The 54,461-nt window shown below is 67.6% G+C and carries 58 protein-coding genes and 1 tRNA gene (1 of these 59 running past the window's edge); 27 read left to right on the top strand and 32 right to left on the bottom strand.

Translation table 11 applies throughout. The features are described 5' to 3' along the window. Window positions 1-81 precede the first annotated feature (81 nt). Window positions 82-690, bottom strand: coding sequence for a methionine biosynthesis protein MetW (gene metW / locus IPV09_RS01775; RefSeq protein WP_207473257.1), 609 nt, complete (start codon window positions 688-690; stop codon window positions 82-84). After that, window positions 687-1,892 (bottom strand): homoserine O-acetyltransferase, encoded by a 1,206-nt coding sequence (locus IPV09_RS01780; RefSeq protein WP_207473258.1) that lies wholly within the window; start codon window positions 1,890-1,892, stop codon window positions 687-689. The genes metW and IPV09_RS01780 overlap by 4 nt, the downstream gene beginning before the upstream one ends. 128 nt (window positions 1,893-2,020) lie before the next feature. Between IPV09_RS01780 and IPV09_RS01785 the strand changes: the two genes are divergently transcribed. Next, entirely contained in the window at window positions 2,021-2,641 is a 621-nt protein-coding gene (locus IPV09_RS01785; protein WP_207473259.1) for an alpha/beta hydrolase, read from the top strand. A 3-nt stretch (window positions 2,642-2,644) separates the two neighbouring features. Here IPV09_RS01785 and IPV09_RS01790 read toward each other — a convergent pair whose 3' ends face one another. Further along, the gene (locus IPV09_RS01790) at window positions 2,645-3,199 is read right to left on the bottom strand and encodes a hypothetical protein (RefSeq protein WP_207473260.1); all 555 of its coding nucleotides are present in this window, start codon (window positions 3,197-3,199) and stop codon (window positions 2,645-2,647) included. Between the two features lie 88 nt (window positions 3,200-3,287). Between IPV09_RS01790 and IPV09_RS01795 the strand changes: the two genes are divergently transcribed. Together IPV09_RS01795 and IPV09_RS01800 are read left to right on the top strand one after the other, a co-directional pair. Further along, window positions 3,288-3,725, top strand: a complete 438-nt coding sequence (locus IPV09_RS01795) for a Fur family transcriptional regulator (protein ID WP_207473261.1) — start codon at window positions 3,288-3,290, stop codon at window positions 3,723-3,725. Between the two features lie 57 nt (window positions 3,726-3,782). Beyond that, a complete protein-coding gene (locus IPV09_RS01800; RefSeq protein ID WP_207473263.1) occupies window positions 3,783-5,342 on the top strand; it encodes a catalase in 1,560 nt (519 codons plus the stop codon). A 186-nt stretch (window positions 5,343-5,528) separates the two neighbouring features. Here IPV09_RS01800 and IPV09_RS01805 read toward each other — a convergent pair whose 3' ends face one another. Continuing rightward, complete coding sequence (locus IPV09_RS01805; RefSeq protein WP_207473265.1) at window positions 5,529-5,966, bottom strand: MarR family winged helix-turn-helix transcriptional regulator; 438 nt, start codon at window positions 5,964-5,966, stop codon at window positions 5,529-5,531. Between the two features lie 93 nt (window positions 5,967-6,059). Next, on the bottom strand, window positions 6,060-8,732 hold the full coding sequence (gene adhE, locus IPV09_RS01810) for a bifunctional acetaldehyde-CoA/alcohol dehydrogenase (protein WP_242681106.1): 2,673 nt from the start codon (window positions 8,730-8,732) through the stop codon (window positions 6,060-6,062). A gap of 341 nt (window positions 8,733-9,073) precedes the next feature. Here adhE and IPV09_RS01815 point away from each other — a divergent pair, with 341 nt between their 5' ends. Then, window positions 9,074-10,969, top strand: coding sequence for a KUP/HAK/KT family potassium transporter (locus IPV09_RS01815; protein WP_207473452.1), 1,896 nt, complete (start codon window positions 9,074-9,076; stop codon window positions 10,967-10,969). Window positions 10,970-11,000: 31 nt separating this feature from the next. On the opposite strand, the gene pdxT is transcribed toward IPV09_RS01815, so the two are convergent. Both pdxT and pdxS read right to left on the bottom strand, forming a co-directional pair. Continuing rightward, window positions 11,001-11,597 (bottom strand): pyridoxal 5'-phosphate synthase glutaminase subunit PdxT, encoded by a 597-nt coding sequence (gene pdxT / locus IPV09_RS01820; RefSeq protein WP_207473268.1) that lies wholly within the window; start codon window positions 11,595-11,597, stop codon window positions 11,001-11,003. Further along, window positions 11,594-12,520: a pyridoxal 5'-phosphate synthase lyase subunit PdxS gene (gene pdxS / locus IPV09_RS01825; RefSeq protein ID WP_207473270.1), complete on the bottom strand. Its 927-nt coding sequence runs from the start codon at window positions 12,518-12,520 to the stop codon at window positions 11,594-11,596. Before pdxS ends, pdxT begins: the two co-directional genes overlap by 4 nt. A 110-nt stretch (window positions 12,521-12,630) precedes the next feature. Between pdxS and IPV09_RS01830 the strand changes: the two genes are divergently transcribed. Beyond that, window positions 12,631-14,043 carry a PLP-dependent aminotransferase family protein gene (locus tag IPV09_RS01830; RefSeq protein ID WP_207473271.1) on the top strand — a complete coding sequence of 471 codons (1,413 nt, stop codon included), beginning with the start codon at window positions 12,631-12,633 and terminating at the stop codon, window positions 14,041-14,043. A gap of 113 nt (window positions 14,044-14,156) precedes the next feature. Next, entirely contained in the window at window positions 14,157-14,627 is a 471-nt protein-coding gene (locus IPV09_RS01835; RefSeq protein ID WP_207473273.1) for a DoxX family protein, read from the top strand. A gap of 61 nt (window positions 14,628-14,688) precedes the next feature. On the opposite strand, the gene IPV09_RS01840 is transcribed toward IPV09_RS01835, so the two are convergent. From IPV09_RS01840 to IPV09_RS01850, 3 genes are read right to left on the bottom strand one after another with little or no spacing between them, the layout of a single operon-like run. After that, entirely contained in the window at window positions 14,689-15,852 is a 1,164-nt protein-coding gene (locus IPV09_RS01840; protein WP_207473275.1) for an MFS transporter, read from the bottom strand. A 35-nt stretch (window positions 15,853-15,887) separates the two neighbouring features. Continuing rightward, window positions 15,888-16,544: a cyclopropane-fatty-acyl-phospholipid synthase family protein gene (locus IPV09_RS01845; RefSeq protein WP_207473277.1), complete on the bottom strand. Its 657-nt coding sequence runs from the start codon at window positions 16,542-16,544 to the stop codon at window positions 15,888-15,890. After that, the gene (locus tag IPV09_RS01850) at window positions 16,541-17,473 is read right to left on the bottom strand and encodes an NAD(P)/FAD-dependent oxidoreductase (RefSeq protein WP_207473279.1); all 933 of its coding nucleotides are present in this window, start codon (window positions 17,471-17,473) and stop codon (window positions 16,541-16,543) included. Before IPV09_RS01850 ends, IPV09_RS01845 begins: the two co-directional genes overlap by 4 nt. A gap of 64 nt (window positions 17,474-17,537) precedes the next feature. Between IPV09_RS01850 and IPV09_RS01855 the strand changes: the two genes are divergently transcribed. The 4 genes from IPV09_RS01855 to IPV09_RS01870 all read left to right on the top strand — a co-directional run bounded on the left by IPV09_RS01855 (window position 17,538) and on the right by IPV09_RS01870 (window position 19,725). After that, window positions 17,538-18,101 carry a helix-turn-helix domain-containing protein gene (locus IPV09_RS01855; protein WP_207473280.1) on the top strand — a complete coding sequence of 188 codons (564 nt, stop codon included), beginning with the start codon at window positions 17,538-17,540 and terminating at the stop codon, window positions 18,099-18,101. Window positions 18,102-18,156: 55 nt separating this feature from the next. Then, on the top strand, window positions 18,157-18,726 hold the full coding sequence (locus IPV09_RS01860; RefSeq protein WP_207473281.1) for an isochorismatase family protein: 570 nt from the start codon (window positions 18,157-18,159) through the stop codon (window positions 18,724-18,726). 74 nt (window positions 18,727-18,800) lie between these two features. Then, a complete protein-coding gene (locus IPV09_RS01865; protein WP_242681108.1) occupies window positions 18,801-19,112 on the top strand; it encodes an MmcQ/YjbR family DNA-binding protein in 312 nt (103 codons plus the stop codon). Window positions 19,113-19,242: 130 nt separating this feature from the next. Continuing rightward, on the top strand, window positions 19,243-19,725 hold the full coding sequence (locus IPV09_RS01870) for a DoxX family protein (RefSeq protein WP_207473283.1): 483 nt from the start codon (window positions 19,243-19,245) through the stop codon (window positions 19,723-19,725). 82 nt (window positions 19,726-19,807) lie between these two features. On the opposite strand, the gene IPV09_RS01875 is transcribed toward IPV09_RS01870, so the two are convergent. The 3 genes from IPV09_RS01875 to folE all read right to left on the bottom strand — a co-directional run bounded on the left by IPV09_RS01875 (window position 19,808) and on the right by folE (window position 22,493). Next, window positions 19,808-20,440 carry a GyrI-like domain-containing protein gene (locus tag IPV09_RS01875; protein WP_207473284.1) on the bottom strand — a complete coding sequence of 211 codons (633 nt, stop codon included), beginning with the start codon at window positions 20,438-20,440 and terminating at the stop codon, window positions 19,808-19,810. Window positions 20,441-20,673: 233 nt separating this feature from the next. Beyond that, window positions 20,674-21,879, bottom strand: coding sequence for an NAD(P)/FAD-dependent oxidoreductase (locus tag IPV09_RS01880; RefSeq protein WP_207473285.1), 1,206 nt, complete (start codon window positions 21,877-21,879; stop codon window positions 20,674-20,676). Continuing rightward, a complete protein-coding gene (gene folE, locus IPV09_RS01885; protein ID WP_242681109.1) occupies window positions 21,876-22,493 on the bottom strand; it encodes a GTP cyclohydrolase I FolE in 618 nt (205 codons plus the stop codon). The genes IPV09_RS01880 and folE overlap by 4 nt, the downstream gene beginning before the upstream one ends. A gap of 186 nt (window positions 22,494-22,679) precedes the next feature. Between folE and IPV09_RS01890 the strand changes: the two genes are divergently transcribed. The 4 genes from IPV09_RS01890 (at window position 22,680) to IPV09_RS14535 (ending at window position 25,140) form a co-directional block, all read left to right on the top strand. Continuing rightward, a complete protein-coding gene (locus IPV09_RS01890; protein WP_207473289.1) occupies window positions 22,680-23,333 on the top strand; it encodes an RNA polymerase sigma factor in 654 nt (217 codons plus the stop codon). Continuing rightward, the gene (locus IPV09_RS01895) at window positions 23,330-23,551 is read left to right on the top strand and encodes a hypothetical protein (protein WP_207473290.1); all 222 of its coding nucleotides are present in this window, start codon (window positions 23,330-23,332) and stop codon (window positions 23,549-23,551) included. Before IPV09_RS01890 ends, IPV09_RS01895 begins: the two co-directional genes overlap by 4 nt. A 9-nt stretch (window positions 23,552-23,560) precedes the next feature. Beyond that, window positions 23,561-24,259: a hypothetical protein gene (locus IPV09_RS01900; RefSeq protein WP_207473291.1), complete on the top strand. Its 699-nt coding sequence runs from the start codon at window positions 23,561-23,563 to the stop codon at window positions 24,257-24,259. 227 nt (window positions 24,260-24,486) lie between these two features. Next, entirely contained in the window at window positions 24,487-25,140 is a 654-nt protein-coding gene (locus IPV09_RS14535) for an Ltp family lipoprotein (RefSeq protein ID WP_207473292.1), read from the top strand. Window positions 25,141-25,148: 8 nt separating this feature from the next. On the opposite strand, the gene IPV09_RS14075 is transcribed toward IPV09_RS14535, so the two are convergent. After that, window positions 25,149-25,898, bottom strand: a complete 750-nt coding sequence (locus tag IPV09_RS14075; protein ID WP_207473293.1) for an alpha/beta hydrolase-fold protein — start codon at window positions 25,896-25,898, stop codon at window positions 25,149-25,151. Continuing rightward, on the bottom strand, window positions 25,895-27,109 hold the full coding sequence (locus IPV09_RS01915) for a hypothetical protein (RefSeq protein ID WP_207473294.1): 1,215 nt from the start codon (window positions 27,107-27,109) through the stop codon (window positions 25,895-25,897). The genes IPV09_RS14075 and IPV09_RS01915 overlap by 4 nt, the downstream gene beginning before the upstream one ends. Before the next feature lie 239 nt (window positions 27,110-27,348). On the opposite strand from IPV09_RS01915, the gene IPV09_RS01920 reads away from it, so the two are divergent. After that, a complete protein-coding gene (locus IPV09_RS01920; RefSeq protein WP_207473295.1) occupies window positions 27,349-27,939 on the top strand; it encodes a dihydrofolate reductase family protein in 591 nt (196 codons plus the stop codon). A 78-nt stretch (window positions 27,940-28,017) separates the two neighbouring features. Next, window positions 28,018-29,568, top strand: coding sequence for an MDR family MFS transporter (locus IPV09_RS01925; RefSeq protein ID WP_207473297.1), 1,551 nt, complete (start codon window positions 28,018-28,020; stop codon window positions 29,566-29,568). Here IPV09_RS01925 and IPV09_RS01930 read toward each other — a convergent pair. Then, window positions 29,531-30,433 (bottom strand): LysR family transcriptional regulator, encoded by a 903-nt coding sequence (locus IPV09_RS01930; protein ID WP_242681110.1) that lies wholly within the window; start codon window positions 30,431-30,433, stop codon window positions 29,531-29,533. The two genes, IPV09_RS01925 and IPV09_RS01930, sit on opposite strands and share 38 nt — an antisense overlap. A 78-nt stretch (window positions 30,434-30,511) precedes the next feature. Between IPV09_RS01930 and IPV09_RS01935 the strand changes: the two genes are divergently transcribed. Next, on the top strand, window positions 30,512-31,435 hold the full coding sequence (locus tag IPV09_RS01935; RefSeq protein WP_370590179.1) for an EamA family transporter: 924 nt from the start codon (window positions 30,512-30,514) through the stop codon (window positions 31,433-31,435). 125 nt (window positions 31,436-31,560) lie between these two features. On the opposite strand, the gene IPV09_RS01940 is transcribed toward IPV09_RS01935, so the two are convergent. The 4 genes from IPV09_RS01940 to IPV09_RS01955 all read right to left on the bottom strand — a co-directional run bounded on the left by IPV09_RS01940 (window position 31,561) and on the right by IPV09_RS01955 (window position 34,979). After that, window positions 31,561-32,685 (bottom strand): FHA domain-containing protein, encoded by a 1,125-nt coding sequence (locus IPV09_RS01940; protein WP_207473299.1) that lies wholly within the window; start codon window positions 32,683-32,685, stop codon window positions 31,561-31,563. Between the two features lie 66 nt (window positions 32,686-32,751). Beyond that, a complete protein-coding gene (locus tag IPV09_RS01945) occupies window positions 32,752-33,075 on the bottom strand; it encodes a hypothetical protein (RefSeq protein ID WP_207473300.1) in 324 nt (107 codons plus the stop codon). Window positions 33,076-33,281: 206 nt separating this feature from the next. Then, window positions 33,282-34,139, bottom strand: a complete 858-nt coding sequence (locus IPV09_RS01950) for an SDR family oxidoreductase (protein ID WP_207473301.1) — start codon at window positions 34,137-34,139, stop codon at window positions 33,282-33,284. A gap of 303 nt (window positions 34,140-34,442) precedes the next feature. Then, window positions 34,443-34,979: a type 1 glutamine amidotransferase domain-containing protein gene (locus IPV09_RS01955; protein WP_207473302.1), complete on the bottom strand. Its 537-nt coding sequence runs from the start codon at window positions 34,977-34,979 to the stop codon at window positions 34,443-34,445. Between the two features lie 196 nt (window positions 34,980-35,175). Here IPV09_RS01955 and IPV09_RS01960 point away from each other — a divergent pair, with 196 nt between their 5' ends. Further along, the gene (locus tag IPV09_RS01960) at window positions 35,176-35,931 is read left to right on the top strand and encodes a ZIP family metal transporter (protein WP_207473303.1); all 756 of its coding nucleotides are present in this window, start codon (window positions 35,176-35,178) and stop codon (window positions 35,929-35,931) included. Here IPV09_RS01960 and IPV09_RS01965 read toward each other — a convergent pair. The 4 genes from IPV09_RS01965 to IPV09_RS14540 form a co-directional block, all read right to left on the bottom strand. Next, entirely contained in the window at window positions 35,909-36,202 is a 294-nt protein-coding gene (locus IPV09_RS01965; RefSeq protein WP_207473304.1) for a hypothetical protein, read from the bottom strand. The genes IPV09_RS01960 and IPV09_RS01965 overlap by 23 nt on opposite strands. Beyond that, complete coding sequence (locus tag IPV09_RS01970) at window positions 36,199-36,936, bottom strand: DUF2306 domain-containing protein (RefSeq protein WP_207473306.1); 738 nt, start codon at window positions 36,934-36,936, stop codon at window positions 36,199-36,201. Before IPV09_RS01970 ends, IPV09_RS01965 begins: the two co-directional genes overlap by 4 nt. Next, window positions 36,933-37,622: a hypothetical protein gene (locus IPV09_RS01975; RefSeq protein WP_207473308.1), complete on the bottom strand. Its 690-nt coding sequence runs from the start codon at window positions 37,620-37,622 to the stop codon at window positions 36,933-36,935. The genes IPV09_RS01970 and IPV09_RS01975 overlap by 4 nt, the downstream gene beginning before the upstream one ends. 126 nt (window positions 37,623-37,748) lie before the next feature. Further along, on the bottom strand, window positions 37,749-40,523 hold the full coding sequence (locus tag IPV09_RS14540) for a LuxR C-terminal-related transcriptional regulator (RefSeq protein WP_207473310.1): 2,775 nt from the start codon (window positions 40,521-40,523) through the stop codon (window positions 37,749-37,751). 83 nt (window positions 40,524-40,606) lie between these two features. Here IPV09_RS14540 and IPV09_RS01985 point away from each other — a divergent pair, with 83 nt between their 5' ends. Continuing rightward, on the top strand, window positions 40,607-41,374 hold the full coding sequence (locus IPV09_RS01985) for an NAD(P)-dependent oxidoreductase (protein WP_207473312.1): 768 nt from the start codon (window positions 40,607-40,609) through the stop codon (window positions 41,372-41,374). Between the two features lie 125 nt (window positions 41,375-41,499). On the opposite strand, the gene IPV09_RS01990 is transcribed toward IPV09_RS01985, so the two are convergent. Further along, the gene (locus IPV09_RS01990) at window positions 41,500-42,075 is read right to left on the bottom strand and encodes a DUF2231 domain-containing protein (protein ID WP_207473314.1); all 576 of its coding nucleotides are present in this window, start codon (window positions 42,073-42,075) and stop codon (window positions 41,500-41,502) included. A 153-nt stretch (window positions 42,076-42,228) separates the two neighbouring features. Here IPV09_RS01990 and IPV09_RS14545 point away from each other — a divergent pair, with 153 nt between their 5' ends. Beyond that, window positions 42,229-42,864, top strand: coding sequence for an SRPBCC family protein (locus IPV09_RS14545; protein ID WP_370590190.1), 636 nt, complete (start codon window positions 42,229-42,231; stop codon window positions 42,862-42,864). Here IPV09_RS14545 and IPV09_RS02000 read toward each other — a convergent pair. Both IPV09_RS02000 and IPV09_RS14550 read right to left on the bottom strand, forming a co-directional pair. After that, window positions 42,779-43,117, bottom strand: coding sequence for a hypothetical protein (locus tag IPV09_RS02000; RefSeq protein ID WP_207473318.1), 339 nt, complete (start codon window positions 43,115-43,117; stop codon window positions 42,779-42,781). The genes IPV09_RS14545 and IPV09_RS02000 overlap by 86 nt on opposite strands. Window positions 43,118-43,276: 159 nt before the next feature. After that, complete coding sequence (locus tag IPV09_RS14550) at window positions 43,277-43,750, bottom strand: anthrone oxygenase family protein (RefSeq protein WP_207473319.1); 474 nt, start codon at window positions 43,748-43,750, stop codon at window positions 43,277-43,279. A 374-nt stretch (window positions 43,751-44,124) separates the two neighbouring features. On the opposite strand from IPV09_RS14550, the gene IPV09_RS02010 reads away from it, so the two are divergent. The 6 genes from IPV09_RS02010 to IPV09_RS02035 all read left to right on the top strand — a co-directional run bounded on the left by IPV09_RS02010 (window position 44,125) and on the right by IPV09_RS02035 (window position 47,552). Further along, a complete protein-coding gene (locus IPV09_RS02010; RefSeq protein ID WP_242681112.1) occupies window positions 44,125-44,697 on the top strand; it encodes a YdeI family protein in 573 nt (190 codons plus the stop codon). Between the two features lie 100 nt (window positions 44,698-44,797). Beyond that, window positions 44,798-45,973 (top strand): VOC family protein, encoded by a 1,176-nt coding sequence (locus IPV09_RS02015; RefSeq protein ID WP_207473321.1) that lies wholly within the window; start codon window positions 44,798-44,800, stop codon window positions 45,971-45,973. A gap of 200 nt (window positions 45,974-46,173) precedes the next feature. Next, the gene (locus IPV09_RS02020; RefSeq protein WP_207473472.1) at window positions 46,174-46,350 is read left to right on the top strand and encodes a hypothetical protein; all 177 of its coding nucleotides are present in this window, start codon (window positions 46,174-46,176) and stop codon (window positions 46,348-46,350) included. A gap of 28 nt (window positions 46,351-46,378) precedes the next feature. Next, window positions 46,379-46,750 carry a co-chaperone YbbN gene (locus IPV09_RS02025; protein WP_207473322.1) on the top strand — a complete coding sequence of 124 codons (372 nt, stop codon included), beginning with the start codon at window positions 46,379-46,381 and terminating at the stop codon, window positions 46,748-46,750. Window positions 46,751-46,785: 35 nt separating this feature from the next. Further along, window positions 46,786-47,205, top strand: a complete 420-nt coding sequence (locus IPV09_RS02030; protein WP_207473323.1) for a hypothetical protein — start codon at window positions 46,786-46,788, stop codon at window positions 47,203-47,205. A gap of 170 nt (window positions 47,206-47,375) precedes the next feature. Continuing rightward, the gene (locus IPV09_RS02035) at window positions 47,376-47,552 is read left to right on the top strand and encodes a hypothetical protein (RefSeq protein WP_207473324.1); all 177 of its coding nucleotides are present in this window, start codon (window positions 47,376-47,378) and stop codon (window positions 47,550-47,552) included. Window positions 47,553-47,867: 315 nt separating this feature from the next. Here the strand turns inward: IPV09_RS02035 and IPV09_RS02040 are convergent, their stop codons facing one another. The 3 genes from IPV09_RS02040 to IPV09_RS02050 all read right to left on the bottom strand — a co-directional run bounded on the left by IPV09_RS02040 (window position 47,868) and on the right by IPV09_RS02050 (window position 50,101). After that, entirely contained in the window at window positions 47,868-48,407 is a 540-nt protein-coding gene (locus IPV09_RS02040; protein WP_207473326.1) for a hypothetical protein, read from the bottom strand. Next, a complete protein-coding gene (locus tag IPV09_RS02045) occupies window positions 48,407-49,543 on the bottom strand; it encodes a serine hydrolase domain-containing protein (RefSeq protein ID WP_207473328.1) in 1,137 nt (378 codons plus the stop codon). The genes IPV09_RS02040 and IPV09_RS02045 overlap by 1 nt, the downstream gene beginning before the upstream one ends. A 484-nt stretch (window positions 49,544-50,027) precedes the next feature. Next, window positions 50,028-50,101 (bottom strand) — tRNA-Pro (locus tag IPV09_RS02050). A 165-nt stretch (window positions 50,102-50,266) separates the two neighbouring features. Here IPV09_RS02050 and IPV09_RS02055 point away from each other — a divergent pair. After that, window positions 50,267-51,493 carry a DUF6880 family protein gene (locus tag IPV09_RS02055; protein WP_207473330.1) on the top strand — a complete coding sequence of 409 codons (1,227 nt, stop codon included), beginning with the start codon at window positions 50,267-50,269 and terminating at the stop codon, window positions 51,491-51,493. 184 nt (window positions 51,494-51,677) lie between these two features. Here IPV09_RS02055 and IPV09_RS02060 read toward each other — a convergent pair whose 3' ends face one another. Next, window positions 51,678-52,802 (bottom strand): thermonuclease family protein, encoded by a 1,125-nt coding sequence (locus IPV09_RS02060; RefSeq protein ID WP_207473332.1) that lies wholly within the window; start codon window positions 52,800-52,802, stop codon window positions 51,678-51,680. 219 nt (window positions 52,803-53,021) lie between these two features. Next, on the bottom strand, window positions 53,022-54,461 hold the 3' portion of the coding sequence (gene der, locus IPV09_RS02065) for a ribosome biogenesis GTPase Der (RefSeq protein WP_207473333.1). 6 nt of this gene lie beyond the right edge of the window; 1,440 of the gene's 1,446 nt are visible here — the last part of the coding sequence; the start codon falls outside the window, past its right edge — the gene reads right to left on this strand; the stop codon is at window positions 53,022-53,024.

Consider the following 54,461-nt stretch of genomic DNA (forward strand, 5'->3'; position numbering starts at 1 on the left):
ACTGAACTCCGCAGCTGGCCCGCCGCTCACAGCAGACAGACGGCCGCACAGCGCCTCGACCCTCAGGCGCGTCCGCCCCCGCTACCCGTCCTGGGACAGCCGGTAGATGGCCGCACCGGCCAACATGTTCGGCCAGACGTTCACCAGTCGTCCGGTCTCGCCGCTTTCGGAGACCGGGACCCGCTCCTCGATGACCAGCCCGTGACTGGTCAGGAAGTCCTCCAGGTCGACCAGTGTCGAGTGGTGCAGGTTGGGCGAGTTGTACCACTCGTAGGGCAGGTCGCGGCTGCGTGGCATGTGACCGGCGAGCAGTCGAAGCCGGTGCTTCCACAGACCGAAGTTCGGCATCGACAACACCAGGCGGGTGCCGATGCGCGCCATCTGGGTCAGCACGGCCTCGGGCTCGCGGACGACCTGCAGGGTGCGCGACAGGACGACGACGTCGTAGGAACCGTCGTCGAACTCGTCCAGTTGGGTGTCCAGGTCGAGCTCGATGACGTCGACGCCGGCCCGGATGGCCTCCAACACGGCGTCGTTGTCGTTGTCGACGCCGGTGCCGCGGCATCCGTGGTGGTCGATCAGGTGGCGCAGCAACTCGCCGTTGCCGCAGCCAAGATCGAGCACCCGCGAACCGTTGGGGACCAGGTGCGCCAACAACCCCAGGTCGGGCCGCAGCAGCGGCCGGCTCATCGGGTCACCGCCCCGGCGGTTGCGCCGGTGGCCGTGGCGCTGGTGGCCGTCGGGCCTGGAGCAGGGGTCGCGCGCTCCAGCCACGCCCGCATGGTGTCGTGGTACTGGGGCACGTCGAGCAGGAACGAGTCGTGGCCCCAGACCGACGTGATCTCGCGGAAGGTGACGGGCAGTTCGCCGTGCTCCAGTCGCCGCACGATGCGACGCGAATGGGAGGTCGAGAACCGCCAGTCGGAGTCGAAGCTCAGGACCAGGAAACTGACGGGGTCGCGCAGCACCGCATCGAGGGCATCGGGCCGGGCGAAGGGGTCGAAGTAGTCCATGACCCGGGTCAGGTACAGGTAGCTCAGCGCATCGAACCGGGTCAGGAACTTGTTGCCCTGGTGGGCCAGGTAGCTCTCCACGGCGAAGTCGACTCCGAAACCGCGGGCCTGACCGGGGAACTGCACCTGGCGTCCGAACTTCTGCTCGAAGGCGTCCTCGGACAGGTAGGTGATGTGGGCCATCATCCGGGCCGTCGACAGGCCCAGGTCGGGGCCGTGGTCGTCGGGGAACCGACCCTCGGCAAAATCTGGGTCGCCCATGATGGCCTGGCGGCCGACCGCCGAGAAGCCAATGTTCTGGGCGGTGAGCCGACTCGAGGCCGCGATGACGGCGGCGCGGTCGAGTGTCTCGGGGTGACGCAACGCCCATTCGAGCGCCTGCATACCCCCCAGCGATCCGCCGATCACCGCGCTCCAGTGCTCGATGCCCAGGAAGCGTCCGAGCGCCAGGTGCACGGTGACGAAGTCGGCCACGTCCAGCAGCGGGAACTCCAGTCCATAGCGTTCGCCGGTGGCCGGGTTGACCGATCGTGGTCCGGTGGTGCCGGTGCAGCCGCCGAGCAGATTGCTGCTGACCACGAACCAGCGGTCGGTATCAATGGGCTTGCCCGGCCCGATCATGTTGTCCCACCAACCGGTGACACCGGCCTCATTGGTGCCGGCGGCATGGGCGTCCCCGGTCAGGGCGTGGCAGATGTAGATCGCATTGCCGGCATCGGCGTTGAGGGTGCCGTAGGTCTCATAGGCAACGGTGACCTCTTCGAGTTCCTCACCGCTGGCCAGCACCAGGGGGGTCTCCGGGGTGAACAGCATGGCTTCCTGGGTCTCCGTGTTCAGCAACCGGGGCTGTGGAACGGGGGACGGGACGCGAGCAACCATGTGCGCCAGTCTCTCGCAAGGGCCACGACGGTGTGTCGTCTGTCCACACCTTGCGCCGCACCGTCAGCGGGTCATGCCACCATGGTGGGGTCGGTGGGCAGGCCACCGCGTCGCCCAAGGAGACCCAGATGCAACTCGATGCCGATGCCGTCCTGTGGGACCACGCGGAGGACCCGGACGCGCCATTGCTGGTTCTGCTGCATGGGTTGGGCTCGCATGAGGGCGACCTCTTCGGGCTGGTGCCGCACCTGCCGGCCGAGTTGAACATTGCCTCGCTGCGGGCACCCCTGGTCACCCCGTACGGCGGACGGGCGTGGTTCGACATCGAGCCGCAACCCGAGGGTCCCCCGCTGCATCGTGGTGAGCAGATCGACGCTGCGGGCGAGGCCGTGGTCGAGTGGCTGGACTCCCTCGGCACGCGCTTCACCCGAATTGGGCTGCTGGGCTTCTCCCAGGGTGCGGCCATCACGCTGAAGGTGGCCAGCATGATTCCCGAGCGGTTGCAGTGCGTGGTCGCGCTGTCGGGACTGCTGCCGAAGACCCTGGAGGACGCACCCCGGACGAACCTGCCGGCCTTTGTTGCCGTTGGCGACTTCGACACGGTGATCACCGCCGATCGTTCGGCGCAGTTCGTCGAATGGGCCGAGACCCATCTGGACGCGACGGTGCGCCACTACCCGATGACCCACCAGGTGATCGCCGAGGAACTCGCGGACATCCGCCAGTTCCTGGACGAGCACCTGGCCTAGTACTCAGCTACGACCAGCGCTCTTCTTCCTGCCCTTGCCGCCCCGACGGGTGGCCTGCAGCGCCTCGCGTCGGCGCCGTTCCTCGGCACGGACCTCTTCTGGCGTGAGGGGGTCTGCGGAGTGGTGGACCCGGTTCGCCAGCAGCAGCGCGGCACCAAGCGCGACGGCCAGGGCCGGCAGGAACGGCCAGATGTTGCCCCACAGGTTCAGCGGAAACCTGAGGCCGACGCCCACGGTCAGGGCCGCGACCACCACCCAGACGAGCCACACGCCGACGCCCGCCAGCAACGCCCGACGCCGCGACTCGCGCACCCAGTGACGGGCCAGGGCGGCGAGGATCCCGGTCGACGGGGCGACCACGACGCCGGTCATGGTGCCGATCAGGGCCCCGATGCCGGCCCCGCCCAGCACGTCGCTGGCTGACCCGGGAACCATCAGGATGGCCATCGAGATCGCGCCGCCCAGGGCGAGCGCGACCACCACACCCAGCGTCACGCGTCCGAAGACCGCCAGACCACCGTCGGAGGGGTTCATCTCGGCTGCGGAGGGAATCGGCATGCGCCCATTATGGCAATCGGCCACACCCTCGCTTTTCTGGATCACAGTGTTTTTTGGACCAAATCCAATTAAGGGCTAGGGTGGGGGCATGCCCACCGATGACTTCACTGCCGCGCTCAAGGCCTCCGGCCTGCGCGTCACTGCTCCTCGGTTGGCCACTCTCGAGACGATCCACGATCTTCCGCACGCTGATGCCGACCAAGTCGCCGCAGCCGTCCGGGAGCGACTGGGGACGGTGTCGAAGCAGGCTGTCTACGACGTCCTGTCGGCACTCACCGATGCCGGTCTGGTCCGGCGGGTGTCCCCGGATGGACGTCGCGCGCGCTACGAGTTGCAGACCCGGGACAACCACCACCACATGGTGTGTCGTTCGTGCGGGTCGTTGCAGGACGTCCCGTGCCAGGTGGGCCATGCGCCCTGTCTGGAGCCGTCGGTCGACCACGGCTACGACCTCGAGATCGCCGAGGTGCTCTACCTCGGCCTGTGCCCCGACTGCCAGCGCGCGTCGGTGGCGACCACCCCCTGAAGCACCACCCCTTGAGCAAGACACACGCACCACAGATGAAGATTGAGGCGATGACGCATGTCCACCGTTGATCCCACGTCGGTTGATCCCACGTTCCACAAGTCCACCCATGAGTCGGGCGCCCCGCGTGACTCCGACGCCCATTCGCTGAGCGTCGGCACGGACGGGCCGCTGCTGCTGCACGACGTGGCCCTGGTCGAGAAGCTCGCCCGCTTCGACCGCGAGCGCGTCCCGGAGCGTTCCCCCCACGCCAAGGGTTCGGGTGCGTTCGGGGAGTTCACCGTCACCCATGACGTCAGCCGCTACACCAAGGCCAAGTTCCTTCAGCCCGGGGCCAGGACGCGGATGTTGGCCCGGTTCTCCACCGTCGCCGGTGAGCTGGGCTCGCCGGACACCTGGCGTGACGTGCGTGGTTTCGCGCTGAAGTTCTACACCGAAGAGGGCAACTTCGACATGGTGGGCAACAACACCCCCGTGTTCTTCGTCCGCGACCCGATGAAGTTCCCCGACTTCATCCACTCGCAGAAGAGGATGCCCGACACCGGTCTGCGCTCGAACAACATGCAGTGGGACTTCTGGAGCCTGTCGCCCGAGAGCGCCCATCAGGTCGCCTACTTGATGGGTGACCGTGGCCTGCCCCGCACCTGGCGCCACATGAACGGTTACTCCTCGCACACCTACATGTGGGTCAACGAGGCCGGGGAGAAGTTCTGGGTCCAGTACCACTTCCACACCAACCAGGGCGTCGAGAACATCACCAACGAGGAGGCCGGCAAGCTCGCCGGCGAGGACGCCGACTTCCACCGTCGCGACCTGTTCGAGGCCATCGAGCGGGGCGAGCACCCCAGCTGGAAGTTCAGCGTCCAGGTGATGCCCTATGCCGAGGCGAAGACCTACCGGTTCAACCCGTTCGACCTGACCAAGACCTGGTCGCACAAGGACTACCCGCTGATCGAGGTCGGTGAGTTCACCCTGAACGAGAACCCCACCAACCACTTCGCGCAGATCGAGCAGGCCGCCTTCAGCCCGTCGAACACCGTGCCCGGCACCGGACTGTCCCCCGACAAGATGCTGCTCGGCCGCGTCTTCAGCTACCCGGACGCCCAGCGCCACCGCATCGGGACCAACTACAACCAGCTGCCGGTGAACCAGCCCATCACCCCGGTCAACGACTACGGCAAGGAGGGCAGCATGGAGTACCGCCACAGCGGCAACGCCCCGGTCTACTCCCCCCACTCCTACGGCCGGTCCTACCAGTCCGAACAGGGTCCGGCCGCCAACGGCTGGGAGTCCGACGGTGCCCTGGTGCGCAGCGCCTACTCCCTGCACGCCGAGGACGACGACTTCGGCCAGGCCCACACCCTGGTCCGCGAGGTCTACACCGAGGAGCAGCGCCAGCGCCTGATCGAGACCGTCGTGGGTTCGCTGCTGGGTGGTGTCGAGGAGCCGGTGCTGTCGAACGTGTTCACCTACTGGCGCCACATCGACCAGCAGGTGGGCCAGCAGATCGAGCAGGACTACCGCACCCGGGTCGGCGACCAGTACCCCGGCGGTGACCCGATCGACGGGCAGCCCGACACGGTGTTGCCGCAGACCAACACCCACGCGGCGCACTGACCGGCTGACCGCAGCAACGCGGCCCTTGCGCCCGCCCAGTTGCCCGCAGTAATGACGGCTGCCCCTGCTTCGAAGCAGGGGCAGCCGTTGTGATCTGGGGTGTGTGTGCTCGTCCGGGGCAGGTGGCAGCTGGTGGACTGGGATGGGTGCGTGGACGCACCGGCGCGTGGCCTCAAGCGATGAGGGTCACTCGGCGCCCGTCCAGCCCAGGTTGGTGGCCATCCGCTCCAGCGTGTGGATGGCGGCCTGGTACTCCTCGGGCGTGATGCCCTCGGCAGCCTGCGTCCGCACCTTGTCGACCACACCGGCCAAGGTGACCAGGCTCGTGGTGCCGCGTTCGGTGAGCTGGTAGTGCTCCTCGACGATCTCCACCCAGCCGGACTCGACCAGCTCGCTCAGGTGCTCCTGCGGGTCGCTGGGTTCGTCCTGGCCCGCATGCTCAGCCACGAAGGGCGCCAGCATGCTGAGCAGTTCCTCGCCGGTCGCGGTGGTCCCGTCCAGCACGTTGAGGAGTTGCCATTGCAGCCGGGTGACACCGTGCTCCTCCAGGGAGCGGGCGAACTGCTCGGTGATGAGCATGTCCACGAGCTTGAGCCAGAATCCGATGGGGCGCTGGGTGTCCATGACGCGAGCCTATGCTGCCGTTGAGGGCGCTGGCAGCAACTAGGACGCGCTGTGCGACGGACCGGCGGCCCGCCGACGGGCCCAGTGGCGGCCTCAGGCGTCTGCCCCCACCGACTCCGGCACCTCCTCCACCGGCACCGGGCGTGAGCGCACCTGGTCGAAGCTCGATCCGTAGTAGGCGGCCTCCATCAACGTCCTCATGTCAGCAAGCATCGGCATCCTGGGGTTCGCCGGTGCGCACTGGTCCTCGTAGGCGGCCATGGCCAGTTCCTGCAAGCTGGACACGAAGGACCCCTCGTCAACGCCCTGGGCCTGGAAGGAGGCCTCGATGCCCACCCGGTCACGGAGGCCTTCCACCGCCCTGGCATAACTCTCGACGCCCTCGTCCGGTGTCGAGGCCGGCAGGCCCAGATGGGCAGCAATTTCCTGGTATCGCTGCGGGGCGACGTAGCGCTCGTACTTGGGCCAGCCCGAGAGTTTGCTCGGTACTCGACCGTTGTAGCGGATCACGTGGGGAAGGTAGACCGCATTGGTGCGCCCGTGCGGCAGGTGGAACGTGGCACCGGTGACGTGGGCCATCGCGTGGACGATGCCCAGGAAGGCGTTGCCGAAGGCCATCCCCGCGATGGAGGCCGCATTGTGCATCTTCTCCCGTGCCCGCAGGTCGTCGGGATTGGTGCTGTGGGGCTGGGTCAGCGCGCTGCGTTCGATGTTCTCGAAGATCAGCTTGATGGCGTGCAGGCACAGTCCGTCGGTGTAGTCGTTCGCGTACACCGACAGGTAGGCCTCGGTGGCGTGGGTCAGCGCGTCGAAGCCGGCGTCGGCAACCAGGAAGCCGGGCAGCGCCCGGGTGAGCACGGGGTCGACGATCGCCACCGACGGGGTCAGTGCGTAGTCCGCCAATGGGTACTTCATGCCTGTCTGGTCGTCGGTGATCACCGCGAAGGGCGTCATCTCCGATCCCGTGCCAGAGGTGGTCGGGATGCAGACCAGCTGGGCGAGCTTGCCGAGTTCGGGGAACTTGAAGGCCCGCTTGCGGACGTCGAAGAACTTCTCGCGCATGTCCGAGAACTGGGTGTCGGGGTTCTCGTAGAGCAGCCACATCACCTTGGCGGCATCCATCGGGGAACCACCGCCCAGGGCAATGATGGTGTCCGGTCTGAACTCCCTCATGGCCTGGGCACCGGCCTTCACCTCCGAGAGCTTGGGCTCGGGACGCACCTGGTCGAGCACCTGCACCTGCACCCGGTTCGCCCGGCGGCTCAGGACATCGGTGACCCGGTCGACGTAGCCAAGATCGGTCATCGTCTGGTCGGTGACGATGGTCACCCGCTGGACGCCGCGCATGTCCTGCAGGTAGCGCAGGGCGTTGGCCTCGAAGTAGGTCTTGGCCGGCACCTTGAACCACTGCAGGTTGTTGTTGCGTCGACCGCTGCGCTTGACGTTCACGAGATTCACCGCCGAGACGTTGTTGGAGACCGAGTTGTGGCCATAGGTTCCGCAGGCCAGGGTCAGTGAGGGCATGAAGGCGGTGTAGACGTCACCGATGCCCCCGAGTGCTGAGGGCGAGTTCTCGATGATGCGCACCGCCCTGACCGCCAGACCGAAGGCGGTGATGACCGCCTGGTCGTTGGAATGGATGGCACCGGAATGTCCCAGGCCGTCGAACTCGACCATCTGACGGGACAGTTCGATTCCGTGGTCCGGGGAATCTGCTCGCAGCACGGCCAACACGGGGGTCAGCTTTTCGCGGGTGAGCGGTTCGTGGGGCCCGACGCCAGCGACGTCGGCCAGCAGGATCGAGGTGTCCTCGGGAACCGAGAAGCCTGCCTGCTCAGCGATCCACACCGCTGACTTGCCGACTGCGGCCGAGTTGAGCTTGGCCTCGGCGCAGCTGGCGCTGTGGGCCGAGACGCCGAACAGGAACTCCTCGAGCATGCGCTTCTGGTCGGGGGTGGTCCGGAAGGCGTGCAGCCGCTGAAACTCCTGGAGTGCTGCCTCGGCGATCGGTGCGTCCAGGATGACGGCCTGTTCGGAGGCGCACACCATGCCCATGTCGAAGGACTTCGACAAGACGATGTCGTTGACGGCGCGTCCCACGTCGGCGGTGCGCTCGATGAAGGCCGGTACGTTGCCCGCGCCCACACCCAGGGCCGGCTTGCCACAGGAGTAGGCGGCACGCACCATGGCGTTGCCGCCGGTGGCGAGAATGAGTGCCACTCCTGGGTGGTTCATCAACTCGCCGGAGGCCTGCGTGGACGGATTGTCGATCCACTGGACGCAGTGCTCCGGCGCCCCGGCTGCGATGGCCGCGTCGCGGACGATGCGCGCAGCCTCGGCCGAACAGCGCTGGGCCGACGGATGGAACCCGAAGATGATCGGGTTGCGCGTCTTCAGGGCCAGCAATGCCTTGAAGATGGTCGTCGAGGTGGGATTGGTGACCGGCGTCAAGGCGCAGACCACCCCGACCGGGTCAGCGATCTCGGTGATGCCCGTGAGTTCATCGTGGGAGATGACGCCGACTGTCTTCTGGTTGATGATCGAGTTGGTGACGTGTTCGCAGGCGAACATGTTCTTGACGGCCTTGTCCTCGAACAACCCGCGGCCGGTCTCCTCCACGGCCATGAGGGCGAGGGTTCCGTGGTGGTGCAGTGCAGCCACCGAGGCGTTGCGGACGATGTGGTCGACCTGTTCCTGGGTGAAGGACGCGTAGTTCGTCAGGGCCTGTTCGGCTCTGCCGACGAGTTGGTCAATGGGAGTGGACATCGAAATCTCCTGCCCGGGAGCCACGATCCTCCGCATCCTCAGTGGATGTCGGGTCAAGGATGTGTGCGTTGGCGGCATCCCTTTCCCCTGACGGTAGGCCCCATGGGCAGCCCATGGAACCTGTTTGTGAATAGATTCACAAGATCTCTTTTCCGGGTGGCGAGGTGCGTGTTGCAAATCGTCTCGTCGAGGAGGACCATCGACGGGGCCGGTTCCGCCGGTCCATGCTGCACCAGGGAGTCGTCATGACCATCCAGCCGGAACCACAGTCCAGCACCACGGATGCGGATCCCCTCACCCCGACGCAGGCGGACGCACTGACACCACCGCGGCCGGCCGAGATGTTGGCCAAGGGAGGCGGCGCCCTCGGGGCCTTGACCGTCGCGGCACTGGGTGTGGTGTTCGGTGACATTGGGACGAGCCCCCTCTACTCGCTGCGGACGGTGTTCAGCGCCGAGCACAATGCCGTCCAGCCCACCCGCGAGGACGTCTTCGGCGTCATCTCGATGGTGTTCTGGGCCATCACCATCGTCGTGTCCTACGGCTATGCGGCGCTGATGATGCGGGCCGACAATGAGGGCGAGGGCGGCATCCTGTCCCTGGTCGCGCTGCTGCGCCGGCACCTCTCGCACAGGCCCCGCCTGATCGGGGTCACCCTGGTGATGGCCATCGTGGGCGCGGGCCTGTTCTACGGTGACTCCGTGATCACCCCGGCAATTTCGGTGATGTCGGCGATCGAGGGCCTGTCCATCGTGGACGAGCGCTTCGAGCGTCTGGTGCTGCCGCTGGCACTGGTGGTCCTGGCGTGCCTGTTCTCGGCCCAGCGGTTCGGCACCGGCCGGGTGGGCAGGTTCTTCGGCCCCATCATGGCCCTGTGGTTCGTCACCCTGGCGGCGCTGGGCATTCCGCACATCGTGAAGAATCCGGAGATCCTGGGCGCCATCTCGCCGCACCACGCGCTGGCATTCGGCTTCACCCATCCCGGAATCGCCTTCATCGCCGCCGGCGCCGTGGTGCTGACGGTCACCGGTGTGGAAGCCATGTATGCCGACATGGGCCACTTCGGATCGAAGGCCATCAGGCTGGCCTGGTTCGCCCTGGTCTTCCCTGCCCTGACCATCAACTACCTGGGCCAGGGCGCCGAGATCCTGCGCAACCCCGCGGCCGTGGCCAGCCCCTTCTTCCTGATGGCTCCGCAGTGGTCCCGGGTGCCGCTCATCATCCTGTCGACCCTGGCCACCGTCATCGCCTCGCAGGCGGTGATCTCGGGGGCCTTCTCGGTGTCGCGTCAGGCAGCGCGCGCCGGGCTGTTGCCGCGTCTCAACGTGAGGCACACCTCCAAGGAGGAGGGCGGGCAGATCTACATCTCCTCGATCAACTGGATCCTGTTCCTCGGGGTGGCAGTGTTGATCGCGGTGTTCCGCAGTTCCGAGGCGCTGGCCAGCGCCTACGGGCTGGCCGTCACCGGGACCCTGCTGCTGGAGATGTCGATCTTCCTGACGCTTGCCCGCTTCGTCTGGCGGGTCGCCATCTGGAAGATCGTCGTCGGGGTCGTGCTGCTGCTGGGCGTCGAGCTCGTCTTCTTCGCGGCGAACCTGGCCAAAATCCTGCACGGCGGCTGGCTGCCGTTGCTCATCGCCGGCGTGGTGGTGCTGCTCATGCTGACCTGGCGCGCCGGCTCTGCCACGGTCCACGGGCGTCGTGACGAGATCGAGGGCAGCCTGTCGGAGTTCATCGACATGGTGCGCGAGAGCAACATCCCCAGGGTTCCCGGGTTGGCGGTCTATCCCCACCCGAACAAGGAGACCACCCCGCTGGCCCTGCGCCAGAACGTCGAGTTCAACCACGTGCTGCACGAGAACATCGCGATCGTCACCATCGCCAACGAGAACGTCCCCCACATCCGGCACGTCGACCGTGCCGAGGTCGACGACCTGGGCTACCAGGACGACGGCATCATCCACATCAACTACCACGTCGGGTTCAACGACAGCCAGCACGTCCCACGCGCCCTCGACTGGGCCCGGGCCAAGCAGCTCGAGGGCATGGAACTCGACCCGGACCAGGCCTACTACTTCATCTCGTCGCTGCGGCTGACCAGGCGCGACGTGCCCACCCTGCCCCGGTGGCGCCGCACCATCTTCCTGTGGATGGCGCGCCACGCAGCCGACCGCACGGCCGTCTTCCACCTGCCACCCGAGCGTTCGGTCGTGATGGGCGGCCGCCTGGAGATGTGATCCGGGACGCGGCGCCGGAGCACCCGCGCAGTCAGCTGGCGGCGCCGCAGATCTGCAGGAACAGTCGGTGGAACCGGTCGTCGCCGCTCAACTCGGGATGGAACGAGGTGGCCAGCAGCTGGCCCTGGCGCACGGCCACGGGGTCCCCGTCCGTCCCGGAGCGGGCCAATACGTCGACCGCGGCGCCGACCTGCACCACCTGCGGTGCCCGGATGAAGATGCCGGGAAACGCCCGGCACGGAAAGGCGGACACCTGCAGGGGTGCGGTCGAGGAGGCCCGTTGGCCGCCGAAAGCATTGCGCCGTGCGGTGAGGTCAAGGCCACCGACGGTGGCGTGGTCCCCCAACGCCTGCCCGCCCTGCACCCGGTCGGCGAGCAGGACCAGGCCGGCGCAGGTGCCGAAGAGGGGCAGGCCGGACTCCCGACGCGCCCGGACCTCCTCGAACAGGCCGGTCGTGGCCCCGGCGCGGGCCATCGCGGTGCTCTCACCGCCGGGAAGGACCAGGCCGTCGAGGCCGTCCAGGGCCGACGGGGTGCGGATCTCGCGGACGACCGCGCCGAGTCCGGCGAGCATCCGCACGTGCTCGCCGACCGCACCCTGCAGCGCGACCACCCCGATCGTGGTCACCAGCCGCGCTCGGAGAGTCGGTGGGGGGCTGGGAGGTCGGCGACGCTGATGCCGACCATGGCTTCGCCCAGACCGCGGGAGACGTCGGCGACCACGTCGGGGTCGTTGTAGTGGGTGGTCGCGCGGACGATGGCCGCAGCGCGCTTGGCCGGCTGGCCCGACGTGAAGATCCCGGAACCGACGAACACGCCGTCTGCGCCCAGCTGCATCATCATGGCGGCGTCGGCCGGGGTGGCGATGCCGCCGGCGACGAAGGTCACCACGGGCAGCCGACCCTCGCGGGCGACCTGTCGGACCAGGTCATAGGGCGCCTGCAGTTGTTTGGCCGCCACGAAGAGTTCGTCCTCGTCGCGGGAGGCCAGGGCACGGATCTCGCCCTGGATGGTGCGCAGGTGCTTGGTGGCCTCGGAGACGTCCCCGGTGCCCGCCTCGCCCTTGGAGCGGATCATGGAGGCGCCTTCGGTGATGCGTCGCAGTGCCTCACCGAGATTGGTCGCCCCGCACACGAACGGCACCTCGAACTTCGTCTTGTCGATGTGGTTGACGTAGTCGGCCGGGGACAGGACTTCGGACTCGTCGATGTAGTCGACGCCCAACGCCTGCAACACCTGGGCCTCGACGAAGTGACCGATTCGGGCCTTGGCCATCACGGGCACCGACACCGCCTGGATGATGGCGTCGATCAGGTCGGGGTCGCTCATCCGGGCCACCCCACCCTGGGCCCTGATGTCCGCGGGGACCCGCTCCAGCGCCATCACGGCGACGGCACCCGCGTCCTCGGCGATCCTGGCCTGCTCGGCGGTGACGACGTCCATGATCACCCCACCCTTCAGCATCTGAGCCAGGCCTCGATTGACGACAGTGCGCTCCACGGTGGGAGGCGCTGTGGTGGCGGCGGCGGCGGTCGAGGTCGCAGTGGTCATGGTTCTCACAATCGTGGTGCGGGGATGGTCGTCGTCCATGCTGCCGCGAGATTCTGGCCCACCACAGGGGCAGTTGCATGCGAGTTCACTGGGCCAGTTACGCTGGTCGGATGCCACGCACCGTGCCGAACTGGGTGCCGGTCCTGGACCGCACCGCGGGCCCATCGCTGCCCTCACAGATCGCGGCGACGGTCCGGCGCGACGTCGCTTCGGGGGCGCTGAGACCCGGCGAGCCGATGCCCTCGAGTCGTGTCCTGGCCCGCCGGTTGTCGGTTTCGCGCGGGTCGGTCGAGTCCGCCTACGACCAGCTCCTGGCCGAGGGCTACCTGCTGTCCAGGGCGCGTTCCGGCACCTTCGTCAACCCGCATCTGCGCACCCCCGCCCCACACCGGGGCGACGCCGCGTCGGCCGCGCGACCCAGTGCTGCGCAGCCGCTGGCCCGACTCGACCTGACCCCGGGCCATGACACCCACTCTCCGCTGGACGACCCGGCGTGGCGGTCAGCCTGGCGCCGTGCCGGCGACCCGGGACGCGGCCACACCAACCTGCCCACCGACCCCATGGGCGAGATGGTCCTGCGCGCGGCCGTCTCGGAGCACCTGCGCCTCATGCGCGGGTTGGTGGTGGACCCCGCCCGCATCGTCATCACCGCCGGCTCCCGCGACGGACTGGCCCTGCTGCTGGCGGCGCTGTCCGCCAGTGGCGCACCGCCGCGCGTGGGGGTGGAGGACCCCGGCTTCCCGGGTCTGCGCGCCACCCTGAGGCGACGCGGCATCGAGATCGTGCTGCTTCCGGTTGACGACCACGGACTCGTCGTCCCGGGCACCGACTCCGACGCCGAGGCCCCCGGCGTCGTCCTGGTCACCCCCAACCACCAGTTCCCCTTCGGCTCGGCCATGCCGGCCACCCGTCGCACGGAGCTGCTGGAATGGGCGTCGAACCGGGGAACGATGGTCGTCGAGGACGACTACGACAGCGAGTTCCGCTACGTGGGACCCCCCTCCCCTGCCCTGTACGGTCTGGTGCCGGGGGCGCCAGTGGTCCACCTCGGCACCTTCTCGGGCATGCTTTCCCGTGACGTCGGCACGGGCTACCTGTTGCTGCCGGACGCCCTGGTCGACCTGATCACCGCCGTCCGGGCTGACCTGGGCTGCCCGGTGGCGCCGATCCTGCAGCGTGCCGTGGCCGACTACCTGGCCGAGGGCGGGTTGCGGCGCCGGCTGCAACGGTCCCGTCGGCGACTCCTGACTGCCCAGGACATGGTTGCCTCGAGCCTGCAGGCCATTCCGGGGTCGGTCGACCACGGCCGGATGATGGTGGTGGAGGCTCCACCTGAGCAGGCGGCCCGCATCCGGCAGGCCTGCCTCGAGCGGGGTGTGCTGCTGGGCGACCTGGCGCAGGGATGGACGAGGTCGCCGGGAAGCACCGGCGTGGTGCTGGCCTACGGCTCAGTGACCCCCCAGGAGTTGGCCATCGCCCTGGACGTCCTGGGGTCCGTGGTCCGCGACGTGGCCGGTCATTGAAGGGCGTCGGTCTCGTATGGTTGAACGTTTGACTAATCGCGTGCGTCCATGCTTCTATTGAACAGTCAAGTAAATCCGTCCTCGAGGCGGCACCAGCACTTCCAGGAGGACTCATGCGTCTCGTCCACACCCCCAGCCCGACTGTTCGTTCCGGCGCCCTGCTCGTCGCCCGCGTCATCCTCGGCGTCATTCTCATCGCCCATGGACTGCAGAAGTTCACCGAATGGACCCTGGCCGGCACCGGGCAGGCCTTCGCCTCCATGGGTGTGCCGATGCCGGGCACCTCGGCCACCATCGCCGCCCTGGTGGAGCTCGTCGGTGGCGTGCTGCTGATCCTGGGCGCCTTCACCCCCATCGTTGGTCTTGTGGTCTTCCTCGAGATGCTCGGCGCCGCGGTGCTGGTCCACCTCGCCGGCGGCGTGTTCGTCGCCAACAACGGTTGGGAACTGGTCGGCGCCATCGGTGCCGGGGCACTTGCCCTGGCCGCGGTCGGGGCAGGCAAGTGGTCCGTCGACGGTGCCCTGCAGGCACGCAAGCCCGCTCCGGTGGCTGAAGAGGTCCGCGAGCCGGTCAGCGTTCGCTGACCTGTCCTCATCGAACGGTCTCGGGCCGTCGCCACCGTCGGTGGCGGCGGCCCGCTGCGTGTCACGGCACCTGCAGCGGTCCCCGACGACCGAGCGCCCAGACCACCAGGGCGGCCACGCTGCCCGCCGCCCCGGCAACGCTGACCGCCGTCCAGCCCCACCAGGCCCACAGCGCGCCGGCGGCCGCCGAACCCGCGGCCGCCGCCACGAAGTTGAAGGTCACGAAGACCGCGTTCAGCCGGCTGCGCTCGGCATCGGAGACAGCGAACAGGCGGATCTGGTTGAGGATCATCTGACCCTGCAGGGCAACGTCGATGAGCACGACGGCCGCGATGAGCACTGCCAGGGAACGTGCCCCGAAACCGACGCCGACCCAGACCAGAAGGGCGAGCAGCCACAGGGCGCCAGTGGCAGCCACCGAATGGCCGCGGTCGTGCAGCACACCGACCCGCCGCGACACCAGCGCCCCGGCCAACCCGGCCAGACCGAACAGACCGATCTGGGTCAGGCCGAAGGAGTAGGGCTCGGCGCTGAGCAAGAACGTCAGCGCCGTCCAGAACATGGTGAAGGTGCCGAAGCCGAGCATGCCCAATGCCATCGTCCAGCGCACCGTGCGCTCACGGATGATGACGCTCAACACCGATCGCATCAGCGCCGGGTACCGCATTCGCTGCCGTGGCGGAAGGTCCGGCAGGCTGCGGAACATCACCACCGCAAGCACGACGGCCACGACCGCCGCGACCAGGTAGACCACCCGCCACCCGACCAGGTCACCCACCACGCCGGCCAGGGTGCGTGAGAGCAGGATTCCGATCAGGATGCCAGCCGTGACGGTCGAGACGTACTCGCCGCGCATCGCGTCCGGGGACAGGTCACCGGCCAGCGGCACCAGCAGTTGCCCGGCAATGGCAGTGACGCCCAGGGCGGCCATCACCACCAGCAGCGCAGCCATGCTCGGCGCCATCGCCACCGCGACCAGAGCCAGGGCCGAGGCCGCGATCATCAGCGGCACCATCCGGCGTCGGTTGAGGACGTCCCCGAGCGGCAGCAGCAGCAGGATGCCGGCGGCGTACCCCAGTTGGACCAGCGTCAGCACCCAACTGGCGCCGGATGGCGCCATGCCGAAGTCGGCGGCGATCGCCGCCAAGAGCGGCTGCGACCAGTAGAGGTTGGCGACGGCGGCTCCGGCAGCCACCGAGAACAGCCACGCCAGGCGTGGCGTCATGTCCCCATCCAAGCACCCTCAGGTTTCGTTGGCCCTCACGTTTCGTCGACACGACGACGGCGCACCAACACCACCGAGTCGTTCAGCGCCGCGGTCGTGCCGTCCGGACCGCTGGCCCGGCGTTCCCGGACCTCGCAGGCCAGCACCTCCCAGTGGGTCTGGTCCAGGCCCAGGGCGGCGAGGTCGGTGTCCGGGGCGGGGAACGTCTGGCCGTCGTGGTCCCCGTGCCCGGCGTGGTCGTGGCGGGACCACGGTGGCGGTGAGGCGTGCCCGACGACCAACAGCACGCCGCCCGGGGCGACGAATCCGGTGGCCCGCCGCAGGATCTGCTCACGGGGTATCGCGACCGGCCAGGACTGCAGGAACGAGGCGCTGACCAGGTCGTATTCGTCGTCGGGGGTCCACGCGGCCAGGTCGGCGGCCAAGAAGGTGGTCCGCTCCGCAAGTCCCCGCTCCTGTGCGCTCTGCCGTGCCCGGGACACCGCCGTGGCAGACAGGTCGACGCCGGTCGCCTGCCATCCGTTGCGGGCGAGCCACACTACGTCCCCGCCCTCGCCGCAGCCGAGGTCAAGGGACCGCCCGGGCACCAGACCGGCGGCCACGTCCGCCAGGACGGGGTTGACCCGGCCCGACCAGACCCGCTCGGAGTCGGCGTAGCGCTGCTCCCAGAATTCAGTGGGCGTCGAGTTCATCGGTCCATCCCTTCGATCAGTGCCCGGTCGAAGTCCTCGTTGACCAGTGCCATGTTCACTGCCCCGCCGACGCTATTGCCGGCCCCCGCTGAGACTGGCACCGTCGCCGCCGGGTTCACCACGTTGCCGGCAGCCCAGATCCTCGGTGAACTGGTCCGGCCCATGGCGTCCACGGCGAGGAACCTGCCCACGGGGGTGTCAACGCGGTCCAGGGCCAGGTCGGCGAGGAAGTCGTCGTGCGGTCGGGGGACGCTGGCGCTGAACAGCGCATCCACCGCCACCACCTGCCCATCGGCCGTGCGGACCCCGGTGATGCCGGTGCCCTCACCCAGCACCTCGACGGCAGGACCGACGATGCGGACGTCCCGGGAGCGGAGTCGGTCGGCGATGGTGTCGTCCAGCAGGCCCGGAGCCGCGAACAACACGACGTCCTCGCTCCACTGGCGGATCAACTGGGCCTGGTGCAGCGACATCGGCGAGACACCGAGCACACCCAGTCGGCGTCCGTGCACCTCCCAGCCGTGGCAGTAGGGGCAGTGCAGCACCGTGGTGCCCCAGCGCTCCCCCAGCCCCGGTACATCCGGCAACTCGTCGGTCATGCCGGACGCCACGACCAGGGCGCGGGCGGACAGGCGGGTGCCGTCGTGCAGGTCCACCGCCAGGCCTGAGTCCTGCTCGGTGACCCGTTCGATGTTGCCGGTTCTGATCTCGACACCGTACTGGGCGACCTCACGTCGGCCGCTGACCAGCAGGTCTGCCGGGTTGACCCCCTCATTGCCGAGGACACCGTGCATGGCATCGGCGAACCGGTTGCGGGGTGCGCCGGCGTCGATGACGAGTACGCGTCGTCGGGCCCGGCCGAGCATGAGTGCGGCTGACAGTCCCGCCACACCACCGCCGACCACGATGACTTCCCAAGTATTGGACATGCCTCCACGATGACTGACAAACTCGGGTCATGCAATTGTTCTTGCCGAATCAGCAAGTAGTCCGATGACCGACGAACTAGCCCAGATCGGCCCGCGGCTTCGCGCGGCCCGCCGCGCCCGTGGACTGACCCTCGACGACCTCGCCGCCCAGGCGCGGATGTCGACCAGCACCCTGTCCCGGCTGGAGTCCGGCAAGCGCCAGGCGAGTCTGGAGCTGCTACTGCCGTTGACCCGGCTGCTGGGAATCCGGATCGACGACCTGCTGCCTGACCAACAGCGCGACCCCAGGGTCCGACGTCCGGAGATACGCCGTGAAGGCATGACGATCCTTCCGCTGACACCGGAGGGCTCTCCGATCAGCACGTACCGGATCACCTACCAGCCGGCCACCACGCCGCCACGGCTGCGGGTGCACGACGGGTACGAGTGGATCTACGTTCTCAGCGGTCGGTTGCTGCTGCAGTTGGGCGAGCAGCGGATCGTCCTGACCCGTGGCGAGGCGGCCGAATTCGACACCCGCACACCCCACACGATGAGTGCCACCGGTGGCCGGCCCGCCCACGTGCTCAGCATTTTCAATGGCGACGGCGAGCGGATGCACACCCACGTCGAGGGACAGTCGACCTAGCGAGCCAGATCCGCAGCAGCACCAATACACAGGCTGTCCTTCGTAGACTGGGCGCATGAATGACGCCCTGTTGATCGTCGACGTGCAGAACGACTTCACTGAAGGCGGTGCACTGGGTACCGATGGCGGTGCGGCGGTGGCCGTCGCGGTCACCGAGCACCTTGCCAGCCACAACTATGACCTGGTCGTGGCCAGCCGCGACTGGCACGACGCCGCGGGCGACAACGGTGGCCACTTCGCCCAGGAACCTGACTACGTCGACACCTGGCCGACGCACTGCGTCGCGGGGTCCAGCGGCGCCGAGTACCACCCGGCGCTGGACACCAGCGTCGTCGACGTCCACGTGCTCAAGGGACAGGGCGTGCCCGCCTACTCCGCGTTCGAGGGCCGGACGGTCGACGGCGACCTGCTGGCTGACATCCTGACTGGACGAGGCATCACGGTCCTGGACGTGGTCGGCATCGCCACTGACCACTGCGTCAGGGCCAGCGCGCTCGACGCGCGTAGGCTCGGACTCGAGGTGCGAGTGATCGACTCGTTGACCAGCGCGGTCTCACCCGACAGCCGGGCCACGGCGATCAGCACGATGCGCACGGCGGGCATCACCGTGTGCGATCGCCCCTGAACTGGAACCCTGCCGTGCCCACCCGTCCAGCGTTGCCGGTACACATGGTCGAACGCCTCCGGACAACGCTCGACATGCTTCCCGAGACATACGAGGAGGAGGCCTGGACCGGCGTCCGATGGCGGGTGCGGCAGGCCACCATCGTGCACCTGTTCGGCGGGGAGGATCAGCGCTTCCGGATCGTGTTCCGCGGCGAGGCCGACGAGGTTATCGCGTTTGAGCACATGGGCGAGCCCTACTTCCGGGCCGGCTGGGGCCAGAACGTCATCGGTGTGGTTCTGGACGATGACACCAACTGGGAGGAGGTCACCGAACTGATGGTGGCGTCCTATTGCCTCGTGGCCCCCGCCAAGTTGTCGGCCCAGGTGAGCGTGCACGGTTCCTGACGAACCCGTGGCCGCTGCCAGCGCAAGTGGTTGAAAGTTGTACTGCTCCTCATGTCGTGCTTTACTTGAATGGACAACCAATGATGTAGCCCCTGAGCGCATCACCCAGATCCACACACAGGAGCACCACATGCGCAACACCCTCACCCCCAACCCGACCGTCCAGTCCGCCCTCCTTCTGGTCGGACGCGTCGTCCTCGGGTTCATCCTGATCGCCCACGGATGGCAGAAGTTCACCGAGTGGACCCTCGCCGGCACCGGAGAGGCATTCGCAGGCATGGGTGTGCCGCTGCCCGGGGCGTCCGCCGCGGTGGCCGCCGTCGTCGAGCTGCTCGGTGGTGTGCTGCTGGTTCTCGGCGCGTTCACCCCGATCGTCGGCGTGATCGTCTTCCTCCAGATGGCCGTCGCGGCCGTCCTGGTCCACCTGACCAATGGCGTGTTCGTCGGCGACAACGGCTGGGAACTCGTCGGCGCCATCGGTGCTGCCGCCCTGGTGCTCGCCGCGGCGGGCGCCGGCAAGTGGTCGGTGGATGGACTGCTGTCCGCTCGCACGAACGACGGCGCCAACACCTTGGCCTCGGTCGAGGACCGTGAGCCGGTCAGCGTTCGCTGATCACTCGGTACTCAGATTGCCCATGAAGTGGGGCTCCAGCGCCTGCTGGGGCCCCACCTTCGTCTGTGCGAGGCACAGCGTGTCACTCGGCTGCGGCCGCGTGCTGCACAGGCTGGCGCAGAATCGTCCGCAGCTTGTCAGCCGTGACCTTGCGGGGGTCGCTGAGGTAGATCTCATGGTGCTTACCGGTCATCTGCAACCCGTTGCCGGGGATGAACTCCTCGTGCAGCGCGGCCAGCACCGGGGCCTCGTCATCGTAGGAACCGACGTGGAGGGTCTGCACGCACAGCCCCTCCGACAAGGACTCGAGTCGGACCTCGCCCAACCGGACGGGCGGATCCTTGGCGCCGACCTTCGCCAGGGCCTGCTCGTAGTGGGACCGGTCGATCCACTCCGGGGCCATGATCATCATGGTCCAGTCCCACTGGGACTTGTCCCGCGACAGGGTGAATGCCTCCATGTCCCGGGCCCACCACAGCCCCTCAAGCGGCGGCACGACGTAGTCGCGTCCCAGGTGCTGCTTGCTGGCGAACTTCATGGCGTAGGCGACCGGGTAGAGCGCGTTGACGGCCTCGCGGTAGTGCGCCGACGTGTTCGGGTCGCCCTGCCCGTCGACCATCAGGTACTGCATCACGGGCACCTCGAGGATGCGGAACTGCCCGCGCTTGGCCTGGTAGGAGTCGCGGTCCACCTTGGCGTCGAGCTTGTCGGTCACGCAAACACTCCGGTCCAGTCCTGCCGGGCGTCCACCTGCCTGCCCGGGCCATGGGGGCAACGCTACGCCCGCGGGCATCGCGTGTCAGGAGGGTTCTGATCGGCCGACCGGCACCTGCCCGCCTCGGTGACGGCTGCCCCTGCCTCGGAACAGGGGCAGCTGTCGTCTTCCCGGGCAACTGTTCGTTTTCTGGGGCAGTTGTCGTTTCCGGGCGCACGCACCGATCGACGAGGTCACCCGGTCGGCAGTTCGGCCACCGGCCCACCGACCAGGCGTCGTACCTCCTCAATGGCATCCCAGTCATTGGCATGCATGCCCGCCAGCACCCGGTCCCCCTTCGTCCAGTACGCGGTGAACACCCGGCCCGCGAGGTCACCCCGGATGCGGACCTGGTCATAGCCGTCGCGTCCCACGTGACCGACGTACTCCATGCCCAGGTCGTACTGGTCGGTGAAGAAGTACGGCTGGCGTTGGTAGGCCGTGGTGTCGCCGAGCATGGTCCGGGCGGCGTGTCGGCCCTGCTCGATGGCGTTGTCCCAGTGTTCGACGCGCAGCCGTCCTAGCAGCGGATGGTCGTGGTTGGCGACGTCACCGGCGGCGTGGACATGGGCGTCACTGGTGCGCAGCTGGGCATCGACCAGCACCCCGTTGTCGCACGCCAGCCCGGCGGCGGCGGCCAGGTCGGAGTTCGGCTCGGCGCCGATGCCCACCAGCAGCACGTCGGCGCTCACCGTGGTGCCGTCGGAGAGCCGGACGGTCGTCTGCCCGCCCTGGTGCGTGACCTGCTCGAGGGTGGTGCTGGTGCGCAGGTCGACGCCGTGCTGACGGTGCAGGTCGGCGAAGACCTGCGCAACCTCGTCGCCCAGCACCCGCGCCAACGGCATCGGTGCGGCTTCGACGACCGTCACCGTCCCACCCGCGGCCCGGGCGGCGGCCGCCACCTCCAGACCGATCCAGCCGGCGCCGACGATGAACAGCCGCTGGCTGAGCCGGGCCTTGAGGGCCAGGGCGTCCTCGAGGGTGCGCAGGTAGATGACCTCAGCACCTGACTGGTCGGCCATGGCGAAGCGGCGGGGTCGTGATCCGGTGGCGAGCAGCAACCGGTCGTAGCCGACGGTGCGGTTGCCCACCCTGAGGGTGCGCGCCGTCGTGTCCAGGTCGGCGGCTGGCTGACCGGTGAGCAGTTCGATGTCGTGCTCGGCGTACCAGTCGAGGGGGTGCAGGTAGGCGGAGTCCGGGGTGGCGGCGCCGAGCTGGATCTGCTTGGACAGCGGCGGACGCTCGTAGGGCGGCTGTGCCTCGTCGCCGATCAGGACGAGTGCGCCGGTGTACCCGCTTGCGCGCAGTGCCTCGGCGGCATTGGCCCCGGCCAGGGACGCACCGACGATGGCGATACGGGTGACGTCGTCCGGGGTGCGGTGCTGTTGTGGCGTGGTCATCGTGTGCTCCTGGTCAGGGCGAGGAACTCGGCGCGGCTGCGGGCGTCATCGCGCATGCGGCCGAACATTGCCGAGGTGGAGGTGAGGGCGTGGGGGGTGCGGGCGCCGCGCAGGCTCATGCAGCTGTGCCTGGCCTCGATGACCACGCCGACGCCATGTGGTGCCAGGGCGGTCTGCAGGTGGTCGGCGATGCGCTTGGTCAGGCGCTCCTGGGTTTGCGGTCGGCGGGCATGCAACTCGACCATGCGGGCGAACTTCGACAACCCCAGGATGCGCTCGCTGGGCAGGTAGCCGATGTGGGCCACGCCCACGAACGGCAACAGGTGGTGCTCGCACAGCGACTGCACCGTGATGTCGGTGACCATCACCATCTCGTCGTAACCCTCGTCATTGGGAAAGGTGGTCAACTCGAAGCTCGGGCCACTGGTCATCTCGATCAGTGCCTGCGACATCCGGCGGGGGGTGTCGACCAGGCTCTCATCGGTGAGGTCCATGCCCAGGGCCCGCATCAGGTCGGTCGCGGCCCGCTCGGCCGCGACCGGATCGACGTGGGGTCGGCTCGGGGCGACCAGGGGACGGAAACGGTGCGCCGTGTCACGGATCGTGGTGCTCATACCCATTGGTGTCGCCCGGCACGAGGTTCTTACCGCGACCGTGCCGAGTGTGTTGAAAAGGGCCTCGAAAGCAGGGCGGCGGGGTAAGAGGGCCGCTCGCGCAGGACACCAAGGGTCATGGGAACAGCGTTGGCCGCCACCACGTGTCGCCCGAGTACTGTCCACCGCGCCGACTGGGGTGCGATGATGACGCTCGTGCAGCCGCCGAGCCCTGACGCGTCCACCCGGACGCCCGATGAGTCGTGGATCGAGGACCTCACCGACCCCGGGCCGGGCGGGCAGGCGGCGGTCCAGAACCTGCACGCGCTGCTGGTCCGGGCAGCGCGACACCAGGTCTACCGGCTGCGCGACCAACTGCCGGGCGCCGGCACACGGGAGCTGGAGGACCTGGCCCAGCAGGCCGCCGACGACGCCCTGGTCTCGGTGCTCGGCAAGCTGGACACCTTCCAGGGACGCAGCCGGTTCACCACCTGGGTGTACAAGTTCGGTGTGCTGCACGCCGGCGTGGCGGTGCGACGTCAGGCCTGGCGTCATCGTGAGGTGCCGTTGCCGGAGACCCTGACGGTGGTGGCGACAGCGGCGACACCCGGCGCTGAGGCGGAGGCGCGTGACCTGTCCCGCGCCCTGTCCTCGGCCATCGCCGAGGACTTGACCCCGCACCAGCGACAGGTGACCTTGGCGCTGCTGGTCGAGGAGGTCCCCATCGACGTGCTGGCCGACCGTCTGGGGACCACCCGCAACGCCCTGTACAAGACCCTGCACGATGCCCGGCGGCGGCTGCGCACCTCGCTGGCCGACCGCGGCTTCCTCGATCACCTTCCTCGCCGGAGCACACCATGACCGCCCATCCCCATCTGAGTGCCGAGGTCGCGGCGAGCCTGCTGGCGAACACCGCGCCCTACCTGTCGTGCGACGAGTGCTTCGAGCGCATCGACGAGTACGCCGAACGGGTCGTGGGCGACCCCGGCTACCGGGACGTCGCCATGCAGGTGCACCTGGCGGCCTGTGGAGTGTGCGCGGAGGAGGCCGAGACGCTGATGGAGTTGCTGCGCACATAGGCTTTCGGCATGGACGACAGACTCAAGCTCCTCGCACACCGCTCCGAACCCGGTGTGCACGTAACAGTCACTGAGGACGACGGAGCGAGCGTGTCGCTGAGTTGGGGCCAGGGCACCTCACTGGTGGCAAAGCAGGTGCTCGAGTGGCTTGAGGTGTGGGTCCATGGGATCAAGGTGGGGGGCATGTGGGTGTCCGCCGCAGAGGTTGAACTGTTCCTTGAGTGCCTGTCGTCCCAGCCGGCCGTGCGATCGCGAAGACGTTTCTCCACGGCTCTGACACTGCGGGACGGTTATCCTCTTGGCAGCCGCCTCGCACTGAGAGGACGGTTGCCGGAGGCAACGTTCCCGCCCTTTCCGGGTCAGAGGGAACCGGTGACGTGGTTCGTGCTGTTTGAGGACGGACTCCTGGTCGCACGCGAGTGGGCCCGGGAGGCCGTCTGGCTGGCTTCAGACCCTCAGGCTCCTCACGGCGAGCCGCGCGCTTTCAGCAGCGACAGGCGACTCCTCACAATGCACGACCACCCAGATGGGTACGACGGAATTTCTGCAGTGAGTTTCATCACAGATCAAGAACTCGATGCGTTCGTCCGGGCCGCCCGGAAACAGCCCCCGGGTGCCAAGCAGATGACTGTCGACGAGATGTTGGCTTGGCATTCGACCCACAGTGCGAATGCCCCGTGGGAAATCACAAGTGGGCCGTCGTTGTGAAGAGTTGCCCAACGACGACACCCCGCTCACTGCCTGCACGAGTCGGCGGCTCAATCCACACCCCAGATGCTGCGAGGAATTCCCCCAAGATAACGTGATGACGGTAGAGGTCAGCGCTGATCTCGCACAAAGGGGGAATCGTCATGTCACCACAAGCTCCCGCAGGTTGGTATACCCAACCCGACGGCAGTCGGCAGTTTTGGAACGGAAGTCATTGGGTCAGTCCCGTGAACGCCGCTGCAGGTCAAGATCCAACCCCCCAACCGCGAGCCTCCAGCAAGCCCAAGCGGCCATGGTTCAAGAAGAAGCGGATCTTGATCCCGGGCGTGGCACTTATTGCCATCGCTGCCATGAACTTGAACGACAAGGATTCCGTGGACACGGCAGTTCCCGCGCCGAGCACAGTCATCACGGCCCCCTCGACCACGGCGTCAGCGGCAGCGCAACCGTCCAACAAGACCACAAGCCAGGCGGTGGCCACGACCGCGCCTCCAGCCACCAGCGCGGTGCCGCCTGCGAGCCAGGCACCACGCACCACTCAAGTTCCAGCAACCACCCAGGCACCGCCAGCCACCAAAGCCCCAGCGGCCGTGTCCGTGTCGCAGGAGCAGGCTATGAAGAAGGCGCTCGACTACCTGGAACTTACGGGCTTCTCAGCCTCTGGCCTGCAAGAGCAGTTGGAGTTCGAAGGTTTCCCTGCCGCCGATGCCGCTTATGCCGTCAAGCATATTGACGTGGACTGGATGGAGCAGGCTGCGCGCAAGGCGAAAGAGTACTTGGACCTTACCTCCTTTTCGCGACAGGGTTTGATCGATCAGTTGATCTTTGAGGGCTTCAGCAGCAAGCAGGCGGCGCACGGCGCGGATTCTGTGGGTCTTTGACGAAAGACTCACCAGGGCATCAGTTCGCCGAACAGCTTGGTCATCATCCGGTGCCACCAGTGCCAGTCGTGGGAGACGTCGTGACCCCAGTACTCGAACTGGTGGTCCACCCCGCGCCGGGTCAAGACTTCATCCATCCACCGGGTGGAGGCGAGCAGTTCCTCCTCCCAGGCGCCCTGGCCGACGGCGGCGACGATGCGTCCCTGCCGGTACTGGTCCAACCAGGGATGGTCGTCGGGCATGGCGTCGACGAACCAGGCCGGGGAGTTGTCGTGGGCGCGTCCCCCGCGGTTGTCCCCGACGAAATGGCTGCCCTCGAACAGTCCCGACAGCACCACCATGGTGCTGAACAGGTCGGGGCGCCGGAAGAAGCTGATGGCGGCATGGAACCCGCCCATGGAGTTTCCGGTGACCCAGAGCTTGGGCCGGTCAGTCCGCGACCACCACTGCGCCCGCGGCGCCATCTCCTCGACGACGTAGCGGTGGAACTGCTCCTGCAGCTCCATCCGGGCCGCGAGGTCGCCGCCGACATCCGACCAGGAGTGCTCGTCGACCGAGTCGAGGCAGAACAGTTGCAGCCGTCCGGCGTCCAGCCAGGGACGTAGCACCTCGACCATGCCATGGTCCTGGTAGTCGAAGAACCGTCCGTTCTGCGTGGGAAAAACCAGGCAGGGCTGCCCACCATGGCCAAAAACCTTGAACTCCATGTCCCGGCCCAGGGCATGGCTGAACTCGCGGTGGTACGAACCGTGGGTCACGCCCGGTCACCCGCCAGGGCCAGGGCATCGGCCACGAAGGCGTCGGCCAGCTCGGTCGACTCGGCGCGCAGGATGAAGAACTCATCACCCATCTGCGGCACCATCATCGCCGGGTTGCGGCGGTGACGGATGAACTCGTCGCGGTAGCGCTCCAGCAGCTCCTCGCGGGACAGGGCGTAACGTCGCAGGTCACGGCGCCCGGCGTACACGCAGATCTGCGGGTCGACCGCGCCGCGAGCCGCCGCACCGGTGTCCTGTCCGGTGACCAGGTCGGTGTAGATCTGGTAGACGTCGGCGCTGCGGGCATGGTTCAGCATGTCCAGGGTGAACCCACCCGCAGGCCGCATGTTGACCTCCAGCCCGACGAACTCCCCCACCTCGGCCAGACCGGGGCGGGCGACGTCCAGCTTGAAGAACTCCAGGTGGACGAAACGGTTCACCATCCCGAACGCCGCCGCGGTCCGCCGGCCGCGCTCACGCAACTGCTCGGGCACCTCCCCCAGCACCCGGTAGGTGAGGTCGAGGCCCTCGAGCACCACGTCCATGATCGAAGGTGGCCAGCGGGTGGCGGCCTCGAAGACCGGCTCGCCGCGAGCGTCCAGGATCGCGTCGTAGGAGTAGATGTCGCCAGTGAGGAACTCCTCCATCACGTAGTCCCCCTCCGGCCTCACGTCGAAGAAGGCGAGCAGCGCCGCGTCGTCGTCCAAGCGGCGGGTTCCGGTGGCACCAACGCCACGCTCGGGCTTCACGATCACCGGGTGCCCCACGGCGGCGGTGAAGGCCAGGGCCGCGGCGGCATCGGTGACCGTGATCTGGCGGGCGGTGGGCACCCCTGCCGCCTGGTAGACGGGCTTCATGGCGCTCTTGGAGCGAATCGAGGCAATCCGGTCGACCGTGTGGCCGGTGGTGATGTTGAAGTCGGTGCGCAACCGGGCGTCGGTCTCGAGCCAGTGCTCGTTGTTGGACTCCACCCATCCGATGCGTCCGTGGCGAAAGGCCAGGAACGCCATCGCCTTGTACACCTCGGCGTAGTCCTCAAGGTTGTCGACGCGGTAGTACTCGGTCAGCGCCGAGGTGAGCGGGGCCGGCAGCTCGTGGAACGGTGCATCACCGATGCCCAGCACCCGCACCCCGGCGTCGGCCAGGTGGGTGCAGAAGTGCATGTTGGTCTCGGGGAAGCTCGGCGAGATGCAGACGAAGTTGGTGGCCACCACGTCCTCCTTGGTGCTGCACGAAAAGTGCGCGTCGTTGGTGCTGGCATCCTACGACGGGCGGCGGTGGCGGCCGTGCGCCGGGACGAAACCGGGACTGGGGGCGGCAACGCGGGTGACCATCGACTGACCAGGTGACTGGCACGCGCCATTGGCCTGATTTCGCTGCGCGCCACCTCCACGCGAAGGCAGGATGGGTGCGGTGACATTGCCGGCGACCCACTGCACCAGGAGTTCCCATGTCAGCACGATTCGTCTACTGGATGAACGTCTCCGCGGACCTGCGGATCGAGCGTGACCCCCACGAGCAGGGAGGCGGCGACTGGATGCGGATCACCGAGTCGCTGCATCGGGAGTTCAATGCCCGCGCGGCGAAGCTGACCATGGGGGTCGAGGGACGCGTCATCTACGAGACGATGGAGTCGTTCTGGCCCGAGGCCCGCCGCGACCAGTCCCAGCCCGACTTCCTGCGCGAGTACGGCAAAATCTGGACAACGATGCCCAAGGTGCTGGTCAGCCGCACCCGCACCAGCGCCGGCCACAACACCCGGGTGATCGGCGCCCAGGACGACGCCGTCGAACAGCTGGCGCGGCTGCGGGCCGAATCCAGCGGCGACATCGGCGTCGGCGGCGCCACGATTGCCACCCTGCTGCTGAGGGCGGGCCTGCTGGACGAGCTGCTGTTGTTCATCCACCCCGTGATCCTGGGACGCGGTCGTCCGTTGTTCGACGAGCCGATCGAGCCCGTCGACCTCGACCTGCTGGAGTCCCAGACCTACGAGCAGGGCGTCGTGCTGCACCGCTACGCAGTCAGGGCTGCATCCGAATAGCTCGGCGGTTGTGCCATTGTCATCACAGTGTTGTGATCGGTGACTATCGTGATGCACCGATCCATTGAAGGGGTTCGGATGAGCACGTCACCCACCACGGCAGCCCCGGCGCCGCCCATGACCGCCGCCCATGACCGGCGGCTGTTCATCTGGGCCTTCGTCGGGCTGCTGATGTCCATGCTGCTGGCGGCCCTCGACCAGACCATCGTCTCGACCGCGCTGCCCAGCATCGTCGGTGAGCTCAACGGGCTCGACCACATTGCCTGGGTGATCACCGCCTACCTGCTGGCGGCGACCATTGGACTGCCGATCTACGGCAAGGCCGGCGACCTGTACGGACGCAAACCCGTGCTGATCTTCGCCATCGTCACGTTCCTGGTCGGCTCGATCCTGGCGGGCATGGCCACCAGCATGGTGCAACTGATCATCTTCCGGGCGATTCAGGGCGTGGGCGGTGGCGGGCTGATGATCGGCGCCCAGGCGATCATCGCCGACCTCGTCCCCCCGCGTGAACGCGGCAAGTACATGGGGCTGATGGGGGCAGTGTTCGGGCTGTCGTCGGTCGCCGGCCCCCTGATCGGCGGATTCTTCACCGACAGCGTCGGCTGGCGCTGGATCTTCTACATCAACATTCCGCTGGGTCTGCTCGCGCTGGCGACCGTGGTCTTCGCATTGCACCTGCCCCGCCGGGAGCGCTCGACCCAACCCGTCGACGTGGCAGGCATGGCGCTGATCGTGTTGTTCAGCGCCGCCGCGGTGTTCGCCACCAGCTGGGCCGGCACCACCTACGCCTGGGCGAGCCCCCAGATCATCGGACTGCTGGTCGGACTGGTGGTCACCGCCGCCCTGTTCGTCCTGGTCGAGCGCCGGGCAGTGGAGCCGATCATGCCGCTGTCGCTGTTCCGGTTGCGCAACTTCAACCTGCCGGCACTGGGTGGTGTGGCCGTGGGCATCGCCATGTTCTCGACCATTGCCTACCTGCCGACCTACCTGCAGATGGTGGACGGCGCCAGCGCCACCATGTCGGGGCTGATGCTCATTCCGATGACGGCCGGGATGCTGACCAGCACCATCGGCACCGGTCGCCTCATCTCGGCCACCGGCCGGTACAAGCTCTGGCTCATCCTGGGCCCGATCATCGGGGCGGTGGGGCTGGCCATGCTGTCCACCATCGACGCCGCGACGCCCTACTGGTTCACCGGGCTAGGCATGTTCATCCTGGGTCTGGGCGTTGGCTGCTCGATGCAGAACCTGGTGCTGGTCGTGCAGAACGACGTGCCGCACCGGATCGTGGGCGTCGCCACCAGTTCAGTCGCCTACTTCCGGCAGATCGGCGCCTCGGTGGGGATCGCGGTGTTCGGGTCGTTGTTCGTCTCGCGGTTGACCGACGCCTTCGCCGCCATGCCGCGCGGCCCGTCCGGTGCCCCGGGGGTCGACCCCGACGAGGTGCGTTCCCTGACCCCGCAGGTGCTGGCCTCGCTGCCGGCGCCGGTCAGGGCCGCCATCGCGGATGCCTTCGCCACGGCGCTGCCGCCGCTGTTCCTGTACGGAGTGCCGGTGATGCTCGTCGGGCTGCTGCTGGCGTTGTTCATCAAGGAGCACCCACTGAGGACCGCGATCGAGCACTAGGTTCCGTCAGGACGTCCAGGAAGGCGAGCGACGCGGGACTCGGGTTGAAGTCGCTCCAGGCCAAGTACTCGATCCTGGTCGGACCGTCGGCGACCGGAACCTTGATCAGATCCTGTCCATCGGGAACGACCGCAGGCGCCAGCAGGGCGACTGCGAGGTCATTCCTGACCAGCTCAAGCATCAGGTCGGTGCTCGCAACCTCGAACGCCACCCGTCGCGGCACCCCCGCCGCGGTGAAGGCAACGTCGGACTGGGCACGTCCCGGCGATCCGGCCGGGAAGTCCACGAAGGCATCCTCGGCCAGGTCCTGCAGCCGTAGCCTGCGACGTCCGGCGAGACGGTGGCCGACACCGAGCACAGCGACCAACCTTTCCCTGTCCAGGACGCGGGTCGCCACCAGCCGCGGGACATCCGCCTCGGTGAGCCCCAGGACTGCCATGTCCATGCCTCCCTGCGCGATGGCCGTCATGAACTCGTGGCTGTCGCCCTGCCGCAGTCTGATCTGCACCGCCGGGTGGGCGCGGTGGAAAGCCCCCATCGCCGCCGGGATGTCGAGGGCGGTCACCGTGGGGATGAGCCCGATCGTGAGGGTGCCCCGAATCTGACCGGACGCGGCTGCGGCATCGGCAATCGCGCGATCGGCCGCGTCCAGGGCTGCCCGTGCCGCGGGCAGGAAGGCTGCCCCGGCAGGGGTGAGTTCGACGCGTCGGCTGGTGCGCGCGAACAGGTCCATGCCCAGTTCGCGTTCCAGGGACTTGATCTGGTGGCTCAGTGCCGACTGCACCACGAAGCACCTCTCGGCGGCACGGGTGAAGTTCCGCTCCTCGGCGACGGCCAGGACGTAGCGCAGTTGCTGCAGTTCCATCCATCCATCATGAACCACGATTGTTTGCATGAACAGCATGTGCTGGACTCATGGATCACGCGGGCCCACAGTGGAGTGGTGAACACAGCAGCCATCGACCACGCCATGACACCAATCTCCCCCACGTCGCGTGCGTCGACCACCCTGGTGACGGCGTTCGCGCCCGCGGTGTGGGGAACCACCTACCTCGTCACCACGACCATGCTGCCCGCCGGCCACCCGATGTTCGCCGCCCTCATCCGCGCGCTACCGGCGGGACTGCTGGCGTTGTTGATCGCCCGTCGGCTGCCGTGGGGCGCGTGGTGGTGGAAGACCGCGGTGCTCGGCACCCTGAACATCGGAGTGTTCTTCCCGCTGCTGTTCGTCGCTGCCGAGCGTCTGCCCGGCGGGGTGGCCGCGACACTGGGTGCGACCCAACCGATTCTGGTCGCGGTCCTCGCGGTCGTCGTGCTCTCGGAACGGTTGTCGTGGTGGCGACTGGGGTGGGGCGTGGTCGGGGTGGCTGGCGTCGCCATGGTGGTGCTCGGTCCCGGCGCCGCGTTCGACACGGTCGGTGTGGCTGCCGGCATTGGCGGGGCTGCAGCCATGGGTACCGGGGTCGTCCTCACCAAGAAGTGGGGCCGTCCACCTGGTCTGGGCGCGGTCGGGTACGCCGGTTGGCAGCTCAGCGCGGGCGGCGTCGTGCTGTTGGCCCCGACGCTGCTGCTGGAGGGTGTTCCTGCTCACGTCGACACGGCGGGCGTGGCAGGCTACCTGTGGCTCGGGCTGGTCGGCGGACTGCTGGCGTACACACTGTGGTTCCGAGGCCTCGGACGACTGCCGGTCACGGCAACGGCCCTGCTGGGCCTGCTGTCGCCGTTGGTGGCAGCGGCCCTGGGCGTGGTCTTCGCCGACGAGTCCCTCAACTGGGCGCAGCTCCTGGGGTTCGGGTTGGCACTGACGGCGATGGCGTGCGGTCAGCTGACGCCACCCGTGGACAAGCGGCGCCGCGCCCGGCAGTGATTGCGATGAGAGCCAACGCTTGCTGGCGACGGCGCACCCTGTCGGACCCATCACCCGGGCACAGTCGATGACTGTTGCCCAATGCTTGAACCCTGCGTCAACGCCGGGTCCTGAAATTGCAGCGTTCAGCCGACAGTGTCGAGGAGCAATTCGGGCACAACGATGGACGTCGGTCCATCAAATCCCTGCCTGAACACCGTCGCAAAGGACAGGACGGCGGTTGTCTTCACGTCGGGTAGATGGCCGCCGAAGACGATGGTGCCACGGCGCGTCTGCCCGGGAGCAATCTGATCGCTCCAAGTACTGCGCAGGCGGTCCGCGTCCAACGTATTTCCCACGGCGTCGCTGAGTGTGGCGTTCGTGAACAGCGGCAGGGTGATGGTGTTGCCGAGATTGTTCTGCACCACGATGGTGACGCGCGTGAAGTCACGCGTTTGTTCGACGCTCTCCACAGTGGTCAGGACCCCGTCGGCGTTCACGGTGACGGGGCCGTCCCGCAATCGTTCTGAGCCGCCCGCTTGGTTACCGGTGATGTACCCGCTGACCGCTGCCACCCCAAACGCGACGACTGCTCCCCCCGAACCGACCAGCACGACGGCGATGAGGACGCCGGCAACGACCGAGGTACGACGCTTCGGTGGGCGGACAGCAGCAGCCGGTCTGGCCCGTGGCATGTCACCGCCGACGGGGCCACCCGCCGGCGACGGCTTCTCTCGAGTGAACGATTCCCTGGTGACTTCGATCAGTGAGGCCACCATCCCGACAATCGGGGCGGCGATCCACGGCCCGATGCTCGTGGAACTCGTGGCGAACTGGATCGCCACACCGACGGCGAGGATCACAATGTTGGCGACAGCGCCGAAAACGAGGACGCGGCCCAGGCGCACAGACCCTCGTCCTTGAACGTCCGGCGCTGGCATTGCGGCATGATGCGCTGGTGGATAGCCACCCTCGAACCGCAGGGTGACCGATCCGATCCGGACTTCCTCTCCAGCACGGAGCCAGTGCCGGGAGCTCAGTCGCCTGCCGTTCACCCAGGTGCCGTTCGTGGAACCCGAGTCCTCGATGGTCACACTGTCAGCTGCCCGGACCACGAGTGCATGGCGGCGGCTCACGCCGTCGTCCATGAGCCGTATGGTCGAGGCTGATTCTCGGCCGATCAGGTGCATCCCCTGGGGTATCCGAATGCGCTGCCCTGATCGGCTTCCGCCCATGACCAGGAAAGCCAGTTCTGCGTCACGGCGTTCCATCAGAATCGCCTTCCGTCCAGGGGCACGACCTGTCAGCCGCTGCTGCCCCGCACCACCACCGTTCGTTCAGACGAACAATCGCGCGTTCTCGGAGCGGACGCGGTCCACCGCCGACGGTTCGGCGATCCCCGCGAAGAGCTGCGCCTTCTCGGATTCGTTCTCCGCCTTCTGGGTGGCCTTCGCCGCCTTCTCGTTGGCCTGGTCCGCCTGCGACTTGAAGAAGAACGCCGGGATGACGCCCGTGGCGACGCCAATGAGTGTTCCGAAGAGCCCCCAGTACTTGGCGAACTCGTCGAACGTGTCGGTCTGGCTGGCGCAGAAGAGCATGACGAACACCACCAGGCCGATGTAGGCCAAACCGATGAGGATGGGACCTGTCTTGGTTTGCATCACGGACCCCCTTCGAGGGACTGTCGAGCCCGGACAGACGCGAGGATCATCTCTCTGCCGGCCCGGCCAGTCAAGAGCCTGGCCACGTGGTCTGAGGCACCCCTGAAAAGGGGTTGGCTTTCGAGCCGGACGGGCGCTTGACGTCAGCGAAAGTTGACCTTCTGACAGCTGATTTTTAGCAAGCTGCCTGGACGACCGGGCGCGGCTCAGAAAATGGGCTTGCCGCCTGTGACACCCAGCACGGTCCCGGAGACGTAACTGGCCTCGTCGGAGGCGAGGAACACGAAGGCAGCGGCCACCTCGACAGGTTGACCGGCGCGTCCCAGTGGCGTGTCAGATCCGAATCCGTCGACCTTCTCGGGGGGCATCGTCGCCGGGATGAGGGGGGTCCAGATGGGTCCCGGCGCCACAGCGTTGACGCGGGTGCCGTGCTCGCCCAACTCCGCTGCAAGGTTGACCGCCAGGTTGTTCAGCCCGGCTTTGGTGGCCGCGTAGTCGAGGAGCTGGTCCGACGGGTTGAAGGCCTGGACGGAACTCGTGATGATCACGCTGCCGCCGTGGAGCTCCTTCTCCAGCGCCTTGGTCAGCCACAGCGGCCCCATGATGTTGGTCTCGAAGGTGCGCTGGATCTGGCCGTCGGGGAACTCCTGGAGTTCCTTGTGGGTCATCTGGTAGGCCGCATTGCAGACCAGGACGTCGACCCCGCCGAGCAGTTCGACGGCGCGCTTGGCGAGTTCGCGGTTCGCCTCGGGCGTCCGCAGGTCACCGGGCACCGACTCACCGCGCCTTCCCGCAGCGCGGACCAGTTCCAGCGTGGCCTGGGCATCCACTTCCTCCTCGGGCAGATGCGCGATGACGACGTCGGCACCCTCCTTGGCAAAGGTCACCGCCACGGCACGACCGATGCCCGAATCCCCACCGGTGATGAGTGCCCGCTTGCCCTCGAGCCTGCCGCGCCCAACCCAGGACTGTTCACCGTGGTCCGGCTGGGGGTCCAGTTCGGACGTCCTGCCGGGCCACTCCTGCTGCTGTGCCGGAATCCTGCTGAGTTCGTCGTAAGTCATGTGTGATCCTCTCCCTCTCCGGGGTGTGGTGGAGCCGTTCGATGGATGTTCGTGCACCTGACGCGAGCACCTGGGTCGGAGTCATCCCTGCCGACGTTTGCGAGCGGCAGGAAGTACCACTGCGCCGATCGTGCCCAGCACCGTCATCATGCCCACACATCCGATCGGTAGGGGCAGGCAGCACCCGCCGACCTGCCACTTGGTACCCCCGCGGGTGGTGCCCGCTGCCCCCGGGAAGGGGAAGCCGGTGGGGCGCACTCGTTGGCGGCGGGGTCGGCGGTACTCCTCCTGCTCGTCCATGAGTCACGCCCCCTTGACGGCGTCCACCAGCGCCCGGCAGAACGCGGGCAGGTCGTCGGGGTTGCGGCTGGTGATCAGGTTGCCGTCCTCGACGACCTCCTGGTCCTTCCACTCACCTCCGGCATTGCGGATGTCGGTCTGCAGCGAGGGCCAACTGGCCAGAGTACGGCCCTTCACCACGTCGGCCTCGACCAGGGTCCAGGCGGCGTGGCAGATTGCTGCCACCGGCTTGCCGGAGGCCATGAAGTCCTTGACGAACTGGACGGCCTGCTTGTCGGTGCGCAAGGCGTCGGGGTTGGCCACGCCACCGGGCAGCACCAGCGCGTCGTAGTCGTCCACACTGGCCTCGGCCACGGTGACATCCACCTGTTGCGTCGAGGACTTGGTGAGGTGGTCGAACAGGTCGACGCTGCCGGCCTCGGGGCTGACCAGCTCGGGGGTCCAGCCCTGCTCCTTGACAGCGGCCCACGGCTCGGTCAACTCCTGCGCCTCGACACCTTCGGAGGCGGTCAGGAATGCGATGCGAATCTGATCAGTCATGTCGCCACGCTAACCGCCGCTGCCCGGCGCCGGGTCGTCCCCGACGACATTCCACCCCCAACGGCGTGCCGCAGCCCGCGGTCGCTGGGGTCGCACGCCTGTTGGCCGGCACCAACGGACGCCATTGCGTCCGACCCACCGAGGGAGAACACTGGCGCTGTCAGCGAATGCTGGTGGGCGCGTCGAGGGGGTGGGGATGCCCGTATGGCTGCAGGCCTGGATCTGGGGCACTGTCGCCGGTGCCGCGCTGCTGCTGGGCAGTGCCCTCGCCTGGAAGTGGCGGGTGCCAGCACGGGTCGTCTCGTCGGTGATGTCCTTTGGCGCCGGGGTGCTGATCTCGGCGCTGTCCTTCCAGTTGGTGGAGGAGTCCGTCAAGGGCGGCGGCCTGCTCGCCATGGTGGCCGGGTTCGTCTGCGGTGCGGTCGTCTATGTCGGTGCCAATGTGCTGCTGGCCCGCCGCGGTGCCCGACACCGCAAGCGCTCCGGTGACCTACAGCCGGGCGAGCAGGACGCACCCGGAAGCGGCACCGCCATCGCCGTGGGAGCGTTGTTGGACGGCGTGCCCGAGTCCGTCGTCCTGGGCGTCGGGATGTTGGGTGCTGGGGCGGTCAGCCCCGCCATGCTGGCCGCCGTCTTCATTTCGAACGTGCCGGAGGGACTGTCCAGCACGGCAGGTATGAAACGCAGCGGACGCAGCGCCGGGTACGTCTTCGCCGTGTGGGGCGGCATAGCCGTGGTCTCCGGGCTCTCGGCCCTGGCCGGCTTCCTGTTCCTGCAGGACGCCTCAGGTGGACTCATCGCCTTCATCACCGCGGTCGCGGCTGGAGCCATCCTGGCGATGCTGGCCGACACGATGATTCCCGAGGCCTTCGAGAACAGCCACATGCTCACCGGACTGATCACGGCTGCCGGGTTCCTGACAGCCTTCATCATCGACTACTCCGGTCGGTGAGTCCCCCCGGACCACGAGTCGGCGAAACGCCGTCCGATGAGCAGGGCGCCGTGCCTTCCACCGAAATGAGCGTGGCGCCGATGTCGCGAACCTTCGCCAGCAGTCCGTGCAGGGCGGCTTGGTCAATCAGCTCGCCGCGCATGGTGGTGGTGCCGTCGTCCTCGCAGGTCAGGGCCATTCCCCAGAACCACGGTGACCAGGATTCGTCGAAGTGCCCCCGGACGCGCACTGCGTAGTGGGTCGGTGCGTCGCGTTCCAGACGCGGGTTCATCGCGACACCGCCAGAATCCGAGCAGCGCTGATTCGACGCCTGCCAGCCCCAGCCCGCCGGATCACCCATTCGGCGACGGCGGCATTGATCACCCAGCCTGAGCTGATCGAGACCGCTGTGCTCAGCTCGCCGGTGCCGAACAGGGCCTCGCCGACTCCTTGGGTGAAGGTCTGGGTGCCGGCGGCGACAGCGAGTGCGTAGGCGCGAATCATCCACGCTCGGTGCGCCCCAATGTCGTGGCGCCGAATCGCGGTGACGCCCAGGACGATGCAGGCGGCCATCGAGGTGCCGGCTACGAGCCGCACCGCCCACAGCAGGTCGCCACCGGGAGCGCCGGGGTAGAACACCGTCATCCAGAGACCGGAGACGGCGACCAGCATGCCTGCCCCGACCAGCACCCGGCCCGACCTGCGATGCCAGGTGGGTCGTGAGCGTCGAAGCCGGGCGGAGAACTGGAGTGACCCGACCAGGGCGAAGACGGCAGCGGCGATGATGTGCACCACCACAGGTGCCGGGACGGCGTCGATGCGTGGGTTGACCGGTAGCACCTGCGGACCGCCGGCGATCTCGGCCACCCGGAGCGAACCGGCAATGACCGGGATCAAGCTGAGTGCTACCAGCGCGGCCAGCACGCCCCAGCTGGTCCTGTCCGCAGCCGGAACCCCGGCCCCCTTCCGGGAGGGCCGGGTCTGGACCCGCTGCGGTCGGGCCACCGAGCCGCGTGGCGGGGTCATCGGACACTCGTGGCGGCGAGGGGCTCGGCCCCGACAGCGACGGGCGACACCTCAGGTTCGACGCGGGTGCTGAGCCACAGGGACACACCGAGTCCGATCAGCGCGATGGAGTTGGGGAAGGCCAGGAGCCGGAAGAACGCGTCAGGAAGGATGGCGAGCGAGGCGGTGAAGAGGCTGGCCAGCGCCAACAGGACGGCTGCCCAGCGGGCCAGCACGCGCGCCCGGAACAGGGCGATGCCGAACAGGATGCCGCCGCCCAGGTAGGTGAGACCCATGATGTTGAGGACCGACTGCATCAGACCGATGTCGCCGACCGCAGCACCGTTGGTGGCCGCGGCGAGGACGTCGTTGACGTAGCCGGGGTCGGTCTCGGCAATGGACGGCAGGACGAAGGCGGAGACGAACGTGACGCCGATGATGCACAGATAGCCAGCTGCGAAGACGAGGTAGCCCAGCAGGCCGAGCCGGCCCACTTGTTTCACCTGACGCAGGTACATGCCGGTGATGCCGACCAGCGCCAGGGCGCCCATCACCACCTTGGCCGAGTTGCGCACCGCCCACTCGGTGGTGGTGACGGCGGTGACGTCGGAATGGGGGTGGCCAAGCTGGATGCCAATGAAGAGCAACCCGGCGGCGACGGCGGCGACGGCCGCCGATCGGAAGAGGAAGTTGGGTGTGATGGTCATGTCAGGTCCTGTTCAGGTCGGTCCGTGGCGGATGCTGCGGAGATGACCTGAACCTAGGAGCCGGCATGATGACCGGGCGTCACCAGATGATGTGAGTGATGTGGTGACACCGTCTTGTGGATCGACCTAGAGAAGACCGTGTTCGCGGGCCCGATGGACCGCGGCTGCCCGAGTCTGGGCATCGAGCTTGGTGAAGATGCGCCTGGTGTGGGTGCGCAGCGTGTTGAGGGTGATGTAGAGCTGGCGGGCAATCTCCGGTCCGGTCAGTTCACTGTCGAGGAGTCGCAGCACGTCGAGTTCACGCCGGCTCAGGGCGTCCACCAACGGCACGGCAACAGCAGCGTCCATGGTCGGCGGGGTCCCGTCGAGGAGCCTTCGGGCATGCTCCCGAAGCGTGACGCGAGCCTCCGTAGCGCTGGGAGTCGTGTCTAAGGCGGCTCGGTCCAGCAGCGCGAGCATGGGGGCACCCTCATCAAGGAACAGCCGGACATGGCGGTGGGGCTCGGAGGTCTCGCCCAGGCCGAGCGCCAGGGCGTCGAGGGCGAGGGGCAGGTCACCTCGGGCCTGGTGGGTGAGCGCCTGCAGCAGCCGGATCTCCAGCAGACTTCCCCCTCGCCCGCTGGCAGCGGCTGCTGCGTGCAGCCGGTCCAGCAGACCCAGCGACGCCTCCAGCGGATCCGTGCCTGCCGGTCCACGGCCGGGAGCGGCCCAATGCTGGGCCAGCAGGAGCCGCGTCAGGGTCAGATGCTCGTACTCGCGCAAGAACTCTGCCTCGTCATCGACGCTGAGGTCCCGCTCCTGCGCCCACGCGGTGGCGGCCGCGAGCTCGCCAGCCGCGATCTGGACGCGTGCCTTCATCGCGGCGATGGGGCGGACGTCGGGAGAGAAGCCGGGTCGAAAGAGTGCCTCCGCCTGGTCGAACAGGTCCTTCGCCGACCCATGGTCCCCACGCGCGGCGCGTACCTGCGCCATGGCGATGAACCAGCGGTGCCGGTTCTCGGTGATCGACGTTCGTTCCCCCAGGACGCGTGCCGTCTCGAGAAGGGCGTCGGCGCCGGTCAGGTCGTTGACCTCCCGATCCAGCTCGGCCAGGGCGACGTGGAGGTCGGCGGCAGCCCGCAGGTACGGGTTTCCACCCCGGTTGGCGGTCTCCAGTGCCTGCTCGCAGAGTCGGCGGGCACGGCTCGGCCTGCCAGCGGCCACCCACATGTCGGCGAGCATCACGGTGCTGTCCAGCTCATCCACCACATTCCCTGCCGCGCGCAGGCTGCGCCCCGCCTCGGTGAACAGGGACAACCCCTCGTGGACGTTCCCTGCCGCCCACTTTGCCAGTCCGAGGAAGCCACCGCCGGCGCCACGCACCAAGTGGTCATCGGGACGGGCAAGGTCGAGTGCACGCCGGGCATGACGCATGGTGCCGGCCACGTCACCACGTGCCTGGGCCATCGAGGCGCGGTACACCGCCACCGTCGCAGGCGCGGTCCGAAGGTCCTCGGTGTCGGCCCACGCGGCCGCGAGCGTCGGGTCGTCCAGACCCGCCTCGAGGGCCGCCTCGGCGTCGTCGAACCTGGATTCGGCGCCGTCCAGATCGCCGTCCAACATCAGTGACCAGCCCGACAGGATGGCCAGGACCGGTCGGCTCCGCACCGTTGCTTCCGGCAGCGACCGCACCCAGCCCAGCAGTACGCCGTCCCGGCGATTGCGGCGCATTTGCGGCAGTGCATCCTCCATCAGGTGGGCGGCACGCTCGAAGTCCTCGGCCGACAGGGCGTGCCGGACGGCGTCCTCGACCATGCCCTGGGTCGCGAACCATTCACTGGCCCGACGGTGCAGGACGGGCAGCCCGCCCGGGTTCTCGACGTGCAGTCGCGCGCGCAGGACGTCGGCGAACAGGTGGTGGTAGCGATACCAGCGGCGCTCGGCATCGAGCGGGACCACGAACAGGTTGCTGCGCTCCAGGTCGGCCAGCATCTGGGTACCGTCAGCGCCACCAGTGACCGCCGAGCACAAGGGCCCGGTGAGGCGGTCGAGGATCGAGGTGTCGAGCAGGAACTCGCGGAGGTCGCTGGTCTGCCGGGCGAGCACCTCGTCGGCGAGGTAGTCGATGACGAACCGGTTGCTGCCGGCGAATGCCTCGATGAACTCCGCGATCCCGCGCCGTTCGGTGATGCCACGCAGTGACAATGCGGCGAGCTGGAGCCCGGCAATCCAGCCCTCGGTCCGCTCCTCGAGCGCCTCCACGTCCGACGGGGCAAGATCCAGCGCCATCGTCTGGTTGCAGAACTCAAGTGCCTCGGCCGGGGTGAAACGGAGGTCGGCGGCCCGTACCTCGGTGAGTTGTCCGCTGCTGCGCAGCCGGGCCAGCGGCAGCGGCGGATCGGCCCTGGTCGCCACCACCAGATGCAGGTGGGCAGGCAGGTGTTCGACCACGAAGGCCAGGACCTCGTGCACTGCAGCAGCGTCAATGACGTGGTAGTCATCCAGCACGAGCACCCACTGCTCCCCCGGCGATCCTTGCGTCGCAAGGGTGATGTCGTTGACGAGCACGGTCAGCGCCGCCTGGCTCAGGCCGGTGGCCAGCGCCTCTGGTGCGACCGGGCTGATGTCAAGACCTGCGGTGTGGAGTGACGCCACCAGGTGCGTCATCAACCGGACGAGGTCGTTGTCGCCAGCGTCCAGCGAGAGCCACCCCACCCGGATGTGCTGCTCGCGCTGGGCCAGACCGGCCAGCCAGTCGCCCAGCACCGTCGTCTTCCCGAACCCGGCTGGCGCGGACACCAGGGTGAGCCGGTGGCCCGCGGCGAGTGTCGCGTCCAAGTGTGTTGTCAGTCGCGGACGGACCACCAGGCGGGGGCGCGTGGTCGGCACGAACAGCTTGGTCGCGAGGACAGGAGTCGTCACCTCTGCAGCTTAGGAGCACGGGTCGTGTGGTGCGATGCCCTCGGACAGTCACACCATGGCGACCGAGATGACAGGATCGAGGCATGACCAAGCGCAAGGTTCTGATCACCGGTGCCACGGGAGGTATCGGCCAGTTGCTCGCCGACCGGTTGGCCGACGACTACGACTTGGTGCTGCAGGGCAGGCATCCGGACGAGGACGAGGCCGACCGGATCACCATCGCTGACCTGACCGACTACGAGGCCACCGAGAAGCTCATGGACGGGGTGGACACCGTCGTCCACATGGCCGGGTCGGCCTCCCCCGAGTCGTCCTGGCAGGACGTGCTCGATGCCAACATCGTCGGGATGCGCAATGCGCTGGAGGCTGCTCGGGCCCACGGGGTGCGACGGTTCGTCTTCGCCTCGTCCAACCATGCAATGGGCATGTACGACCGCCACGAGACGTGGCCGGTCTACCCGCACCAGCTGCCCCGGCCCGACTCGCTCTACGGCGTCTCGAAGGTCTTCGGGGAGGCTCTGGGCAGCTACTACCACGACGAGTACGGCATCGACTTCATTGCGCTACGGATCGGCTGGAGTTCCCCCGACCCCAGCACCGTCGACCTCGACCTGCTGCGGGCGATGTGGCTGAGCGAGGACGACACCGTCCAGGTGGTGAGGTGCGCCATCGAGGCCGAGGTGACCTTCGGGCTCTACTACGCGATCTCGGACAACCCGAACCGGCGCTGGGACATGACCAACACCATGTTGGAACTCGGCTACCGGCCCCAGGACGACTGGACGCAGCACGTCGCCGTCCCCGAGAAGCCGGAGGAGCCCACCCCGGACGACTGGCCGAAGGGCTCCTGAGCCGGTCTTGCCGCGTCGCTCAGGTCTGTTCGGCCGGGACCGCGAAGACGCCCCGGCGCTGCCAACGGACCTGTACCGCGTTCACTGCTGAGAAAGCCATGTGGGTGGCCAGTCACCCCTTGTCCCTAGTGGGACGGACCCGGCGGAGACGCTGTGCGTCGGGTGCTGCCCATGTGACCGCCCAACATGGCAGCCGCCAGCAGGAAGACCGCGCCCACCCTGTTCAACTGCACGCCGACGTCATGACGGCCGCGACGCCGGGCGACCCAGGAGGCCAGGTAGATGACGGCGGCGACCTCGTTTCCCACGGCGTGCACGATCCCCACCCGACGGTTCGGCTGGTCCTTCAAGGACCATTCGGCCCACCCAGCCAACGCGGTCGGCACGGCACCCACGAGACCGAGCCCTACGAGGCGCTGCGACGCCGCGCGGAAGTCCTGTTGGGGGAACAGGTCCAGGAAGATGGACATCCACCACGCACCGAGGGGCAGGTCGGTGACGATCACGTGGAGGGGGATGCCGGTGACATCGCCGTGGAGGACGCCGCGCATCCGGTCGTTGGAGGTGAGTTTTCCTGCCAACGGGTCGACCTGGTCGACGACACGGTCGAGGATGGCGGCTTCTTCGATCCGTCGAAGCAGTCGTGCGTAGGCATTCGGCGTCTCCGTCGAGACTGGCTCTGAGCCCGAGACTGTGGCCATGGCCCACAATCTACGCCGACGCGCAGGCGCTGGGGTGTGTTGAGGAGACCCCATTTGGGCAGGTCCGACGCGTCGCGGCGGACGTACCGTTGTCCATGACCCGGGGAGGTTGTGATGGCGACAAATGACTACCACTTCATCACGCACTGGCACATGAAGGCCCGAGCAGAGGACGTCATTGCGATCTTCAATGACGTCGAGAGTCTGCCGCGGTGGTGGCCGTCGGTCTACCTGGAAACGCGCATTTTGACCCCCGGGCAGGCCAATGGCCTCGGCAAGCGGGTTGACCTGCACACCAAGGGCTGGTTGCCGTACACGTTGCGGTGGCAGTTCGTCGTTACGGACGTTTCCCCCACCGGGTCGACGCTCGTCGCCGAAGGCGACTTCGTCGGACGCGGCATCTGGACCTTCGCGAAGGACGGTGACGGGGTGGCGATCACCTACGACTGGAGGGTTGAAGCCACCAAGCCGCTGCTCAAGTACTTGTCCTGTGCGCTGCGGCCCCTCTTCGCGATGAATCATCGGTGGGCCATGGACCGCGGTGAGCGCAGCCTTGCGCTGGAACTGCGCCGACGCGCCGGGGAGGCCGGGGTGCCGGGACCGCCTCCCCGACGCCGAGCGGCGGTCGTGCGTGGCTCACGGGGGTGCTGGCCCGCCGACGCGCCTCGACGTGAGCGGCTCGTGGCGGGGCATGGCTGGTGGGTCAGGCGACGTCGACCAGTTCGAGCTCGAAGGAGATCGTGCCCAGACGCATGCACAGGACGCCATTGTCGCGAGCGACCAGATTGACCACCAACACGACGTGTTCGCCTGCCTTGGCCTCGGTCGTCAAGTGCATGTGCGTGTCATTGAGGTCAACGCGGGAGGCGCGAGCTTCGGCCCCCACCACCAGACAAGCAAAGGCCGCATGCGAGTGGCACAAACTTGACGCCCTGACGTGGACCACGACGTTCTTCGCTTCGTTCGCTCGGTTCTGAACTTGCAGGACGCAGGTGTCGGCGGCTTCGCCGACCGAGCCGTCGACTGCGGTCTTGTCGGGCATGGGTGCTCCTCTACGGACACGGGGCGCTTTCACCGCTGGGCCTGTCGGTGTGCAGGGACTGTGCGAGCGCTCCCCTTGGTCGTCATCCAACGCCGCTGGTCTGCGTGGATGTGACGACTGGGGATCTTCTTCGCAGAATCTCAGCGGCCGCGGTGACCGCTACCCGATGGTGGCGCACGCCAGGAGGACCAAGGCACCGACGCTGGTGAGGGTCCGGGCGAGATTCCAGCGGTTCCAGGCGGCCTCGAACGCCGAGCGGGCCTGCTCGTACTGCGTCGAGGTGGTCCCAGGGGCGGCATCCAGCGCCTGGTTTAGGGGCAGGTTGGCCGCCACGGTGATGACGAAGGTGAAGGTTGAACAGGCTGCGGCGACAACCGCCCACCAGAATGATGGGTGGCGCCCCAGAGTGGCCACCACCGTTGCGGCGATCGCCGTCGCGGGTGCCAGGAAGAAGACCGGCAGGAACCAGCGGTTGAGGATCACCGTGTTGATGGACCGGAAGGCCGCCACGTAGGAGCGATCATCGAGGCGACCGAGTGCCGGGCTCACTGCGCAGGTGAACGCGAAGAACAAGCCCGCGAGCAGCCCGTTCGTCACGACAGCGGCTGTGACGATCACGTCGAACGCCGTCACCGGCCCGACCGTCCGGCTGCCGCTGCGAGCACTGTGGTGGCCTTGCCCCGGATGGTCGTGGCCGCCTGGACGTACCCGACTCCTACGACGACATGCATGTGTTCCCTTTCGACGGCTCCGATTGCCCGTACCACCGACGCTAGAGGGTGAGGAGCGGCTGTTCCATTCGCGTGAGTGCCGCTCTTCTTGCTCCTTCGTCCGAAGGGTTCGGATCGTGCATGCCCCGCGTGGCACCTTAGCCAGCAGACATGCCCCAGTCCCGCACATCCCGCATGCTGTTGCCGGTCCAGGGGTTGGTGAGCACACTTGCTGCATGGAGACCTTCGCAGCGTCCGTGTGGACTCGGGGGCGAGGCCGACCGGAGGATGAAGCCCATGGCGAGCGAAGAGGCTGAGCAGTTCCAACCGGCGACGCTGGCGGACTGGCGCGACTGGCTGGCCGCGAACCACACTCGCCGGGAGGGCGTCTGGGTCATCGGATGGCGCAGCAAGTCGGGACGAACGCCCCTGCCGTATGACGACCTCGTCCGTGAGGCCCTGTGCTGGGGCTGGATCGACGGACAGGTCAAGGGACTCGACGACCAACGGGCGATGCAGTGGATGTCGCCTCGCCGGTTGAACAGCCCGTGGGCAGCCTCCAACAAGGCGCGGGTGGCAGACCTGGAACGTGAGGGACGCCTGCAGCCGGCGGGGATCGCGGCGATCGAGCGGGCCAAGGCCAATGGCATGTGGACGGTGTTCGACTCCGTGGAGGCACTCGTCGAGCCGCCTGAACTGGTCGACGCCCTCGACGCGAACGCGGTGGCGCGGACCACCTGGGACTCCTGTGCGCCGAGCATCCGCAAACAGGCGCTCGCCCTGATTGCGTTGGCCAAGCGCTCAGAAACGCGTGCGAGCCGGATTGCCACCATCGTGGCGCGGGTGGGGCGCGGAGAACGTCCGGTGTGATCTGGGCAGAGATGGCCCTCGGCCTCGAGCCAGACCCGATTCGAGCTGTCCTCATCCCCTTCCTGAAGTGATCGCCAGGATCGGGCATACAGTGCCGAACATGACAGAGATCGGGACGGATTGGCGGGTGGTCGACGGTGTGGCGACCGCATGGTTCGACGCGCCGTCGTTGACCGAAGGGGCCGCGTTGGCGAGCCGCATCATGGAGTTGGCGCCCGCGATGTTGGTGGACCTGCGCGCCACCGGCCTACGGGTGCGCCTCGACTCCGATGAGCACGCCGGGGCGGTGTCGGCGGTGGCGCGGGACCTGGGATTGGCCGCGAACCCCGCCGTGCTGCAGCACCTGAGCGTCGTGATCGAATCCCCCAACCCGTCGGGCGTGCAGGAGTTCTGGCAGCACGTGCTCGACTACTCCCCTGGCCCTGACTTTGGTTTGGTGGATGCGTTGCGGCGCGACCCACCGCTACGGATCCGTGGGGTGGACGAGGCCCGGCCGTTGCGCAACCGCATCCACCTCGACGTGGTGCGTCCGGCCGCGGCAGTCGCGCAGGCCAGTCCTGGGCAAGGCTCGGGACCGTTCGGGGTCTGTCACGCCGACCCCGATGGCAACGAGGTCGACCTGGTGCCAGGAGACGGGCTCGGCGATCAGGACGGAACCTCCGACTGGCAGGCGGTGTTCAGCGCCATGGCGTGCTACCGCGTCACCTCCCCTGCCCAGCAACGTGAGCTGGTTGCCGCCGCGGCAGCGCTGGCCCACGAGGCGGGCTTCCCGCTGCTGATCGACCTGCGCCCCGGGCTCGTGATCCTCGACAGTGGCAAGGACCAGTGGGACAAGGATGCCCACGGCCTGGCGTTGGACTTCACCGATCTTGCCGTGAGTATCCAGGCCGCCGCTCGTGAACTCGGGGCCACGGCGGATTCTGCACGCCCCCGATTTGTCCAGTTGTTCCTGGACGCTGCCGATGTGGCCGCGGTGCGGGCGTTCTGGGTCGCTGCGCTCGGCTACGAGCACGACCGGCGCGACGGGGCCAGCGACATTTACGATCTGCGCCGGTTGAACCCGGAGGTGGTGTTCCAGGAGCTCGACGTCTCGGAGACGGATCGGCGCCGGCAGCGCAACCGCATCCATGTCGAGCTTGCGGTGCCGGCGGACGTCGCGGAGTCGCGTGTCGCCTCGGCCGTTGCGGGCCGGGGCCAGCTCTTGGATGAGTCGGAGGGCCGCTGGCGGGTCGCCGACCCGGAGGGCAATGAGCTGGTGATCGTCAGCGGAGCGTGAGTGTCTGCCGAGAAGCAGCGCGTGCACCATCGGGCTCTGCCTGGCTAGCCACGGGCCTTCCCTGGTCGGCCCCTCGCCACGACCCGACACGACCGGCGTCCCACTGAGAACCACCCACCAGGCCGGTCGACTTGACTCCCCATATACCCCCGGGAGTATCGTTGTGTGCAGACGCAGAGCACAACACAAGGAGATTGCCCATGTGCAGCCCCACCCAATGCAATGTTTGCGGCAAGACCACGTGGTCCGGCTGCGGCCAGCACATCGACCAGGTCAAGGCCCACGTGTCCGCCGACCAGTGGTGCGACGGACACGCGCAGTCCGTGCAGCCCGTGATCACGTCCAGTTCCGGGCTGTTCAAGGTCTTCGGCCGCTAAGCCCACACGACGACAAGGAGTGACCACCATGGCAACGCAGAACCTCACGGAAACCAACTTCGAAAGCACCATCAAGAACAATCCCATCGTCCTGGTCGACTTCTGGGCGGCCTGGTGCGCCCCCTGCCGAGCGTTCGCCCCCACCTTTGAGGCAGCCTCTGCCAAGCATGACGGGATCGTGTTCGGCAAGGTCGACACCGAAGCCGAAGGACAGCTCGCGCAAGCGGCCCGGATTTCGTCCATCCCCACTCTCATGGCGTTCCGGGACGGCATTCTGGTCTTCAACCAGCCCGGCGCGTTGAGGCCCGCTGACCTGGACCGCGTCATCGAGCAGGTGAACGGGCTCGACATGGACGACGTCCGTGCGCAGATCGCTACCCAGCAGAGCGCCGGTGTCTGATGCTGGCTGACGGCCGACGGACCGACCAGTCCCCCATGTTTGGTCCCCACGGTCGGATCCCGGCCCTGGACGCCGTCGCCCTGAGACGTCCGTCGGTCATCAACACCCTCCGCGCCGGGTGGCTCCCACGCCATACGTTGGCGCTGCTGCTGCTGAGCCCGCTGCTCTTCCTGGGGTACCTCGCCTCAGCAGGGGCCTCACTGGCCAACTTGCAGGGTTACATCCTCATCGGCGCAATGGCCGTGATCGGTGCACTGGTCCTGACCACCTACCTGCCACTGCGGGGAGCCACGAGAGGCGTTGCGTCGTCGTGCGCGCTGATGCCGGCGCTGCTCGTCCCCGGCGCCGGCATGATGCTCGACCAGCCGAACTGGGCCGCCAGCGCAGGTTTCGGACTCGCCATCCTGGGCTTCGCCCTGTGGCAACGACTGTCAGGCGCCTCGGCCTGCGCCTGACCGGCATTCCGTTGTTGCAGCCGCGGGCCGGCTTCTGGACGAGCCAGACGGTCGTTGGCGGGTGAAGCAGTGTTCAGCACCAGATGTTGGGACTGGGTGGGTCGGACGGAAGTAGTCACGCTGGAGCTAGTTGCTGCATCGAGTGACCCTCGACGGTAACGTCCACTGGCATGACGCAGACGCCGGACAAGCACGATGTCGAGACCCGGGCCCAGTTGTTGCCCGAGGAACAAGCGGCGGGCAGTGAGTCCCCGCATGTTCAGGCCGAGATCATTCTGGAAGAGTCCCTGGAGAGGACCGAGGATCCCGAGGGCACCCGGCGCTCCTCCACTCAGACCCCAGACTGACACGAGGCACCTCATTCCCGGGCGCGTCCAGCGGACCTTGCCGCCCACCTGCGTCGCTGAGTGGGCACCCCGGGCTGCTCACCGGGACGAGAACCTGCCGAGCTGGAAGCCATGGGACCTGGTCAGGGCGAGCGCCTGACGCAACGTCTCAGGGCACCGCCATGGAACGAGACGTTCGGGCGCGGTCCGGTGGTCCTCCCCGACAACGCGATCACTGCAGGCCACCTGCCACGGGACGGGGTGATCATCCTCGGACCTGCTGACGCGCCTGGCCTCGTCCGACCACACGATGACGGAAGCTCGAGTTTGAGCGGCTCACACGAAAGGCACAGCGATAATCGCCGTGCACATCGCCACACTGCCGGCGAGTCCAACCGTGCGCACCCGTGAAAATGTGTCCGCAAACCACGGAATCGCCAACCAGCGCAGCACCATCCCGAACACGCCGACTGCGACCAAGAAGACGGCGAGGAACCAGACGACGGTCGGCCTGGTGACCCAGTCCCAGGTCACCCATGCCATGGTGAGGCCCGTCAGCGCCGCGACGAAGCGGACGATCAGCCCCGCTCGATCGCGATCGGTGACTGTCCCACGCCCCCACCAGGCGCTGATCGTGAACGCCACGATGAGCCAGACAATCGCGACCCCTTGCCCATCCTCGAGCAGCAGCGCCGCCAACGAGAATGCAACACTCGTCCAGAGGAAGCGGGTTTTCAGGATGCCCAGCGCTCGCTCACGGAGCCGTCCCTGCGTCCGAACTGCCGCAGCGATCAACGCCACGGCGAGACTGACGATGAGGCCGTTCGGTGCACCGAGCAGCATCATGATGATGATGGTGAGGACAATGATGTTCATCAGTGCTCCCCGACCAGCAGCGTGAGTGCGGCTTGCTCTACGGGTGACTTCGTGTTCGAGAGGATGATGACCGCCCGATGGTTGGTCAGATCGAGAGCGATGGCGGCGCAGAACCCTCCGGTGGCGCCACCATGACTGGTGACGATGTGCCCTGCGACCGAGGTGGTGTACCAGGCGTAGCCCATGCGTGCGCCATACCCGGCGTCCCAGCGTGGAGTGAGCGCGCCCATGCCCGGGGCGGTGCCGCCAAGCAGTGCCTGCGCGTACCGAACCATATCCGTGGCGTTCGAGTGGATGCCCCCTGCCGGAGCCGATGCATTGAGCGTCCAGGGCGGCGCAAACTTGCCATCAGCGCTGTATCCGGTGAGGACAGTCGCCGGCAGATTCGCGGCGGTCACGGGGACAGTGCTGGCAGTCATGCCGAGCGGTCCGAAGATGCGCTGGCCCACCAGTTCGGCGTAATCGGTCGAGGTCACCGCAGCGAGTGCCTGTCCGAGGAGTGCTGCGCCCAAGTTGGCATAGCGGACCGTACCCCTTTCGTGCAGGGCCGCTGCCCGCGCCTGTGCGATCACCCCGTCAACATCCTCGACGTAGGGGTCACGATGTGGACTATTGAGCTGCAGCAGCATCATCCGGTACGTGGTCGGCGCAGTGCGCGGCAACCCCGAGCGGTGGCTGGCAAGTTCGGCCAACGTGACGTCGGCTGCCGGCGAATCCCCGAGCGGCAGGAGCGCACCCAGTCTCGTGTCGGCTGTCACTTCGCCCCGCTCGATGGCATCGGCGAGCAGTAGAGATGTGAACGTCTTGGTGATCGAGCCGATTTCGTACACGGTCGTGCCGTCGGCGCCGAAGTTCGCGTAGGTGACGGTGTTGCCGTCGACGACGGCGATGCTGACCCGGTCGAGTGCCCCGTCCAGGTACGGGAGCGCCAGAGCGGCGAGGGCTGGGTCCCCCGTCACAGTGGTGGAGAGCGACGGCGGACGTGGCCGCGCGAGCGCGCCGACAAGGCCAACGGTCACGGCCAGTCCGGTCGCGACGATGATGGTACGCCTCGTAACGGCTGTGGGGACTGGCGCGTCGGGACTGGGCGCGTCGGGACTGGTCTGAACGGGAGTGGGCTCGACGGCGTTGGTCACTGGGGACATCCCTCTGCTCGAGAGGGCATCGGGCCTGTGCGACGGGCGGGACCAGCCGGCAAACGAGGCGTCCTCGATATGAGGCTACGTCGATATTCCGGCCACAAGCGTGCGTGGATAACATCGTTATCGAAATGACAGAACGTCGGCTCGGATCCCGACGCCGTCGGCTTAGGCGCGGACGTCGACGTGACCCACCTGGACGACTTGATCGGCGGAGTGAGCCTCAATCGAAGGACATCGTGACAGTGATGGCAGAACGTCCGCTCAGATCCTGAGACTGACCGGACATCGTGACTTCTATGGCAGAACTTCCGCTGGACAGCCCACGCGAGCGGAAAGATCTGGAACCCACCAGTTCCCGCCGGCCCGTCGCGGTCCCCGCCGGGTCACCTCTTAACCCCTGCTGCCGATGTTGCTGCCAAGACCACGAAAGAGGCGGCCCCGGACTTCTCCGAAACCGCCTCTGACTACGCTTTATACGTCGGGCTGACAGGATTTGAACCTGCGACCCCTTGACCCCCAGTCAAGTGCGCTACCAAGCTGCGCTACAGCCCGCCCGGGTCTGTCCTCCACCATAAAGGTGGCGGGCTGACCCGAAGAAGAACACTACCGGAAAGTGGTCCTTGCGCCCAATCGGACGCGCACCGGTCACGACTTGGCCCGCCATCCGGATTGCCGCGTAGCCTGATCGCGGTCCCTGTCTAGCGCAAGGAGCTCCCCGTGAGCAATCTGGCCGATGCCGTCCTGCCCCTGATCCGCACCCGTGCCGAACTGCATTACCACGCCGCGAACCGGCATGGCAGTCAGATGCACGAGGCGATCGACATCCTCGAGGATGCCCTGACGACCAGCGACCCCAGCGAGGTGCACGCGGTCACCCACAAGGCGCTCACCAGCGCCATCGCCGTGATCGCACGCGCCGATGACTCCAGTGGCACCATCGGGGATGCGGTGCATCGGCTGCTCGAGCTGCATCCCCAGACCGCCGCCGCAGCCCACGTGCCGAGCAGCAAGCTGATCACCTGGATGATCAAGTTCCAGTTCGACGGCGAAGTCGACTTCTTCGAGCTCGACCCAGTGGCCTACGCGCCGGCCCTGGGCGTAGCCGGCGTCCGGACCTACCGCCAGCGGCTAGCCGAGATCGAGGCGAGTCTCGGCCCACGACCCAGTCACGACGAACGTTTCAGCTCCGAACACTCCGCAGAGTGGTTCACCCTGGACTGGAATGCCCAGCGCCTGGCCGTGCTGGACCGCGACATCGACGCGATCATCGGCACCCACGCCCGTGACCGCAAGGTCGCCGCCTGGTACGTGGACACGGCGAAGGCCCTCGAGGAGATCGGTGAGTTCGATCTCGCCATCGATTGGGCCAGGCAGGCCACTGAGTTCGACCATCAGCACCAGTCCCGGAGCGCCGCCGACTACTGGTGCGAACTGCTCCAGCAGCACCGGCCCGACGAGTTGCTTCCGGCCCGACTCGACGTCTTTCGTCGCTGGCCGTCGCAGACGACGGCGACCGCGTTGTTCAAGGCCGCCCGGACGAGCTGGCCCGAATATCGAGAAGAGGTGATGAGCAGCCTGACCCGCACGCCAGCGGACGCCGTCGGCTTCACCCTGCGAACACTCAAGCAGCCCGAAGCCGCCTGGCAACTCGCCCACTCCCTGCACCTTGACGACCATGCCACCTGGAGTGACCTGCTCAAGACCTACGAGAAGATCGACGCCACCGCAGTGCTGCCGATCCACCGACGCCTGGTCGAGGACGAACTGAGCGTCACCGACCCCAGGAACTACCCGATCGCTGCCCGCCGGTTGGCGACGATGCGCCGACTGGCGTCCGGCTCGGCCCAGGAAGCAGCGGTGGACGAGTTCATCGCCGAGCTGCGGGAGAGGTATCGACGGCGCACCCGCATGCAGCAGGATTTCGACCGGCTCGGACTCCCCTGAGCTGCCGGACCACTTCGGCAGTGATGCCACGAGTGGCCCCTGATTGTTGACCCCGCCCGCCCGTTGCACCCACAAATCACAGCTGCCTCTGCTCCGAAGCAGGGGCAGCTGTGACTTTCGCGGGTATTCGTCATGGAGACGCGGCGAGCGCCCGTCCGTCCGGCCGCCCACCACAGCGCTGGATTCAGCACGGCTTCCAGGTTTTGCCTCCGGGTGCATAACAGCGCGGCCCGGTGTAACCCGGGTACGGGTTGGTCGCCTTCGGCTTGGAGGTCGTCTTCGGGGCGCTGGGACGTTTCGTGGCCGGCGCCTTGACCAACTTGCGCTGCTGCGCCTTCTTGGCTGCAGCCTCGCGCTCCTGCGCGGCCTTCCGTGCTTGCTCAGCCCTGCGCGCCTCGTCAGCCTTGCGCTCTTCCTCCACTTTCTGCGCCGCTAAGGCCTTACGGGACTCGTCCGCCTTGCGTGCTTCCTCCGCCTTGCGTGCTTCCGCCGCCTTCCGGGCCGCCTCTTCGCTACCAACAAGCGCAGCGTGATGCGCGGTGTGACGCTGTCGCTTCTCTCGCGCACCTGTGAGAGCCGCGCGGAGCATCTTGCGATAGCCGGGCACCCCGGCTTCATAGGCAGCCCTCCTCACCGCGTGCACGCCACGCTCGGCGTCGTCCAAGGCGGACTCCACCGCCTGGGCGCCTTCGATCGCTGCCGCCACCATTCCCAGCGCCGCGAGCGCCGCAGCAGCGTCCGTAGCAGACGGTTCAGGAAGGCTCTCGAGGGCCGCCACCGTCGATGCCACCTGGGCAGGCAGTGTGCAAGCGACCTTCGGGTCGTACAGCCCGACGCGGGCCGCTTGTGCTTCCTGCTGGGCGCGCAGGACGGCGCCATGGAACTTGTCGTTCGGGCGGTACACCACGGCTGCTCCGAGACCCTTGCGGGCGATCTCGGCGTTGACTAGTTGTCCCGATTCGGTGACCGCCGCCAGCGTCCGACCGTAAGGATCCAGGAGTTCCTGGTCATACTCGAGATCGATGTGGGTCCCGACCGGCAGTCGCTCGGTGAGAAATACCGTCGCCTCCACGCCCAGACATTCGGGTGCGACATTTGGGTGCTTGGTCTCCGGCGTATCCACATTTAGCAGTCGAATGGTTGTCCTGACCCCGTCCACCTGGGCCACCAACGTGTCGCCGTCAATCACCCGAACAACGGTAGCCTTGCCGCTCGTCTGCGCCTCACGACCATTGATCGCATCCGCTGCAGCAGCGATGCCCCCGACTGTGACGACTGCAGCCAGCAGGCCCGCAACAAGCTTCCCCATTGAGTTTTCCTATCCAGAATGTGCTTCCGGTGACCTTAGCAGCGCCCCACCGGAAAGAATCGCGCAGTTCACCGCCTTCAGAAAGCCACACCTGGTGACCCAGCAGTTGATTACCCCAGAAAACGACAGTTGCCCCCGCTTCGAAGCAGGGGCAACTGTGACCATCACGGGTAAGTGGCGTGGCGGCCGTCTCGGGGCCTCCCGGCCCACGCGCGTCCCCTACGTCCGGTTCTTGTGCTTCTCCCGGGCCCGCACCGACACGTGCACCGGGGTCCCCGGGAACCCGAAGTCCTCGCGCAGTCGCCGCTCCACGAAACGGACGTAGCCGGGGTCGAACTCGCCGGAGGTGAACAGCACGAAGGTGGGCGGGCAGGCCTGCGCCTGGGTGCCGAACAGGATCCGGGGCTGCTTGCCCGAACGCACCGGGTGCGGATGCGCCGCCGCGACCCGGCCCAGGAACGAGTTGAGCTTGCCGGTCGACACGCGGGTCTCCCAACCCTCCAGCGCCATCTCGATGGCCTTGGACAACTTGTCGACGTTGCGACCGGTCAGCGCCGAGATGTTGACGTGCGGCGCCCACGAGAAGCCGTGCACGTCCCGCTCGATCTCGCGGGTCAGGTAGTAGCGACGCTCCTCATCGGTCAGGTCCCACTTGTTGTAGGCGATCACCAGCGCGCGGCCGGCGTCCTCGACCATCGACAGGATCCGCAGGTCCTGCTCGCTGATCTCGTCCGACGCGTCGATGACGACCACGCACACCTCGGCGCGCTCGATGGCGCTCTGGGTGCGCAGGCTGGCGTAGTACTCATGGCCCGAGGCCTCCTTGACCCGGCGGCGGATGCCGGCGGTGTCAATGAACTTGTAGATGACCCCGCCCACCTCGACCAGTTCGTCGACGGGGTCGACGGTGGTGCCGGACATGTCCGAGACGACCACCCGCTGGGCCTTGGCGATCTTGTTCAACAGCGAGGACTTGCCCACGTTGGGGCGTCCGACGATGGCCACGCGGCGCGGCCCGCCCAGACGGACACCAGCCTCGCGGGGCGCCTCGGGCAGTGCCTCCAGGACGGCGTCCAGCATGTCGCCGGTGCCGCGACCGTGCATGGCCGAGATCGCCCACGGTTGGCCCAGGCCCAAGTTCCACATGGTGGCGGCCTCGGCCTCGGTGCGCTGGTCGTCGACCTTGTTGGCGGCCAGCACCACCGGCTTCTTGGCACGGCGCAACACCTGGACGACGGCCTCGTCCTCGTCGGTGGTGCCGACGGTCGCATCCACCACGAACAGCACGGCGTCGGCGGCCATGATGGCCAGTTCGGCCTGCTCGGCGATCTGCGCGGCCAGACCACGGGCATCCGAGATCCAGCCGCCGGTGTCGACCAGCACGAAGTCGCGTCCGGCCCAGTTGGCGTCGTAGCTGACCCGGTCGCGGGTGACGCCGGGGACGTCCTGGACGACGGCCTCACGGCGACCCAGGATGCGGTTCACGAGGGTCGACTTGCCGACGTTGGGTCGTCCGACCACGGCCAGCACCGGCTTGGGAACCTCGGGCTCGAGGTCGAACTCGCCGAGCAGTTCGGCGGGGAACTCGCCGTCGGCCAGGTCGAACGCTCCGGGCGCGTAGTCGCTGGTGTCGAAATCAGGGCTGGTGTTGCTGGGCTC

It is taken from the genome of Tessaracoccus sp. SD287 (assembly GCF_017355265.1).
Taxonomy (GTDB): domain Bacteria; phylum Actinomycetota; class Actinomycetes; order Propionibacteriales; family Propionibacteriaceae; genus Aestuariimicrobium.

Bases quoted from the DNA above. Each gene is read 5' to 3' on its own strand.
- metW (WP_207473257.1), bottom strand. From the start codon at position 690: ATGAGCCGGCCGCTGCTGCGGCCCGACCTGGGGTTGTTGGCGCACCTG.
- IPV09_RS01780 (WP_207473258.1), bottom strand. From the start codon at position 1,892: ATGGTTGCTCGCGTCCCGTCCCCCGTTCCACAGCCCCGGTTGCTGAAC.
- IPV09_RS01785 (WP_207473259.1), top strand. From the start codon at position 2,021: ATGCAACTCGATGCCGATGCCGTCCTGTGGGACCACGCGGAGGACCCG.
- IPV09_RS01790 (WP_207473260.1), bottom strand. From the start codon at position 3,199: ATGCCGATTCCCTCCGCAGCCGAGATGAACCCCTCCGACGGTGGTCTG.
- IPV09_RS01795 (WP_207473261.1), top strand. From the start codon at position 3,288: ATGCCCACCGATGACTTCACTGCCGCGCTCAAGGCCTCCGGCCTGCGC.
- IPV09_RS01800 (WP_207473263.1), top strand. From the start codon at position 3,783: ATGTCCACCGTTGATCCCACGTCGGTTGATCCCACGTTCCACAAGTCC.
- IPV09_RS01805 (WP_207473265.1), bottom strand. From the start codon at position 5,966: ATGGACACCCAGCGCCCCATCGGATTCTGGCTCAAGCTCGTGGACATG.
- adhE (WP_242681106.1), bottom strand. From the start codon at position 8,732: ATGTCCACTCCCATTGACCAACTCGTCGGCAGAGCCGAACAGGCCCTG.
- IPV09_RS01815 (WP_207473452.1), top strand. From the start codon at position 9,074: ATGTTGGCCAAGGGAGGCGGCGCCCTCGGGGCCTTGACCGTCGCGGCA.
- pdxS (WP_207473270.1), bottom strand. From the start codon at position 12,520: ATGACCACTGCGACCTCGACCGCCGCCGCCGCCACCACAGCGCCTCCC.
- IPV09_RS01830 (WP_207473271.1), top strand. From the start codon at position 12,631: ATGCCACGCACCGTGCCGAACTGGGTGCCGGTCCTGGACCGCACCGCG.
- IPV09_RS01835 (WP_207473273.1), top strand. From the start codon at position 14,157: ATGCGTCTCGTCCACACCCCCAGCCCGACTGTTCGTTCCGGCGCCCTG.
- IPV09_RS01840 (WP_207473275.1), bottom strand. From the start codon at position 15,852: ATGACGCCACGCCTGGCGTGGCTGTTCTCGGTGGCTGCCGGAGCCGCC.
- IPV09_RS01845 (WP_207473277.1), bottom strand. From the start codon at position 16,544: ATGAACTCGACGCCCACTGAATTCTGGGAGCAGCGCTACGCCGACTCC.
- IPV09_RS01850 (WP_207473279.1), bottom strand. From the start codon at position 17,473: ATGTCCAATACTTGGGAAGTCATCGTGGTCGGCGGTGGTGTGGCGGGA.
- IPV09_RS01855 (WP_207473280.1), top strand. From the start codon at position 17,538: ATGACCGACGAACTAGCCCAGATCGGCCCGCGGCTTCGCGCGGCCCGC.
- IPV09_RS01860 (WP_207473281.1), top strand. From the start codon at position 18,157: ATGAATGACGCCCTGTTGATCGTCGACGTGCAGAACGACTTCACTGAA.
- IPV09_RS01865 (WP_242681108.1), top strand. From the start codon at position 18,801: ATGCTTCCCGAGACATACGAGGAGGAGGCCTGGACCGGCGTCCGATGG.
- IPV09_RS01870 (WP_207473283.1), top strand. From the start codon at position 19,243: ATGCGCAACACCCTCACCCCCAACCCGACCGTCCAGTCCGCCCTCCTT.
- IPV09_RS01880 (WP_207473285.1), bottom strand. From the start codon at position 21,879: ATGACCACGCCACAACAGCACCGCACCCCGGACGACGTCACCCGTATC.
- folE (WP_242681109.1), bottom strand. From the start codon at position 22,493: ATGAGCACCACGATCCGTGACACGGCGCACCGTTTCCGTCCCCTGGTC.
- IPV09_RS01890 (WP_207473289.1), top strand. From the start codon at position 22,680: ATGACGCTCGTGCAGCCGCCGAGCCCTGACGCGTCCACCCGGACGCCC.
- IPV09_RS01895 (WP_207473290.1), top strand. From the start codon at position 23,330: ATGACCGCCCATCCCCATCTGAGTGCCGAGGTCGCGGCGAGCCTGCTG.
- IPV09_RS01900 (WP_207473291.1), top strand. From the start codon at position 23,561: ATGGACGACAGACTCAAGCTCCTCGCACACCGCTCCGAACCCGGTGTG.
- IPV09_RS01920 (WP_207473295.1), top strand. From the start codon at position 27,349: ATGTCAGCACGATTCGTCTACTGGATGAACGTCTCCGCGGACCTGCGG.
- IPV09_RS01925 (WP_207473297.1), top strand. From the start codon at position 28,018: ATGAGCACGTCACCCACCACGGCAGCCCCGGCGCCGCCCATGACCGCC.
- IPV09_RS01930 (WP_242681110.1), bottom strand. From the start codon at position 30,433: ATGGAACTGCAGCAACTGCGCTACGTCCTGGCCGTCGCCGAGGAGCGG.
- IPV09_RS01940 (WP_207473299.1), bottom strand. From the start codon at position 32,685: ATGGAACGCCGTGACGCAGAACTGGCTTTCCTGGTCATGGGCGGAAGC.
- IPV09_RS01945 (WP_207473300.1), bottom strand. From the start codon at position 33,075: ATGCAAACCAAGACAGGTCCCATCCTCATCGGTTTGGCCTACATCGGC.
- IPV09_RS01950 (WP_207473301.1), bottom strand. From the start codon at position 34,139: ATGACTTACGACGAACTCAGCAGGATTCCGGCACAGCAGCAGGAGTGG.
- IPV09_RS01955 (WP_207473302.1), bottom strand. From the start codon at position 34,979: ATGACTGATCAGATTCGCATCGCATTCCTGACCGCCTCCGAAGGTGTC.
- IPV09_RS01960 (WP_207473303.1), top strand. From the start codon at position 35,176: ATGCCCGTATGGCTGCAGGCCTGGATCTGGGGCACTGTCGCCGGTGCC.
- IPV09_RS01965 (WP_207473304.1), bottom strand. From the start codon at position 36,202: ATGAACCCGCGTCTGGAACGCGACGCACCGACCCACTACGCAGTGCGC.
- IPV09_RS01970 (WP_207473306.1), bottom strand. From the start codon at position 36,936: ATGACCCCGCCACGCGGCTCGGTGGCCCGACCGCAGCGGGTCCAGACC.
- IPV09_RS01975 (WP_207473308.1), bottom strand. From the start codon at position 37,622: ATGACCATCACACCCAACTTCCTCTTCCGATCGGCGGCCGTCGCCGCC.
- IPV09_RS01985 (WP_207473312.1), top strand. From the start codon at position 40,607: ATGACCAAGCGCAAGGTTCTGATCACCGGTGCCACGGGAGGTATCGGC.
- IPV09_RS01990 (WP_207473314.1), bottom strand. From the start codon at position 42,075: ATGGCCACAGTCTCGGGCTCAGAGCCAGTCTCGACGGAGACGCCGAAT.
- IPV09_RS14545 (WP_370590190.1), top strand. From the start codon at position 42,229: ATGAAGGCCCGAGCAGAGGACGTCATTGCGATCTTCAATGACGTCGAG.
- IPV09_RS02000 (WP_207473318.1), bottom strand. From the start codon at position 43,117: ATGCCCGACAAGACCGCAGTCGACGGCTCGGTCGGCGAAGCCGCCGAC.
- IPV09_RS02010 (WP_242681112.1), top strand. From the start codon at position 44,125: ATGGCGAGCGAAGAGGCTGAGCAGTTCCAACCGGCGACGCTGGCGGAC.
- IPV09_RS02015 (WP_207473321.1), top strand. From the start codon at position 44,798: ATGACAGAGATCGGGACGGATTGGCGGGTGGTCGACGGTGTGGCGACC.
- IPV09_RS02020 (WP_207473472.1), top strand. From the start codon at position 46,174: ATGTGCAGCCCCACCCAATGCAATGTTTGCGGCAAGACCACGTGGTCC.
- IPV09_RS02025 (WP_207473322.1), top strand. From the start codon at position 46,379: ATGGCAACGCAGAACCTCACGGAAACCAACTTCGAAAGCACCATCAAG.
- IPV09_RS02030 (WP_207473323.1), top strand. From the start codon at position 46,786: ATGTTTGGTCCCCACGGTCGGATCCCGGCCCTGGACGCCGTCGCCCTG.
- IPV09_RS02035 (WP_207473324.1), top strand. From the start codon at position 47,376: ATGACGCAGACGCCGGACAAGCACGATGTCGAGACCCGGGCCCAGTTG.
- IPV09_RS02040 (WP_207473326.1), bottom strand. From the start codon at position 48,407: ATGAACATCATTGTCCTCACCATCATCATCATGATGCTGCTCGGTGCA.
- IPV09_RS02060 (WP_207473332.1), bottom strand. From the start codon at position 52,802: ATGGGGAAGCTTGTTGCGGGCCTGCTGGCTGCAGTCGTCACAGTCGGG.